Genomic DNA, 57,671 nt, shown 5'->3' with positions numbered 1-57,671 from the left:
TGCGGATCGTCAACCAGGAGCGGGCGAAGGCCGGCTGCGGCCCGCTGACCGCCAGCAACCAGCTCGCCAACGCCGCTCAAGGGCACTCGGCCGACATGGCGGCCAACGACTACTTCTCCCACACCAGCCGCAACGGCGACCAGATGGCCGACCGGGTCGACGCCGCCGGCTACAAGTGGCGGTCGCTCGGCGAGAACATCGCCAAGGGTCAGCAGACGCCCGCGTCGGTGATGCAGGCCTGGATGAACAGCTCCGGCCACCGGGCCAACATCCTGAACTGCGGCTTCCGCAACATCGGCGTCGGGCTCGCGTTCGACGGCAACAGCCCGGTGTGGACCCAGAACTTCGGCACGCCCAGGTAGCGGTAATCCGCTAGGCAGCGGGTCCCGGCATGGGTTACCGTGACCGTGTGATCATCTGAACGCCGTTTCGCGCCCGAGTTCCGTCCGCCGCGTAAGCGTTCGTTGCTGTCCTCCCACACCCCGGTCGAGGATCTGCTGGCCGCGCAGCGGCGGTCCATCCGTCTCACGCAGACCGCAATGCCACCGGAGGCCCGTATGCCAGCGAACCCGTCCAGCTCTGACACGCCCAACGAGGCCGAGGCGCCGGCCGAACCCATGTCGCGCGCCGAGCGTCGCGCCGCCGCCCGTGGCAAGACCGTGCCGTCCGACGCTCCGGCGTGGACGACCGGCAAGGTCGGTGGCGCGCGGGGCAACCAGTCGACCCGGCGCAGCTACTCGAACCGTCGCAGCGGCGGCTGACCGCTCGAAGAGAACGGGCCTCCCCACGTCGTGGGGAGGCCCGTTGTCATGTCAGGCACGTCAGGGCAGGTCAGTGGTCGAGGACCTTGGTCATGATCGTCGTCGGGTAGAGGACGCCGTCGGTGCCGGCGGCGTAGTCGGGGATCACCGCGGCCTCGCCGTAGCCGCGCTTGCCGTAGATGGCCTCCGCCTCACCGCCGGTGCGGGTGTTGAGGATGAGCAGCCACCGGCCCAGCCGGGCGGCCTCCTCCTCGGCCGCGGCGAGGAGCCGGCCGCCGACGCCCCGGCCGCGGGCGTGGCGGTGCACCATCAGCTTCACGATCTCGGCCCGGTGCCGGCCGTTGTCCTGCCACGGCAGCACCAGTTGCACGGTGCCGACCGGCTCGCCGCCGTCGTCGACGGCGACCCAGGTGATGACGTCCGGGCCGGCCAGGGTCCGGGACCACCACCGGGCGGCCTCGGCCCACGCCGGTGGCGCGACGAACCCCACGCTGGCACCGCTGTCGACGCTGTCGCGCAGTACCTCGATGAGACCCGGGAGCAGGGATTCGTGCTCGGCCGGCGTCACGATGCGGATCTGCATCCGGTCATACTGCCCAAGTGCGGCAGGCCCGGCGGCCTGGCGCGGCCGCCTGAGGAAATGGTCACAGCGAGTGTTAACCCGCGCGTTACAAACGGCGGGCGCGGTGCTCGTCGAGGTAGGCCTCGACACGTTCGGCGTGCGCCGGCGCACCGAGGAGATTGCCCTGGCCGGTGACGCAGCCGGCCGAGCGCAGCGTCGCCAGGTCGGTCTCCGTCTCGACGCCCACCGCAGCCACCTCGAAGCCGAGCCGGTTGCCCAGCGTGATGACGACGTCGACCAGGGCCGACGACGGCTCGGCGAACAGCGACCGGTCGACCTTGACCAGGTCGACCGGCAGGTGGGGGAGCTGGGCGAGGCCGAGCGACCCCGACCCGAAGTGGTCGAGTGCCACCCGGACACCCAGGTCGCGCAGCGCCGCGATCGGCCGCGGGCTCTCGTCGGGCGTGCGCTGGTGCGGCAGGACCGCGGTCGTCGGGACGTCGCGGGCCGCGACCTCCATGATCAGCCGGTCGGCCGGGACGCCCGTCCGGGTCAGCGCGTCGTCGACGATCGCCGGCAGATCGTCGTCCTTGAGCCGCCACGGCGACATGTTGACCGCCACGGTGAGGTCGTGGCCCTCGCGCCGCCACCGCGCCAGCTGGCGGCAGGCGCGGCGCAGCACCCGGGTGTCGAGCTCGTCTACGCAGCCCAGCTCCTCGGCGGCGGCCACCACCTCCAGCGGCGGCACCAGCCCGATGTCGGGCAGCCGCCAGCGCAGCAGCGCCTCGACGGCCACCGGCAGCTTCGTCTTCAGGTCGATCACCGGCTGGTAGACCAGGTCGAACGCGCCGGCGCGGATCGCCGACGCGAGCGTCTGCTCGATCGTGGCCCGCCGGCGCAGCGCGGCGGCCAGCCCTTCGTCGTAGCCCTCCACGCGACCCGGGCCGCGGGCGTGTGCCCGGTCGGCGGCGGTGGCCGCGTGCCACAACGCGAGGTCGGGCTCCACCGGACCGTGCAGGTCGGCCACCCCGGCACAGGCGGTGACCCGGGCCGGGCCGCAGCTCAGCTCGTAGGGCTCGGCGACCGCCTCGACGAACCGGCCGGCCCGCGGGTACGCGCGCAGCGCCGAGCAGCCGGTGAGCACCGCGAAACGCTGGCCGGAGAGGCGGGCGACCACGTCGTCGGCGTCGGCGTCGGCCCTGATCCGCTCGGCGGCCCGCACGAGCACCGCGTCGCCGGCGGCGGTGCCGTACAGCTCGTTGACCCCGGCGACGCCGTGCAGGCCGACCACGACGATCGCCGCGCGGCTGCCCGTGGCCAGCCGCGACGCGGTGAGCTCGAGGAGCCGCCGCTCGTTCGGCAGGCCGGTGAGCGGGTCGGTGCGGGTGGCGTCGTCGAGCCGGCGCTGCAGGCCCGCCACGTCGGCGACGTCGCGCACGTGCACCACCAGGGCGCCGACCTCGGGCGCGAAGCGCATGTCGCGGATCACCGAGTCGGTGTCGCGCCAACCGCCGAAGCCGTCACGGAGCCGGGACCGCACCGGTTCGTCGCTGTCGCAGGTGCCGGCGAGCACCGCGGTGAGCCGGTCGGCCACCCCCCGGGCGTCGTCAGTGTGCACCCGGGCGAGGAACGGGCGGTCGAGCACGTCCTGGTCGGAGAGACCGAACAGGCGCGCCGCCGCCGGCGACTGCCAGCGCACGACCAGTTCGGTGTCGAGCACCATCGTCAGGTCGGCGGAGCCCGCCACCAGCGCCTGGAAGCGGGCCTGCTGTTCGCTCAGCCGGGTGGCGTAGCGGCGCACGTCGAGCGCGCCGAGCGACTCGCGGAGCACCACGACGCCGATGAGCAGGATTCCGACGGTCCCGGCGACCCGGTCGAACGGTCCGACGGTCACCGCGTGGTAGGCGGCGGCGCCGACCGCCGCCGCCACCGGCACCGCGAGCAGCGGGTGCGCCGCGAGCCCACCCCGGTACGGGGCCGCGGCGCCGCCGGCGGGCGCGGTCGTCGCGCGGCTCGCGCCGAAGATCATGAAGGGGGGACCGGAGACGAGCGCCACGCCCGCCGCGAGCAACCAGCCCGGACCCTGGCGCCCGAGCGCCGGCAGCGCCATGCCGACGACCGCGAGGGCCGCTCCGGCGGCGCAGACCATGGCCAGCGGCCGGTGCTGGGCCGCCCGCAGCCCGGTGATCACGGTGACCGCCAGCGCCACGCTGACGGTCAGCCCGACCAGCACCTGCGCACCCGACGGGACTCCCCGGCCGGCCGGCGCGAGCACGAGCAGCCACGTGACCAGGAAGACCGCGGTGCCGATGCCGGCGCCGTCGAGCCCGTGCCGCAGCCGGGCGCCGACCGTCGGCGCCGCGCCGGGCAGCAGGAGCAGGCCGGTCGCGTAGGAGGTGGCCGCTGTCGCGGTCCCCATCTGCAGTGCGATCGTGGCCGCCGACGGACCGGACACCGCCGCGAGCACCCCGGCCACGGCGGTGGTCGCGGCCGCGACCGCGGTGCCCAGCCCGAGATAGCCGGCGCCCCGGCACGGCCCGAACGAGTGCGCCCGGGCATGGATGCGCAGCGACAGCCTGATCAGCACGAACGCCGACACGCCGGTGCCGACGGTGGCGACCACGGTCGCGATGACCACCGCGACAGTGAGCGATAACAGGCCACCGACGACGGCCGCCACGGTGAGCCCGGCCGCGAACGCGCCCAACGCCGGCTTCGGCGCCGCCACGGTCTGCTCGACCATCGACCGCGCCAGCCCGCGCATCCGCGCCGCGACCCGCTCGGGGCCGGCTCGGTGGCGGCGGTTCGGCGGCAAGGGCGCATCCCGACGGGCGTAGGGACCAGGGACTACGAGCCTAACGAGAAATCTCTATCCATGGTGACGGGCCGGGCTCCTGTCGGAACCCGGCCCGTCGTGATGGTGATTGATCAGGTGACCTGCACGCCGTAGCGGCTGAGCACCTCGGTCACCGGCTGGAAGTAGGTGGTTCCGCCGGTGGTGCAGTTGCCGCTGCCGCCGGAGGTCAGACCGTAGGCGATGCCGTTGTTGGAGTAGAGCGGGCCGCCGCTGTCGCCCGGCTGGGCGCAGATGTTGGTGCGGATGAGGCCGCTCACCGAGCCCTGTGCGTAGTTCACGGTGGCGTTGAGGCCGGTCACCTGGCCGCAGCGGGTGCCGGTGGTGCTGCCGCGACGGCAGAGCTGCTGACCGACCGTCGGGTTGCCGGCGCCGGTGATGTTCAGCGAGCCGACGTTGCCGGGCTTGGCGATGCTGGTGTTGGTGTAGCGCACGATGCCGTAGTCGTTGCCCGGGAAGCTGGTGCCGTACCGGGTGCCGAGCGTCGTGCTGCCGTTGGTCCAGGTGGCCCCGGCGTTGGTGCAGTGGCCGGCGGTCACGAAGTAGTCGGTCGATCCGCCGCGCACGTTGAAGCCCAGCGAGCAGCGCGAACCACCGGTGTAGATGGCGTCGCCGCCGCTGATGAACAGGTCGATCTTCGTGGAGACCTTGTTGACCTTGACGGCCTTACCGTGCTTCGAGGCGACGGCGACGACCTGCTGGAGCTGGGCACCGGTGACGGTCGGGTCGACGTCGACGATGACCTGGCCGCTGGCGGCGTCGGTCGACCACGCGGTGCCGGCGATCCGTGCCGACGTCTCGAGGTCTGCCGTCGCCGCGTCGAGCTGGGCGAGGGTGCTGGGAGCGGCGAACGCTCCGGTCGGTGCCATGAGCACCATGCCGGCGGCGATTCCCGCGGCGGCCAGGCCGGTTGCGGCCCGGCGGACGGACCTGGTGAGTCCCATCCGTACCTCCACTTGGGGGGACTGGGGCCGGCCGGTCGGCAGACCCTCAGATTGACCGGAGTCGATTGGAATCGAGGGTCTTCCGAAGATTCGGAAGTCGACACCGGTCTATTCCCGGATTCTTGGAGACGCGGGATGACAGGGCAAGTACCGATTTTCGCTCGCGGTGTCACAAACGCCGTTTGCGCGGGTGAAATGTACGGTTTTGCGGGCAAGTAAGCGCGGACAATATGGCCGAACTGCTATGACTGCTGCGGACCCGCCGGAAGCTCGAACGGGTTGTAGCCGGCCCTGCGGTAGCGCTCGACGGTCTTCTTCGCGAGATCTTTCGTGGCGCTCGAATTCGCCCACGTTCCCAGAATGATCGCGGCGCCCGGAACCATCTTCGCGAACATCTTCTTCGCCGCCCGCATGCCCGCCATTTGCGCAAGTTTCCAGCCGAGCTGCAGGAAAACCTGCGACATTTGCGGCGGCGGCCCCTTGCGCTGGAAAAGCTTCCCGGCGTCCTCGTGCCCGCGCGCCACCGCGAGGGCGGTTCGCGCCGTCTGGGTGTACTTGTGCACGTTCTGCAGCACCAGAAGATCGGTCGCCCGCTCCGGGTCGACCGGGTCGACGTCGTACGCGGCCGCGATGTGCAGCACCATGCGCGCCTGCGTCCAGGCCAGCACGCCGATGTCGATCACCGCGCCGGGCAGCCCGGTGGCACCGGCCGCCGCCCCCGACAACCGCGCGAACGTGGTGAACCGCCGGACCGCGATCTGGGCCACGGTGTCGTTGGGGATGCCGGGGTAGCGGGCGCGGGTGCGCTCGACCCAGGCGGCGGCCTGCGGGCCGAGGGCGCGGACCGCTTCGAGGGCGAGGTGCTCGGGCGCGTACTCGGGGTCGGCCTTCATCCGCTGCCAGAGACCGGCGGGGGGCAGCTCGGTCTCGTCGTCGGCCGCGCCGTCCCAGGCGTCGGGCCCGTCCGTGGGGACGGTGCCGTTCGGCGGCGGCTCGTACTGCCCGGCCGCGGGAGCCGTCGGCCAGACCGGCGCACCGGGCTGCCCGGGCTGCTGGGCCCGGCCCGCATCCGGTCCCGAAGCGACGGGACCAACGGGCGGTGCCGACGGGGGTGCCGACGGTTCCGATGACGCTGGCGGTGCTGCTGGCGGTGCTGCTGGCGCTGACGACGGGGCCGACGGCGGTGCGGCCGGGGCCGACGGCCAGACCGGGGCCGCCGGGGCCGCCGGGGCCGCCGGTGGTGCCTCCTGCGTGGCGTTCGGACCAGCACCGGAGGACGGGGCGGCGGCCTGCGTCGAATCAGCGTCCATGCGCACCAACGGTACTTGCCCCGGGCATGCCCACCTCGAAACGTCCGCGCGGGCGGCGGGTCAGGCGGCGGGGTGGAACGGGAGGATCTGGTCGAGGCCGGTGATCTCGAAGGCCTTGGCCACCTGGGGGGCCGGCGCGATGATCGTCAGCCGGCGGCCGGTCGCGGCCACGCGCTGGTTGATGCGGATCAGGGCCGAGAGGCCGCTGGAGTCGATGAAGCTCAGTGCGCTCAGGTCGATGATCAGGCTCTCATCGGAGGCGACCAGGTGGGGCTCGACGCCGGCGAGCAGCCGTGGAGCGGTCTCCAGGTCGAGATCGCCGGTGACCCGTAACACTGTGTGTTCGGGCTGGCGGTCGACCACGAGCTCCCAGAACGCCTCGTCGTCGGTCAACAGTCCGCCCTCCGTCCGACGCCTTGTGCCCCTGTAGTGTGCGTGAGCTTCCCGGATCGCTCAACCGACGCACCCCGCCGTTCGTTTGACGTGCGGCAAAGACCCGGCAAGACTAGCGATGTAGCACCGGGCGTGCAGAGATCCCCCACAGGTTCGAAGCCACTTCGAAGCAACGCAGAGCGAACCGCACGGGAGGTGAGCCGTGACCGAGGTCCGTACCGACGCCGTCCGTGACCCGTTCTCCGCGCTCGCCGAAGCCGAGGAGCGCGCCGCGTTCCTGGCCGCCGCCGCCCGGCAGGTCTCCGGCAGCCTCGACCTCACCCAGACCCGCCGGCAGGGCCTGCGCACGGTCGTGCCGCGGCTGGCCGACTGGGCGCAGCTGCTCCTCGTCGACGGGTCCAGCTCCGCGAAGGTCATGTACCTGCGGGCGGGCGACGCGCACCCGGTGGAGGCGGTCGTCACGGCGCCGCGGCCCACGCTCAGCGGCACCGGCCGGGTGCTGGCCACGGGGCGCAGCGAACTCCTGCACGTCAACCACGAGCACGCCGGCTCCGACGGGCTGTCGGCGCTCGTGCCCGATCCGGAGATCCGGAGACAGGCCAACGAACTGCGGCCGGCCGACGTGCTCGGCGTCGCGCTGACCGCGCGGGGGTCCACGTTCGGCACGCTCACACTCGTGCGCCGGGCCGGCAGCGGGTTCCTGCCCGACGACGTCCGGCTCGCCGAGGAGCTGGCCGCCCACCTGGCGCTGGCGCTCGACGCCGCCCGCCGGTACAGCGAGCGGTCGGCGGTGGCGAGCGTCCTGCAGGCCAGCCTGCGCCCACCGGAGCTGCCGATCATCCCGGGCGTCCGGCTGGCCGCGCGGTACCGGCCGGCCGACGCCGAGGTCGACATCGGCGGCGACTTCTACGACGTCTGGCACACCGGCACCGGCTGGTCGGTGGTGCTCGGAGACGTGTCCGGCAAGGGCGTCGCCGCGGCGGTCGTCACCGGGCAGGCCCGGCACACCGTGCGCGGCGCGGCCCACCTCGACCCGCGGCCGGGGCCGGTCCTCGACGCGCTGAACAGCCAGCTCGTCGCGTCGCAGGCGGGGCGGTTCGTCACAGCCGTGTACGCGCACGCGACCCCGCACCCCGACGGCGGCTGGTGGCTCGACGTGGGTTCGGCCGGGCACCCCGCGCCGCTGCTGCTGCGCCCCGACGGCACCGTCGAGCCGCTGCCCGTCAAGGGGCTGCTCGCCGGCGTGGTCGCCGGCACCGTGTACACGCCGCTGCGGGTCCACCTGGCGCCGCACGACACGCTGCTGCTCTACACCGACGGCGTCACCGAGGCCGGCCGCGACAGCGTCAGCGGCCTCAACCGGCTGCTGCGGCTCGCCACCGGTTACCTCAAGGCGCCGGTCGACGCGCTGGTCGAGGCCGTCGAGATGGATGCCGTCGAGCGGTCCGGCCCGCGCCGTCGCGACGATCTCGCGATCGTCGCGCTGCGGGCGTCGGCGTGACGCTCGCCGGCGTCGGCGCGACCCTGACCACCTTCCTCGACGCCCTGGGAGCCGGTGACGAGGACGCCGCGGTCGCCGTGGCCCATGCGGAGGTCGACGCCGGTGGCGACCCGGTACAGACGATGTTCGACCTCGTGGTGCCCGCCCAGCGCGAGGTCGGCCGGCGGTGGGCCGTCGGCGACTGGACCGTCGCGCAGGAGCACGCGGCAACCGCGGTCAGCGAGGCGGTGGTGGCGGCCCTGGCCGCCCGGGCGGAGTGGCCGCCGCCGACGCGGGGTCACGTCGTCGTCGCCTGCGCAGAGCGGGAGTGGCACAGCCTGCCCGCCCGGATGGTGACCCACGCGCTGCGGGCCGCCGGCTGGCGCGCCACGTACCTGGGCGCGAGCACGCCGCCCGGCCAGCTGGCCCGGTACCTCGACGAGACCGGCGCCGACGCGGTCGCGATCAGCTGCTCGGTCGTGAAGGCGCTGCCGGCGGCCCGCCGCATGATCGAGGCGGTGCGCGAGTCGGGCCGTCCGGTGCTCGCCGGCGGACCCGCGTTCGGCGCCGACGCGCGGCGCGCGCTGGCCCTGGGCGCCACCGCGTGGGCCGCGGACGCGCAGTCGGCGGTGGCCGAGCTCGAGCGGATCACGCCCGGCACCGGCCCATGCGAGCCGCTGCGCCACGCCGGCGCCGACGAGCACCTGGAGATCATGCTGCGGTTCGCCGACTTCCGCCGCGGGGCGCTCGACCGCTGGCGTCAGGGCGCGGCCGTACCGGTCAGCGGAGAGCTGGCCGAGGACCTCGCCGAACACGCCCTGCACGCGCTCGCCGCGAGCCTCCTCGCCGACGACCGCACCGTGCTCCTCGACGCCGACCGGTGGCTCGTCGACCTGTTCACCGCTCGGGGCCACGATCCGCTTCTGGCGCCGCGGTTGTGGCGGGCGGTACGTGAGACGGTGGGGGAGCTGCTGCCGCAGGCCCGGGCCGACCTGGCGGTCGTGGCTCGCGGATAGTCTCCACCACCGGCCGGGTCACCAGCGCCGCGGCGACCGCGGGCACGGTCAGCACGAGCACGGTCGACGGCCAGCCGGCCACGTCGGCGCCGGCGCCGACCAGCACCGACGCCAGCGTCGACGCCCCGAACATCGTGGTGTTCTGCAGGCCGAGGTACGCGCCCACGCGTCCCGTCGGTGCCATCTCCCCGGCCGCGACGAACACCAGGCCGTTCCAGCAGACCGCGACCACCCCGGTTGCGACCAGCACCGCGCCGACCACCGCGCCCTCGGCGGTGAGCACCGGCACCAGCACCGCGAACGCCGCCGCCGTCGCGTACGCGATCAGCCGGAACGGCCGCAGGCGGCTACCGACCCGGTCGGACCACCAGCCCACCAGCACCCGCGCGCCGGCGCCCGCGACCTGCGTGACGGCCAGCAGCGCCGCCGCCGTGGCCGGCGCGTACCCCGCGCGGTCGTGCAGCAGCTCGACCCCGAAACCGGTGACGACGACCTGCGGCAGCACGAACAGCGAACCGGCGGCGCAGACCCGCATGAACGACCCGTTCCGCAGCATGTCGACGACGCGGGTGCGACCGGCAGCGCCGGCCGTGCTCACGCGGTCCGGTGGCTCTCTGATCCAGACGGCGACCGCGACCGCCGTGACCACCTCGAGCCCGGCGACCGCCCACAGCGCGGCGCGCGAGCCGCCACGCGCGGCGAGCGTCGGCAGCGTGGCGGCGGCGAGCGCGCCGCCGATCGGCACCGCGCTCTGCCGGACGGCCATCGCCAACCCGCGGCCGCGGGCCGGGAACCAGCTCAGCACCGCCCGGCCGCTGGCCGAGTTGACCCCGGCGACCGCCGCGCCGGCCGCGACCAGCGCGAGGAACACCACCGGCAGCGGACCCAGGACCGGGACCACCGCGAGGACGGCCGCGCACCCGCCCAGCGCCAGCACCATCACCGGACGCTCGCCGAACCGGTCGGTGGCCTGGCCCCACCGCACGAGCGTCAGAACCAGCCCGAGCAGCGGCGCGGCCAGGAGCAGGCCCAGGCCGGTGAGGCTCAGCCCGTAGTCGGCCCGCAGCGCCGGTGCGATCGTGGCGAGACCGAGGTAGAAGGCCGCCGCCGAGCCCTGCGCACCCGCGCCGACGACCAGGATGACCCACCGGTACCTGCTCGCCATCGGGCCAGCCTTCCCATGAGACGGCAAACGCCCGGCCCCCGAGGGGGCCGGGCGTCTACTCGTTCAGATCAGACCGCGCGGATGTTGGCGGCCTGCGGCCCCCGCTGGCCCTGCGTGACCTCGAACTCGACCCGCTGGTTCTCGTTGAGGCTACGGAATCCCTGCGCGGCGATTGCGGAGTAGTGGGCGAACACGTCGGCGCCGCCACCATCGGGGGTGATGAAGCCGTACCCCTTCTCCGCGTTGAACCACTTCACCGTGCCGAAAGCCATGTCTTCTCCTTGCCAAGGCTGCGGGGCAGGCACCTTACCGACCCCATGCTGCGGGTGATCACCTTTAGCCGGAAGACCGGCAACGCAAGTAGCGCCTGAGGACAAAGCTCCTCAGGCGCTACCAAAGCATCTGGAAAACCAAAATCCGCAACGTGGGGAACCGTAGCACATCCGCTGGTGGAGCGGGGTTCAGGTTCGGGTTTGGTGCGTCGGGCGTGTCGATCGGTGCCGCTGCCCTGAGGCCTGCCCCGGACGGGGTCAGGCACCCATGGCGAACAGCGCCGCGATCATCAGCCCGACCATGGCCAGGAGCAACAGCAGCGCGCCGCGCTCGCTGTCGACCCGCCGGGTCCGGGTGGTGACGTCCTGGGTGCTCATCGCTGTCGCTCCTTGCGTTGCGTCCTGGTGTTGACATTCACGCTACGGGCGTCGTTGCCCCAGGTAATCCCGGCTTTGTGCCACAGCCGTACCCGCTACCTCGAGGGGTGAAACGCCCGGACATCGGCGGCGACGAGTGTGCCGCCCGGGCGCAGTTCCGCAGCCGCGCCGACGTGGGCGCGCTCGGACGGCCGGGAGGATATGCGGCTGCGGCGTCACTGCGCGTTGCGATACGACCTGTCTGTGCCGGTGTCAGGTGTCTGTTGATCGCTGTTCGAGGAACGGAACCGCAGTGTGACTACGCGTTCGTTCCTCGAACGGCGATCAAGCCGGCCGGCACAGACCTGTTGAGCGGATCCACGACGACGGACAGTGGCGGCGACGCCGGGCCGAGCCGGAATGCCGGCTTGGCCGGCTGCCGGCCGCTGCTTGCACGCATCGACCGGCGGTGCATGGCGGCCACAACTGCAAGGTCGACGAGCGGGTCGCGCTCACGCGGCCGGCAGCGGTGCGGCGAGGTCCGCGACGTGACAAGGCGCTACGAGGACGAGGAGGGCCAGCCGTGGGTGGGGATCCCTTGCCACGGCTGGCCCTCGCCTGCACGAAGTCGCACGAAGTCGAACGAAGTCGAACGAAGTCGACGGTGCGGAAGCTAGCAGTCGACGAGTTCCGGCGACTGGTTCAGCAGCTGCGCCCGCGGGCTCGTGAACGTGCGGTAGCGGTCGCCGTCGACGGCGGACGGGTGGAACGCGGCCACCCGGTGGCAGTTCTGGAACGCCAGCCGCACGCCGAAGTGGCGCTCCAGCCCGCCCCGGATCGCGTCGCTGGCCAGCGCGCGCAGCAACTGCCCGCGCTCGGCCTCCGACGGCGGTGGGGTCTGGTGGTCGGCCATCTCGGTGCCGCCGCTGTGCAGCCGGCCGGCGACGTCGGAGACCACCGACCACGCGTAGGGCAGCGAGGTGCGCACGCACTCGACGAACTCGGCGTCGGTGACCTCGTCGCGGACGGCGGCGTCGAGCAGGGTCGCGGGAACGGTCAGGGACATGCTTCCTCCAGGATGGGGATGACGAAGTCGGGATCGATCTGGGTGGTCAGGTCGGTGCCGGCGCGGTCGTTGGCCCACGCCGTGGCGTTGCGCGCGTGGAACTCGGCGGCCAGCCGGCTGTACCGCGCGGGGTCGCGCGGCGCCGCGTCGGCGGCGGCGATCAGCACGTCCAGGCCGTCTCTGGTCGCCCTTTCCAGGTGCTCTATGGGACGGGTCTCCGCGCGCTCGGCCGCCCGGACGAACCCCGACATGCCGAAGGCGACGAGCGGCTCGGTGCCCAGCGCCGCCCGGAGGAAGTCGAGGTCGGCGGGCTCGGTGACCTTGTTGGCGACCGGGTGCACGGTGACGCCGTAGTCGCGGGCTCCCTCGCGGGCATAGCCGACGTACTGCCGGTACACGCTCGCGCCCCGCACGGTCGGCTCGCTGACACAGAACGTCACGTCGAACCGGGTGAACAGGCCGGAGGCGAACGAGTCCGCGCCGGCGGTCATGTCCACCACCACGTACTCGCCCGGCCCGTCGACCAGGTGGTTGAGCAGCAGCTCCACCGCGCCGACCTTGCTGTGGTAGCAGGCGACGCCCAGGTCGTCCGACTGGAACGGGCCGGTGGCCGCGAGCCGCACGCCGCCGATCTCGCGGACGCAGGCCGCGTAGACCGGGTTGTCGCCGGTGACGCGCAGCAGCCGCGACCCGCGCCCCGGCGGTGTGGTCTTGACCATCTCGGCGGCCGACGCGATGCGCGGGTTGTCGCCGCGCAGGTACTCCTTGATGAGGTCGAGGTGGCCGCCCAGCGGCGGCGGCTCGTCGGCCTGTCCGCCTTCCTGCGGCCGGCCCAGCGCGGCGGCCAGGTGCTGGTTGATGTCGGCGTCGATGGCGAGTACCGGCCGTCCGCGCGCGGCCAGGTGCCTGGCGAGGAGGGCGGCGAGCGTCGTCTTGCCGCTCCCGCCCTTGCCGACGAAGGCGATCTTCATCCATTCCCCTTCTTTTTGAACATGGTTTTCAAATCGTATAACGAGATCCTTCCGGTACGGTTCCGGACACGCCCTCTTGGTCTGTACTGCTAAGTTGGCCGTCGCAAACGCATGCGTCCCTGAGGGGAGTCCGGTGTCGAAGCAGTTCACCAAGGGGCAGAAGAGCCAGTTGTCGGCGTTGACCGCCGGTACCGACCTCTATGTCGGAGTTCAGTTGAACGCTCCGGGCACGAGCTGGGACATCTCCTGCTTCGGGCTCGACGTCAACAACAAGCTGTCCGACGACCGGTACATGGTGTTCTACAACCAGCCGAAGTCGCCCGACGGCTCGATCGAGCGGCTGGGCGAGCAGTCCGGTGACAACGACTCGTTCCGCGTCAACCTGAACGCGGTGCCGAAGTCCATCGGCCGGTTGTCGTTCTGTGCCGCGATCGACGGCAACGGCAACGCCGGCCAGATCCAGTCCGGTTACCTGCGCATCGTCGCCGGCGGTACCGAGGTGGCGCGGTTCGCGTTCACCGGGTCCGACTTCAAGACCGAGCGCGGCCTCATCATCGCCGACCTCTACCTGAAGGACGTGTGGCGGTTCGGCGCTGTCGGGCAGGGCTTCGACGGCGGCCTCGCCGACCTGATCCGCGACTTCGGCGGTCAGGTCGAGGAGGAAGAGGAGGCCCCGAAGCCGGCCCAGCCGGCGCCCGGGTTCGCCCCGCCGCCCGGCGGAGCGGCGCCCGGTTTCGCGCCGCCGCCCGGTGGGCCCGCGCCCGGTTTCGCGCCGCCGCCGGGGCCGCCGCCCGGGCAGCCCGCGCCCGGCTTCGGGCCGCCGCCCGGTGGTCCGCCGCCCGGTCAGCCGGCGCAGCCCGCGTACGCGGCTCCGCCGCCGCCGGCGCAGGGCTACCAGCAGCCGCCGCCGGGGCAGCCGCAGCCCGGGTACGGTGCGCCCACGCAGCAGCCCGGGTACGCCCAGCAGCCCGCCGCGGGTGGCTACGGCGCTCCGCCGCCGGCCGCCGGTTACGGGCCGGAGATGCTGCCGTCGCAGGCGCAGCCGATCCAGCCGGGCGCGATGAACAGCCTGAACCAGTACCGCGAGCTGCCCACCTCGGGCCGCTGGGTGCGCCAGAACTCGAAGCTCGTGAAGGTCACGCTCGGGCCGGAGGCGGTGGCGCGGCGCGGGTCGATGGTGGCCTACCAGGGCGACATCGACTTCGACCATCGCGGCTCGGGCGGCATCCGCGGCCGCATCGAGAGCGCGATGACCGGCCAGGGCCTCAAGCTCATGTCCATCAAGGGTGTCGGCGAGGTGTTCCTGGCCGAGGACGCGGCCGACGTGCACGTCGTCGAGCTGCAGGGCCAGCAGCTGTGCGTCAACGCCAACAACGTGCTGGCGTTCGACGCGTCGCTGCAGACCGAGGTGCGCCGCATCGAGAGCGCGGGCCTGCCCGGTGGCGGCATGTTCCACCTGCAGGTGGGCGGCCAGGGCACCGTGGTCGTGATGACCAGGGGCTACCCGCTGACGCTCAACGTGCAGGGCCCGACGTTCGCCGACATGAACGCCGTGGTGGCCTGGACCGCGGGCATGCGGGTGAGCGTCTCGACGTCGGTGCGGGTCTCGCGCGAGGTCTACCACGGCGCGAGCGGTGAGTCGGTGGCGTTGCAGTTCATGGGCATGCAGGGCCACTTCGTCGTGGTCCAGCCGTACGAGGTCTGAGGGAGCGGTCGTGCAAGGTCAGTTGCTGCAGCACTATGGGCAGTCGCCGGTTCAGGACCGGATGAGCACCCACGGTCCCAAGATCTGCAAGGTTCTCATGCACGGCGGTCCCGACGTGCTGGCCCGGGCCGGCTCGATGATCGCCTACGAGGGTCTCATCGACTTCAATCCCAACCCGCCGCAGCTCGGTCAGATGGCCCGGTCGTGGGCCACCGGCGAGGGCGTGCCGCTGATGAACTGCACCGGCCAGGGCAACCTGTTCCTCGCCGACTACGGCAAGGACGTCGTGGTCATGCAGCTCAACAACGAGGCGCTGTCGGTCAACGGCAAGAACATCCTGGCGTTCGACGCGTCGCTGCAGTGGAACATCGAGCGGGTGCAGGGCGTGTCGATGCTGTCGGGCATGGGCATGTTCAACGTCGTCCTCCGCGGGCAGGGCTGGGTCGCGTTGACCAGCAAGGGCACGCCGATCGTCCTGAACACCCAGGAGGCGGAGACCTACGTCGACACCGACGCCCTGGTCGCGTTCACCGAGGGGCTGCGGATCAAGACCAAGCGCACCGCGCGGCTCGGCGGCCTGTTCGGCCGCGGCTCGGGCGAGGCGTTCCAACTCGGCTTCCTCGGGCACGGCTTCGTCGTCGTGCAGCCGAGCGAGGACGAGCGGCCACGTATGTCGGTTCGCGGCTGAGCCGGGCTGATCGGCGAGCAAGGAGGAGAGACGATGGGATACCCGCAGCAGCCGGGCTACCCGCAGCAGGGTGGATATCCTCAGCAGCCCGGTGGCTACCCGCAGCAGCCTGGTGGCTACCCGCCCCAGCAGGGCTACCCGCCGCAGGGCGGTCCCGGAATGCCTCCGGGCGGCATGCCCCCGGGCGGTCCGGGGATGCCTCCGGGCGGCCCCGGCATGGCGCCGGGCGGGATGCCCGGTGCCCCGGGCGGCGGCGGCATCATGGGCAGCACGCTCCTGGGCAACCAGGAGGTGCGGTCGAACGAGCGGTTCAGCCTGCAGAACGGCAAGATGCTCCGGGCGCTGCTCGGCCAGCAGAGCGGGATGAACGAGTTCTACGCCCGCAAGGGCGCGATGGTCGCCTACCAGGGCACGGCGAACTTCGACTCGAACTACCAGGGCTGGGGCGCGCACGTCATGCGCCGGCTCACCGGCGAGGGCCTGAACCTGATGAAGGTCACCGGCAACGGCACGGTGTACCTGGCCAACCAGGCGCAGGACATCCACATCCTCGACCTCACCGGTGACGGCCTCACCGTCGACGGCAAGAACGTGCTGGCGTTCGAGACCGGACTGCGCTGGGACATCGTGCGCATCGACTCGCAGGTGCAGGTCGCCGGCGCCGGTGCGTACAACATCGAGCTGACCGGTCGCGGCAAGGTGGCTGTCACCACCACCGGCGCCCCGCTGGTGATGCAGGTCAACTCGTCGAACTACTACTTCGCCGACGCCGACGCGGTCATCGCGTGGACGTCGTCGCTGCAGGTCCAGATGCAGGCGGCGGTCACGTCGTCGTCGGTGTGGCGCCCGCGCGGAAACACCGGCGAGAGCTGGCAGATGCAGTTCAGCGGCGAGGGCTTCGTGGTGGTGCAGCCGTCCGAGCTGCTGCCGCCGTACAACGCGCTGGGCAACAACCCGACCATGCAGCAGCGCTTCGGCGTGGGCCAGGGCGGGATGGCGGGCAACAACTTCTTCGGCGGTCGGTAGTCGGTTCCGGGGCGGAGTGCCCCGCGACGGCAGATTTCACAGCGTCCATGCCGTCGCGGGTCACTCCGCCCCGACACCTTTGCGCAGCATTGCCGCTGTCTCGTTGTCGGCCGGGTAGAAGGCTTCGATGGCCAGTTCCGCCACCGTGACGTCTCTCGGGGCGCCGAAGACGGCCAGGGTGCTGACGAACGTGAGCTCCCGCCCGGCGTGCCGGTAGACCAGGGGCAGCGCCACGGAGGCGGCCGGGCCGAGAGCGTCCGGGTGCTCGCCACCGGGGTAGGACGAGAGCTCGTCGAGCAGGGTGTGCAGCGTCGGATCGCCGGAGTTGGTGATCTGGCGGCGCAGCCGCTCCAGGAGGTGCGCCCGCCACACCGGCAGGTTGACGATGTTCGGCGCCATCCCGTCGGGGTGCAGCGCCACCCGCAGCACGTTCACCGGTGGCGTCAGCAGGTGCGGCGACACGTCCCGGAGGAACAGCCCCACGGCGGAGTTCGCGTCGAGCAGCTCGCTGCGCGCGTTGACCACCACCGCCGGGTACGGCTCGTGCCCGGCGAGGATCTGCCGCACGGCCGCGGCGACCGGCTTCAGCGACGACGAGTCGAGCGGGCTCTCCTGGAAGGCCGGGGCGTAGCCGGCCGCCAGCAGGAGGTGGTTGCGGTCGCGCAGCGGCACGTCGAGGCGCTCCGCCAGGTGGAGGACCATGTCGCGGCTGGGCCGCGAGCGCCCCGTCTCGACGAAGCTGAGGTGACGGGTCGACACGTCCGCTTCGATGGCGAGCTCGAGCTGGCTCAACCTCCGCCGCTCCCGCCACTCGCGCAACTGCTCGCCGACCGGGCGCCGCATCGTGTCCACCGTCATGCCCCGACGCTAGGCGAGCGCCGTGGGCAGGGCCATTACCCCCGACGTAATCGACAGCACGCACTCCGGCTCGCGATCGTCTTCCCATCGCCAACGACATGAGGGAGACGACGATGAACCGAGACCGACTGCTCCGCCGCGCCCTGACCGCCGACTCCGCCGCCTGCGGCGTGATGGGCCTGGGTCTGGCACTGGCCGCCGCAGCCCTCGACGGCGTGCTCGGCATCCCGACCGGCTGGCTGGTCGCGCTCGGCGTGGTGCTGGTTGGCGTCGCCGCCGGCCTCGGCTGGCTGGCGACACGCCCGACGATCCCCACCGGGGCAGGCCGGGTCGTGATCGTCGGGAACCTGGCGTGGGTGGCGGCGAGCGTGGTGACCGTGGTGGCCGGCTTCTGGCCGCTGACGGTCGCCGGCACCGCGGTGGTGCTGGCGCAGGCCGCGGCCGTGCTGGCACTGGTGGACCTGGAGTACGTCGGCCTGCGCCGGCAGGCCAGAATGGCGGCGTGACGCGGGTGGACGTGTGGTGGGCGCGGCTGGCCGACTACTCACCCGGGTTCGACCGGCTGCTGTCCACGGTGGAGGTGACCCGGGCCGCCCGGCAGCGGCGGCCCGAGGACCGCGTGCGGCAGGTGCTCGGCGCGATCATGCTGCGCCTCGCCGTCGGCGCCGAGACCGGCAGGCCGCCGGACGAGGTGGTCGTCGACCGCACCTGTCCGGGCTGCGCGCAGCCGCACGGCCGGCCGATGCTGCCGGGTACGGGGCTGCACGCGTCGATCACCCACTCCGCCGACGTGGTCGGGCTGGCGCTCACCCGGGTGGCGCCGGTCGGGCTCGACGTCGAGCGGATCTCCGAGATCGACGTCGCCTCGCTCAGCCGGTCGGTGCTCCACGGGTCGGAGCGGGCGCCGGACCTGCCGTCGTTCTTCACCTACTGGACGCGCAAGGAGTCGGTGACGAAGGCGACCGGCGACGGGCTGCGGGCGCTGCTCACGGGGGTGCGGGTCAGCGGCCCCGACGAGCCGCCCGCGGTGGTGGCGTATCCGGATCGCGGGCGGCTGCCGGCCGTGATGGTCGACCTGCACCCCGGCGAGGGGTACGCGGGCGCGCTCACCGTGCTCACGACGGAGCCGGTGCGGGTCGAGGAGCGGCTAGGCGTTCTGCTTCTCCAGTGACGTCTTCTCCAGTGACGTCTTGTCCGCAGCGGGTTCGGGGTGGTCGTCATCGAGCATCGTGGCCTCGTCGAAGGGGTCGTCGCCGCGGAGAACGGTCAGCGCGCGCTGCTTGTCGAACTCGCCCGACCAGGTGCCCACCAGCAGCGTGGCGACCGAGTTGCCGGCGAAGTTGGTCAGCGCCCGCGCCTCGGACATGAAGCGGTCGATGCCCACGATCAGCCCGACGCCCTCGACCAGTTCCGGCCGGTGCGACTGCAGGCCGCCGGCCAGCGTCGCGAGACCCGCGCCGGTGACACCGGCCGCACCCTTCGAGGCAATGATCATGAACAGGAGCAGGGAGACCTGCTCCCCGATCGACATCGGCCGGCCGAGGGCGTCGGCCACGAACAGCGAGGCCATCGTCAGGTAGATCGCGGTGCCGTCGAGGTTGAACGAGTACCCGGTCGGCACCACGATGCCGACCACCGGACGGGACACGCCCAGGTGCTCCATCTTCGCGATGAGCCGGGGGAGCGCCGACTCCGACGACGACGTCGACAGGATCAGCAGGAACTCGCGGCCGAGGTACCTCAGCACCGAGAACAGGTTCAGCCCGGTGACGAGCTTCAGCAGCAGGCCGAGGATCAGGAACACGAAGATCGCGCAGGTGACGTAGAACCCGATCATGATCTGGGCGAGCCCGGCCAGCGCCTTCCAGCCCGTCTCGCCGACCACGGCGGCGATCGCGCCGAACGCGCCGATTGGCGCCACCCACATGATCATGGCCAGGATCCGGAACACGAGCCGCTGCAGGTGGCCGATGCCGCGCAGGATCGGCTCGCCCGCGCGTCCCATCGCCTGGAGCGCGAACCCGGCGAGCAGCGCCACGAACAGGGTCTGCAGCACCGAGCCGCTGGTGAGCGCGGAGAAGATGGTCTCCGGGATGATGCCGAGCAGGAAGTCGGCGGTGCTCTCGTCGGTGCCCTCCGGCACCTTGCCGCCGGCGCTGACGTCGAGGCCGGCGCCGGGCTGCAGGATGTTGCCGACGACGAGGCCGATGACCAGCGCGACCGTCGACATGGCCAGGAAGTAGGCGAGCGCCATCCCGCCGACCTTGCCGACCTTCGCGGCCTGCCGGACGGACCCGATACCGAGCACGATCGTGCAGAAGATGATCGGGCTGATCATCATCTTGATCAGGTTCACGAAGCCGGTGCCGAGCGGCTTGAGGGCCTTGCCGGCGTCGGGGAACAGGAACCCGACGGCGATGCCGAGCACCACGGCCACGATCACCGCGAGGTACAGGTACTTCGTCCGGTCCCTGCGCGGCGTTGGCTTCTCCGTGGCGGGGTCGGGGATCGGGTTGGTCGTCATGAGTGCTCCCGGGGAGGTGGCGTCACCCGTAGCCATGCCCAGCTGTGAGGGAAGTTACACGGTCATCGAAATGCGGCAATCACGTCGGCGAATGCGGCGAGCGGTTCCGGACCGGCGAGACCGGGCAGCCGGACCATCACCTCGCCCACGCCCGCGTCGGCCAGGTCGCGGAACCGGCCGACGTGGTCGGCGACCGTGCCGGCGTGCACGCTCGCCGCGTAGGTGGCCGCGGAGCGGTTGCGCGGCTTGAGCCGGTCGACCTCCGCGGCCACGTCGGCGTCGGTGCGCCCGACCAGCGTGGTGGAGAGGTGGGTCAGGCCGACCTCGCGGCCCTCCTCCGCGCAGTGCTCCGCCAGCACCGCGGCCTTGCGGCGCACGGTCGCCAGGTCGCCGAGGACGTTGGCGTGGTCGGCGTACCGCGCAGCCAGGCGCAACGTGCGCCGTTCGCCGCCTCCGCCCACGATCAGCGGCACCCGCTCCTGGAGCGGGCGCGGGTAGCACATCGTCTCGGGCACGGCCAGCACCTCGCCGTGGAACGGCTTGGAGCCCGGACCCCAGAGCACGGGAAGCAGGCGCAGCGCGTCCTCGAAAAGCTTGTATCTTTCCGGGACCGGCGGGAAGCGCCAGCCGTACGCGGTGTGCTCGGCCTCGAACCAGCCGAGCCCCAGCCCGCACACGGCGCGCCCGCCGCTGAGCACGTCGAGGGTGGCGACGATCTTGCCCAGGTGCGCCACGTTCCGGTACGTGACGCCGGCGACCAGCGTGCCCAGCCGCACCCGCGACGTCACCGCGGCCAGGTGCGCGAGCGTCGTGAAGCTCTCCGGGAAGTCGTCGAACGGACGGCCGATCTGCGGGATCTGGCGGAAGTGGTCCATCACGTAGATCGCGTCGAAGCCGGCCGCCTCCGCGGCGACCGCGATCTCGCGCAGCGCCTCGCCGGTGGGCTTCGCGAACCGGAACTCACCGAGATGCAGCCCGAACCGGAGGCCGGTCGGGGTCTCCTCCTGCCTGGCCACCGCGGTCGGTGCGTCGACGAACGCCTTCGGCACCACCCGCACGGGCTCGGGGGAGAGCACGTGCTCGAAGCCCTCGTGCGGCAGGCTCTCCCGGACCTTCGGCCAGGCCTTGAGCTGCGCGGAGAGCACGTCGACCGGGATGCGTTTGGCCTCGCGGGCGCGGTTGCGGGCCCGGCACTCCGCGGCCGGCGTGTCGAACGCGACGGCGACGCACGACATCCCGTTCTCCCGGGCTTTCGCGAGGTAGAGCGCCCGTTTCGCGGGGTCGAGGCCGAGCGTGTCGATCACCGTCGTCAGCTTGCGCCTGAGCCGGTGGTCGACGACCGTGTCGAGGACCGCGAACGCGTCGGCGCTCGCGGCCAGGTCGTCCTCGCCGGCCCCGACGAGCGCGCGCAGCGCGTCGCTGCCGACCACCGCGGACGGCGGGAAGTGGGTGGCCGCCCAGGTGGACTTGCCCGCCGCGCCCGGCCCGACGAGCACCACGACGCAGGGGTCGGGCAGGTTCCGCACGGCCTTACGCTACGGCACCTCGAAGATCAGGCAGCTGCTCTGCGCGGTGGCCACGAGCCTGCCCCGCTCGTCGGTGAGCTTCGCCTCGGCGAGTGCTGTTCGCCGTCCCCTCGACAACACGGTCCCGACGCAGCGCAACACCCCCGACGCGACGGTGACCGGACGCAGGAACTTGGTGCTCAGGTCGATGGAGGTGTAGCCGTAGCCGGCCGGCAGGGTCGAGTGCACCGCGCAGCCGGTGGCGGTGTCGAGCAGCGTGGCGAGCACGCCGCCGTGCACGGTGCCGAGCGGGTTGTAGTGGTACTCGGCTGGCTGCAGTTCGGCGGTGACCCGGCCCTCCTCGGCGGTGATCGCCCGCATGCCGAGCATGTGGGTCACCGGGGGCGCGGGCAGCTCGCCGCGGCTGATGGCGTGCAGGAACTCCAGGCCGGAGAGCTGGCCGACCCGTGCCGCGGTGCTGGCCGGGTCGTCCCAGGTGAAGGTCCGCGTCCTGATCTGCGTTACGGCGTCGGCCTGGGTCTGCGTCATGGACGCAGCATGTCCCGGGCTTGCTGGGTCTGTCAACGAGACTTAGCCTTTCTCACATGCGTACGGTTCCCGCGGCGTTGGAATGGTCGGCCGACAACTGCACGGTCGGCCGCGCGCTGGAGATCGTCGGCGAGAAGTGGACCTTCGTGGTGCTGCGCGAGGTGTTCATGGGCGTGCGGCGCTTCGACGACCTGCGCGTGCGCACGAACATCCCCCGGCAGGTGCTCTCCGACCGGCTCGCAACGCTGGTGGAGAACGGGATCCTGCGCCGGGAGCCGTACCGCGACCCGGGCAGAAGGCAGCGGTACGAGTACCGGCTCACCGAGAAGGGCTTCGACCTGTACCCGGTGCTGCAGGCGCTGCGCGAGTGGGGCGACCGGTACCTGGCCGACCCCGGCGGCGGTCCGCTGACCACCGTGCACCGCGACTGCGGTGCCGAGGTGAACCTGGTGCTCCGCTGCGCCGACGGGCACGAGATCGACAAGATGCGCGAGGTGGCGGGCCGGCCTGGCCCGGGAGCGGTGCGGCGCCTCTAGGCTCTGGTACGTGCCACGTCCCCGGACCCCTCTGCTCTCGCGGGAGCTGATCGTGGCCCGGGCGCTCGCGATCATCGACGCCGACGGGCTGGCCGAGCTGTCGACCCGGCGCCTCGCCCGCGACCTCGCCGTCAGCGCGCCGTCGCTGTACAACCACTTCGCCACCAAGGAGGAGATCCTCGACGCGGTCGCCGACGCGATCGTCGAGCGGGTCGACCTGTCCATGTTCGGGCGGCTGCCGTGGTCGGCCGCGCTCGTCGAGTGGGCCCGGGCGTACCGGGCGGTGCTGGTGGCGCACCCGCACGCGGTCCCGTTGATCGCGCGCGGACCCGGCCGCCGACCCGCGGCCCTGCGCCTGGCGGAGACCGTGTTCGGCGCCCTGGTCGACGCGGGCTGGCCGCCGCGCGACGCGACGAGCATCGGCGCGGCCATGCGCTACTTCGTGGCCGGGTCGGCGGTCGGCTCGTTCGCGGGCGGCTTTCCGGCCGACGCCGGCCTGTACTCCTCCGACTACCCGCACCTGTCCGACGCGCACCGGCTCAGTTCCCTGTCGTCGTCGGTCGACGAGCGGGCGTTCGAGGCCGGGCTCGCCGCCCTGATCGCGGGGTTCCTCGCCATCAGCCCAGATGGCCGCCGATCGTCGTGAAGCCGCGGAGCAGGTCACGGGAGATGATCAGGCGCTGCATCTCGTCGCTGCCCTCGTAGATGCGCAGCAGCCGCACCTGCCGGTACCACCGCTCGATCGGCAGCTCCCGGGTGTAGCCCATGCCGCCGTGGATCTGCATGACCCGGTCGACCACGTCGTTGGCCATCCGCGCGCCCCACAGCTTGGCGATGCTCGACGCGTGCCGGGCGTCCCTGTCCTGGTCGACCGTCCAGGCGGCGTGCAGCACCAGCCACCGGGCGCTCTCCAGCTGCACCTCGGAGTCGGCGATCATCCACTGGATCGCCTGGCGCTCGGCGATGGGACGGCCGAACGTCACCCGGTTGCGGGCGTGGTCGATGGCCATCTGCAGCGCCCGCTCAGCGATGCCGAGCGCGTGCGACGGGATGATGTAGCGGCCGCGGCCGATCCACCTCATCGCCAGCTCGAAGCCCTGGCCGGGCTCGCCGAGGACGTTGCTGTTCGGGACGCGGACGTTGTCGAACACCAGGCTCGCCGGTCCGCCCTCGCCCATCGTGGCGATGAACTCCGACGTCCAGCCCATGCTCCGGTCGACGAGGAACGCCGTGGAGCCCTTGTGGGCGCCCTTCTCCCGGTCGGTGACCGCGATGACGATCGCGAAGTCGGCCTCGTTGCCCTGGGTGATGAACGTCTTCTCGCCGTTGATGATCCAGTCGTCGCCGTCCCGCGTCGCCGACGTGCGGATGCTGCTCGGGTCGCTGCCCGCGCCCGGCTCGGTGATCGCGAAGCACGAGATGCGGTCGCCGTTGATCGTCGGGAGCAGGTACTCCCGCTTCTGCTGCTCGTCGGCGAAGTACAGGATGTTGTCGGCCTCGCCGCCGAACCGGAACGGGACGAACGTGCGTCCGAGCTCGGTCCAGATCAGGGACTGCGTGACCGCCGGCAGCGCCATCCCGCCGTACTCCTCGGGCGTGCCGATGCCCCAGAACCCGAAGCTCTTCGCCTTCTGCTGCAGTGCGACGTACTCGTCGCGCGTGATGCCGGGCTCGCCCCGGCGCTCGCGCCGCAGCACCTCGGCCTCCAGAGGAACGACCTCTTTGGTCACGAAGGTGCGCACCGTGTCGCGGATGGCCCGCTGCTCGTCGCTGAGTGAAAAGTCCACGGGCTAATTATTGCACTGAGAATGCACGAACTCATACACCCTCTTCGGCCACGTGCGGCGATGCGCGTGGAAGAGGCGGTGCGGCGCGTGGCTGAGGTGCGGCCGGCGCGCCGCGTCGTCCGGCGCGTTCCGCGTCGATCTTGCAGTTGTGGCCGCCTTTTTGGGGCGTTTCGAGGCGGTTTATGGGGGGCCACAACTGCAAGATCGACGGGGGTGAAGGGCGTCAGTGGTGCGGGGTGTCAGCGGGCGCTCGCCGGGGAGGCGGGTGGGGGTCTGCGGTGGGAGGGCGTAGTGCGAACGCCACTACCAGGGCCACCGCCAGGAGTGCCGCGCCGATCAGCGTCGCCACCGGGGTGATCCACAGGAGGGCGCAGCCGGCGAGAGCGGCGAGCACGCGCACCGGCGTCCCGGCCGGCCCGACGCCCAGCGCCCACCCGCCGGCGGCGGTCGCCAGCGCGACCACGGCGGCGGCCGCCGCGGCGAGGGCGTACGCGATCTCGCCCACCGATCCGGTGCCGATCAGGGCGGCACCCGTCGGCGCGGCGACGAAGGCCAGCGGAACCAGGTACGCGGGCAGCGCGTAGCGCAGGGTCTGCCACATCGTCGGCACGATGCGGCCACCGGTCACGGCGGCCGCGGCCACCGAGGCCAGCGCCGTCGGCGGAGTGGCCTCGGAGAGCACCGCGAAGTAGAAGACGAACATGGCCACGGCCGGATCGGGCACCCCGAGGTCGATCAGGGCCGGTCCGATGATGACCCAGCCGATGATGAACGACGCGGTCACCGGTACCGCCAGGCCCAGCAGGGTCAGCGCGACCGCCGCGAAGACCGCCGTGAACAGCAGCACGAGCGTCTCGTTCGTGGCGAGGGACTCGGCGGCGCGCACCAGCAGCGAGGCGGCCTGCGGGCCCAGGCCGGTCTTGGTGGTGGTCGCGGCGATCACCCCGGCGGCGGCGCACACCGCCACGACCGGCAGCACGCCGCGCACGCCGAGGGCCAGGGCAAGCCACAGGTCGCGCAGGGCCGTGCGTACGGCCGTCCGCTGGATCAGCAGTTCCACCACCCAACCGGCCAGGGCCAGCAGCGTGGCGTACACGACCGCGGTCGTCGCCGGGACGTCGAGCGCCAGCAGCACCACGATGAAGATCAGCGACCCGAAGTGGTACCCGAACCGCGCCAGCAGCCGCCACACCGAGGGGGTGCGCACCTCCACCGCCCGGGCGGACGACCGGCGGGCGTCGATCTCGACGGCCAGCAGGATGCCCAAGTAGTAGAGGATCGTCGGGATCACCGCCCAGCCCAGGACCCGCAGGTACGACACGCCCAGGTACTCGGCGATGATGAACGCCGCGGCACCCAGCGTCGGCGGCGACAGGATCGCGCCGACCCCGGCCGCGGCCAGCATGCCGCCGGCCCGCTCGGGCGGGTAGCCGGCCCGGCGCAGGATCGGCCAGGTGACCGCGCCGACGCTCACGGTCGTCGCGGCGCCGGACCCCGACACGGTGCCGAGCAGGAAACCGGCCGCCACCGCGGTGCGCCCCGGCGCGCTGCCCGACCGGCGGAACGCCGCCACCGACAGGTCGACGAAGAACTTGCCGGCGCCGGCCAGTTCGAGCGCCGCGCCGTAGATCGTGAACAGCACGATGTACGTGGCCGCCACGTCGAGCGGGGTGCCGTAGAAGCCGCTCGGCGAGTTGTAGAGCGCGTCGACGATCTCGTCGAAGTTCAGGCCGGCGTGCGCGATCTCCCAGCTCTGCGGGATGTAGCCGCCGTAGTAGCCGTACGCGAGGAAGACCAGGCAGACCAGCGGCAGGATCCAGCCGGTGGTGCGGCGGGTCGCCTCCAGGATCAGCAGGAGGAGGACCGTGCCCATCACGGTGTCGGTCAGGGCCAGTTCGCCCTGCCGGTCGAGGAAGCCGTTGTACCCGCCGCCCCACGGCAGCACGGGGTAGAGGCAGGTCACCAGCGCGAGCGCGGCGAGGACCCAGTCGAGGGGCGACGGGCGGTCCGGGTCCCGCTGCGGAAGGCCCGACCGGTACAGCAGGAAGATCAACGGCAACGTGACCGCGAGGAAGATGATCAGGTAGTACTGGCTGCCCTGGCTCAGCGGCCGGAACGTCTGCCACAGGGCCAGCAGCGCCACACCGACCGCGACGACGTCGACCAGCAGCCGGGTGCGGCCGGTGAGCCGGCGGTGGGGCTTCTCCTCGTCGTTGGCGACTGGTACCTCGTCGGTCCTCTTGACCAGGGAGACCTTGGGGTGGGACGCCTCGTCGATCGGCGCCGGTCCATGCATGATCTCACGCTAACGGCCGGTGGGTGCCGGTGCACGTAGGCTGCCGGAATGGTACCTGTGGGTGGGTCCGCGGACCCGCGGTTCGCCGGGGTGCGCGACGCCTTCGAGGCGCTCGGCGACCCGGGAAACGCGCTCGCGGTGGTGCACGCCGGCGAGGTCGTCGTCGACCTGTACGGCGGCTGGCGCGACGCCGCCCGCACCGAGCCCTGGACGCCCGGCACGCTGGTGCACGTCTTCTCGGTGGGCAAGGCCGTGGTCGCCGCCGGCCTCGTGCGGCTCCTGGAGGGCCGGTTCGACGACCCGGTCGCGGCGTACTGGCCCGAGTTCGCCGCCAACGGCAAGGCGGAGACCACCGTGCGGCACGTGCTCGCCCACACCGCCGGCCTGCCCGCGTTCCCCGAGCAGGTGAAGGACCCGACCGACTGGCACGGGCTGTGCGCGATGCTCGCCGCCGCCGAGCCGGAGTTCCCGGCCGGCACCGCCGTCGCCGAGCACGCGATGACGTACGGCCACCTCGTCGGCGAGCTGATCCGTCGGGTCGACGGCCGGATGCCCGGCGAGTACCTCCGCGCGGAGTACACGGGCTTCGCGCTGGGGGAGACCGACGGGGAGCAGGCCCGCACCGCGGAGCTGGAGTACGCCCACCCCGACTGGCCGGCGCAGACCATCGGAACCGACGACTACCGGCGGCGCGTGCTCGACAACCCGCCCGGATGGCTGGCGCTCGACGTCCTCAACTCGCCGACCTGGCGGGAAGCGCAGGTGCCGGCCGTCAACCTGCACACGACGGCGCTCGCCCTGGCCCGGTTCTACGCGGCGCTGCCGGAGCAGGAGATCCACGCCCGCGGCGAGGACCTGCTGCTCCGGCGCCACGTCAACTGGGGGCTCGGGGTGCAGGTCGAGGAGACCGGGGAGTTCGGCATGGGCGGCATCGGCGGCTGCGACGCGTTCGCCGACCCCGCGAAGGGGTACGCGTACGCGTATGTCACCCGCAGCCTGGGCGGGTTCGACCGGTCCGAGCGCCTGATCGAGGCTCTGGAGGAGTGCCTGTGAACAGCGGCGTGCAGGTTCCCGAGAACAGCGACGGCAAGAGGAGCACCAGCGCGCTCGGCCGCACGGTGGTGGCCGACGCGTTGCGGGAGGTCGACCCGGTCGGGGCGCGCGGGGCGCTGTCGGAGACCAGCTGGCGGCAGGCGTACATCCTGCACTTCCGCCGGCTCGTCGAGGCCGGGCTCGACAGCCGCGAGGCCGCCCTGACGATCGCCCGCAACGGCCTCGACTCCCTGTACCGGCAGATGACCTACGACGGCGGGCCCATCGGCGACGCCTCCCACGACGGCGACGACCTCGGCACCCGCACGGTGGAGGGCGCCGGCGAGGCGCAGCGCGACCTCGTCGTCCCCTACCGCGGCAACCGCCTCACCGGCGACGACCTGCACCGCCAGCTCGACCGCTGGATCGACGCCGGCATCGTCGAGCCGTCGTTCGCGGAGGCCGTGCGGGCGGTGATGGCGAACCCGGACTGGCTCGACCTCTCCGACAAGCGGATGGTCGTGCTCGGCGCCGGCGCCGAGATGGGTCCGCTGATCTCGCTGCTGCGGTGGGGCGCCGACGTGGTCGCCGTCGACCTGCCGCGGCCGGCGGTCTGGGAACGGGTGCTCGGCGTCGCGGCCCGCCACGCCGGGACGCTCACGGTGCCGGTCCACTCCGCCGACAGGAACAGGGACACGAAGGACCTCGCGCAGGGCGCCGGCGCCGACATCATCCACGACCTGCCCCGCGTGACGGCCTGGCTCACGGCGATCGAGGGCGACCTCGTCCTCGGCAACTACGTGTACGCCGACGGCGCCACCAACCTGAGGGTGTCGATGGCGGTGGACGCGCTCACGCGGTCCCTCATCCAGGCGCGACCCGAGACGGCGCTGGCCTTCCTCGCGACGCCGACCGATGTGTTCGCCGTGCCGGCCGAGGCGGTGGCCGAGGCCGACCGGCGCTTCCGGGACAGGACGTGGCTGCGGCGGCCGGTGCGGTTCCTGAGCGGTGGCCGGTTGCTCAGCCGCAACTACCCACCGGGCGCCGACCCCGGCGTGCACGACGCGCTGGTGCCGCAGCAGGGGCCGAACTACGCGCTGGCCAAGCGCCTGCAGCGGTGGCGGGCCGCCCTGGCGCGGGCCGAGGGGACCACCGTGTCGCTGAACGTCGCGCCCGCGACCCGGACCCGCAGCGTGGTGCGCAACCGGGCGCTCGCCGCGGCGTACTCCGGTGCCCACCGGTTCGGCATCGAGATCTTCGAGCCGGCCACCAGCAACACCCTGATGGCCGCGCTGCTGGTGCACGACCTCCGGGTCGCGCCGAAGAGTCATGATCATCCGTGGCGCGACGAGGCGTACGCGGCCGCGCACGGAGGGCTGTGGCGACAGGCGTACTCACCCCGGTCGGCGCTCGGTCTGGCCGTCTTCCTCGGCCTCGGATCGACCCGCGGCTAAGTCTCAGTTCCGGCAGCAGCGGAGGCCGAGTTTCGCTCCGGAGGGCCCTGGGTAGGCGATCATCGGTCCGGGGACAGCGGCTCGGCTGGGGGGTACGGTGCGCACGCTGGGCAGGCGGTACCGGCTCGACACCGAGCTGGGTACCGGCGGCATGGCCGTCGTCTGGCGTGCACAGGACCTCGTACTCGGCCGCCAGGTGGCGGTCAAGCTGCTCGGGCCCAGCTTCAGCGACCGGGCGGCCCGCGAGCGCATCAAGGCCGAGGCCCGGGTCGCCGCCCGGCTCGCCCACCCGAACGTCGCCGGCGTGTACGACTTCGGCGAGTCGCGGCACGGTCGCCGGGGCAAGGTGCCGTACATCGTCATGGAGCTCGTGCACGGCGACACGCTCGCCGTGCGTCAGCAGAGCGACAAGATGCACTGGCGCACCGCCGTCGGCATCGCCGCGGAGGTGGCCGCGGCGCTGGCCGCCGCCCACGCGTGCGGCGTGGTGCACCGCGACATCAAGCCGGGCAACATCATGCTCGCCCGCACCGGGGTCAAGGTGGTCGACTTCGGCATCGCGGCCGCCGTGGGCGAGCTCGACGACCACGGCGACGAGCTGCTCGGCACCCCGGCCTACGTCGCGCCGGAGCGCTTCGCCGGGCGTCCGGCGGCGCCGGCGACGGACGTGTACGCGCTGGGCATCCTGCTCTACCAGTGCCTGACCGGCACCCTGCCGTGGCCTGCCTACACCGCCACCGACCTGGTCAACGCGCACCGGGAACTGCCGCCGCGGCCGCTGCCGAAGGTCACCGGCCTGCCGGCCGACGTGGTCGAACTGTGCGAGCAGTGCCTCAGCAAGGACCCCGACGAGCGGCCGTCCTCGCTGTACGCGGCCGTCGTGCTCGCCGAGGCGGCCGGGCTGCCGGTCACGCTGCCGGCGGTCGGCGGCGACCTGTCGACGGCGCCGGCCCGGGCGCCGGCCGCCGACCGGGCCGCTTCCCGCTCGACCGCCGCCGACCGGGCCGCTTCCCGCGCTGCCGCCGCCCGGTCGGCGGCCGGGGACGCCACCACGGACATGACGCAGCCGGTGCGGCCCCGGCTCCCGCGCCTCGGCCGGCGCCGGCTGGTGAACGGCTACCTGTCCCAGCGCATCTCGATCGGGCGGTTCAGCGTGCGGCGGGTGGTCGCCGGCGCCGGGCTCGCGGCGGCCGTCGCGCTCGCCGGCGTCGGGCTGGGCGCGGTGGTCGCGCCGGACCCGGCGGAGAGACCGTCGGGAGCGGCGGCCACGCCGTCCGGCGGGTGCGCCGCCCGGTACGTGGCCAGCCCGGGCACCGGAGGGGCGTTCACCGCGGAGGTGGCGGTCACGAACACCGGCCGGCAGCGGCTCGACTCGTGGTCGCTGGAGTTCGCGCTGCCCGCGGGCCAGCGGATCACCGACGCGCCCGGCGTGCGCTTCGACCAGAAGGGCGCGGACGTGATCCTGCACGTCGACCAGCCGCTGGAGGCCGGCGGCACGACGCGGCTGGCGCTCACCGGCACCTCGCCGACGCCGCCGCTCGCACCGACCCGGTTCACCGTCGAGGGCGCGCCGTGCACCCCCGCGACCGGCGGAACCGCGGTGGTCCCGGCGGGTCCGCGCTGAGGTTTCCCGGCATTCGGCAGTGACGGGCCGCCCGCGCGGGTGATAGACATCCACGTGTGTGGTTGGTAGACCGGACAGGCACCCGACGCTCGTGTTGACGCCCGACGGAGGGCCGGTGCCTGGGAGGATCGTTGCGGCTTACGTGACCCCGATGGTCGTGGTCGGCGCCCACCTGCTCCTGATACCCGAGTGGGGCACCGTGGGCTGGCCGCTGATCGGCGTGATCGGCGCCGTCGGGGTGATCGTCGGTGTGCGCCGCCACCGGCCCACCCGGCCGCTGCCCTGGTACCTGCTGGCGGGCACGATCTTCTTCGGCGCGCTCGGCGATGCCCTGTACGCGCTCGACCGGCAGGCCGGCGGCGTCTTCCTCACCCTGTCCGACACCAGCTACCTGCTGATGGTTCCGCTGGTGACGATCGGCGTGCTCGGGCTCACGCGGGTCAGCGTGGTGCTGCGCGACCGGTCGAAGCTGGTCGGCACGCTGATGGCCACCTGCGCCGGTGGGCTGCTCGTATGGGTGCTGGTGGTGAGCCCGGTGCTGCGCGACGGGCAGTTGCCGGCCTCCGAGAAGTACGCGATCGCCGGGTTCCTGCTCGGCGACCTGCTGCTCGTCGCCGTCGCCGGGCGGCTCGCGCTGGCGATGCCGCGCAACCGGTCGGTGATCCTGCTGAACGTCGGCGCGCTCGCCAGCATCGCCGGCGACATGGCGTACGCGGTCACCACGATCGACGGCCGGAGCTGGCAGGACGGTCCGGCCAACATCGGTTACCTGGTGCTCTACGCGGCCTGGGGCGCGGCGGCCCTGCACCCGTCGATGGTCGACCTCACGACCCCGATGCCGGTGCAGCCGCCGACGATGAGCCGCCGCTGGATGGTGCTGATCGCCGTGTCGCTCGGGGTTCCGCCGGCGATCCTGCTGGTGGAGTCGCTCGCCGGCGGCGTCCACGACGGCATGATGATCGCGATCGTCTCCGTGATGATCTACGTGCTGGTGTTCACCCTGCTGGCCGACGCGGCGGGCGCGCACCGCCGGTCGATGCTGCGCGAGCGCGGGTTGCGCCAGGCCAGCGGGGCGCTCGTCGCGGCCACCGCACAGGCCGAGGTGTTCGCGGCGGTGCGGGTCGCGGTCGGTCGGATCATGCCACCGGACGCGCCGCACCAGGTCTACCTGGCCGGCGAGCCGGTGCGGGAGGCGACCACCCGGATCGTTCCGGTCGCCGACCTGCCCGCCGCTGCGCGGGAGGAGCTGGCCGGCTTCGACGACGCGCTGGAGTGCCCGATCCTGCCCAGGCCCCGCGGCGCCGTCGACCCGGGGACGGTCGGCGGCGCCGTCACGATCGCCGCCGACCGGCGGGTGCTCACGGCCGCGCGGGACGCGGTGGAGGTGCTCGCCGCCGAGGCCCGGCTGGCCCTGGAGCGCATCGGGCTCACCGACGCGATCAACCGGCGCGACAGCGACACGTACCTGCAGACGGTCATCCAGAACACCAACGACGTGGTGCTCGTCGTCGACGAGGACGACCGCATCCGGTACGCGAGCCCCGCGCTGGGCCGCGAGCTCGGGCTGCCCCTGCCGCCCTCCGGCCAGCTCCGCGACCTGGTGACCGGTGACGAGCTGGCGGGCATCGAGCTCACGATCGCGCAGGCCCGCGACACCACCGGTCCCGACGGGGTGCGCGACACGTGGCACCTGCGCCGGTCTAACGGCAGCCGGATGGTCGTCGAGGTGAGCTGCCGCGACCTGCGTGACGACCGGATGGTCCGCGGATACGTGCTGACCCTGCGCGACGTCACCACGCAGAGCCGGCGCCACGAGGACGAGGTGCGCCAGGCGCTGCGGGCGCGCCCCGCGGGCCAGAACCGCCACAACTCGTCGAACAAGTTCCGCTGATCAGGCGGGGAACGCCTCGCGCATCCGGCCGATCTCCACGTCCTGCTCAGCGGCGATGTTGTTGGCCAGCTCCTCGACCTGGTCGTTCTTCCCGGCGCGCAGAACGTCGGTGGCCATCCTGATCGCGCCCTGGTGGTGGCTGATCATCATGTCGATGAAGAGGCGGTCGAACGCGTCGCCGCGGGCCGCCTTCAACGCGTCGAGCCGGTCGCGGGTCTGCATGCCGGGCATGGTGCCGTGGTCGTGGCCGGGGTCGTCGACCTTCAGGCCGCGGGCGTCGAGCCAGGAGCGCATGTACGCGATCTCGGGGAGCTGGGCGGCCCTGACCCGGTCGGCGATCGCCAGCAGTTGCGGGTGGGTGGTGCGCTCGGGGGCGAGCACGGCCATCTCCAGCGCCTGCGTGTGGTGCGGGATCATCATCCGCATGAAGTAGATGTCGGGCAGGTTGTGGACGGTGCCGTCGGGTGCCCGGAGCTCGTCTGACATCACCGTCGACGCGGCCTGGCCCGGCCGGCCCGGCACGATCACGGGCACCGGCGAGGTCGACGGTGTCTTCGACGCCCCCGCCCGGGTCTCCCCGTCGGGTTCGCCGCCGCCGCTCGTGACGATGATCGCCGCGACGACCAACGCGGCGGCTCCGGCCGCGGCCGCGGCCAGCAGGCGGCGGTTCGGCTGTGGCACGAAAGCCACGCTAACCGGTCATCGACAGGCTTTGTTCGGTGACCCAGCTCACACCTGTATGTGGGATCGAAGGTGGGCGATAGCCTTTGTTCACCTTGCTCACAACAAAGGGGTTGATCATGCTCGCAACCACCCCACAAGGGCTGCGACGACTGAGATCCTTCGGGCTCGTCGGAACCGCGGCCCTCGTCCTGAGTCTGAGCGCGGTGGCACCGGCCATCGCCAGCCCGACCACCGACGAGTGCGTCGAGGACATCGTCTCGACCGTCTGTCTGCCCGGTGGCGAGGCCCTCACCCTCGGCGCCAGCGCCGCCGACCTTCCCGGCGTCGACGAGATCCGCAGCTCGCCGAACCTGAAGCTGATCGCCAACAAGCCGAAGGCCGGCTCGTCCGCCACCGGCACCAACTCCGACATCGCGTTCCAGGGGAAGTACGCCTTCTCCGGCAACTACAACGGCTTCACGATCTACGACATCTCGAACCCGCGCGACCCCGTCGAAGTGAGCATCGTGTCGTGCCCGGGCTCCCAGAACGACGTCTCGGTCTACGGCGACCTGCTGTTCCTGTCGACCGACTCCCCGCGCTCCGACGACTCGTGTGCGAGCACCGGCTCCTCCGCCACGGTCAAGGAGTCGTGGGAGGGCATGAAGATCTTCGACATCAGCGACAAGCGGAACCCGCGGTACATCAAGTCGGTCGAGACCAAGTGCGGGTCGCACACGCACACGCTGGTGCCGGGCAGCCGGGGGAACGTCTACATCTACGTGTCCTCGTACTCGCCCAGCGACACGTTCCCGGACTGCCAGCCGCCGCACGACCTGATCTCGATCATCAAGGTCCCGACGCGCACGCCAGACCAGGCCGCCCTGATCTCCACCCCGGTGCTGTTCCCGGACGGCGGCAACCCGACGGGCAACTACAGCCGCACCACGTCGGGCTGCCACGACCTCACCGCGTACCCGCTGAAGAAGCTCATGGCCGGCGCGTGCATGGGTGACGGCATCCTCGTCGACATCGCCGACCCGGAGAACCCACGCGTGATCAACCGGGTCCGCGACACGGTGAACTTCGCGTTCTGGCACTCGGCGACGTTCAACCAGACCGGCACGAAGGTCGTCTTCACCGACGAGCTCGGCGGCGGCACCGGTGCGCACTGCACCGAGGCCGACGGTCCGACGAAGGGCGCCAACGGCATCTACGACATCGTCGGGCGCGGCGACAGCCGGCAGCTGGTGTTCAAGAGCTACTACAAGATCCCGCGGATCAACGGGCCCACGGAGAACTGCGTGGCCCACAACGGGTCGATCGTCCCGGTGATCTTCGGCGACATCATGGTGCAGGCGTGGTACCAGGGCGGCATCTCGGTGTTCGACTTCACCAACTCGTCGAACCCGCGTGAGATCGCCTGGTTCGAGCGGGGTCCGTTGTCGGACACGTCGCTGGTCACCGGTGGTGCGTGGTCCAGCTACTGGTACAACGGCTACATCTACTCGAACGACATCGCGAAGGGCCTCGACGTCCTCCAGATGAACGACTGGCGGGTCCTCACCGCCAAGTTCAACCGGGTTCACGAGCTCAACGTGCAGACCCAACCGTCCTACTGGGGCTGGTGACACCCGGTAGCGGAGTGACTGCCCGGTTCGTCCTATGGACGGACCGGGCAGTATTGGTTCCGTGAGCCGAACTCAAATCCGGGCGATCGCTGCCGTGGCCGGCATCTCTCTGGTGCTGGCGGGTGGTGCGGCCTGCACCAAGGACAAGAACAGCTGGAACGGGCAGGGCGGCGACGGGGGAGAGAAACCCGCCGCGGTCGAGGTCGCCGTCACGCCGGCCGAGGCCGCCACCGACGTGCCGGTCTCGGCCGAGATCGAGGTCAAGGCCACCGGCGGCAAGGTGTCGGAGGTGACGCTGGCCGACTCGACCGGTGCGGCGGTCGCGGGCGCGATGCGCGCCGACGGGACGTCGTTCGTGCCGAACTCGCCGCTGAAGTACACGACCCAGTACAAGGCCGTCGTGAAGGCCGCCGACGACAAGGGCAAGACCGTCGAGAAGACGGTCAGCTTCACCACCATGGCCCGGCCGGGCAACCGCATGGGCGCCCAGATCTTCATGTCCGACAACATCCAGACGTACGGGCAGGCCATGCCGATCGTGGTCGAGTTCCGCAACGGCGGGGTGAAGGGCAAGGACCAGAAGGCGATCGTCGAGAAGCGGCTGTTCGTCACCAGTGAGCCGGCCCAGGAGGGCGTCTGGCACTGGGACAGCGACATCCAGGTCGAGTACCGGCCGAAGGAGTACTGGCAGCCGGGCACCAAGCTGAAGGTCCGGCTCGGGCTGGGCGGGCTCCCGCTCGGCGACGGCCGGTTCGGCGAGACCGACATCACGATCAACGCCGGCATCGACAAGGTGCGCCGCTCGATCGAGGTCGACAACGCCACCAAGCAGCTGGTCGCGACCCAGGACGGCCAGGTGGTCAAGCAGATGCCGGTGAGCCTCGGCAAGACCTCCAACCCGTCGATGTCGGGCACGATGGTGATCATCGAGCGGCTGGACAAGACGGTGTTCGACTCGTCCACGTACGGCGTGCCGGCGAACTCCCCGGACGGGTACCGCACCGACATCCAGTTCGCCGAACGCCTCACCTGGAGCGGCCAGTTCATCCACGCCGCCCCGTGGTCGGTGGCCGACCAGGGCCGACGCAACGTCTCGCACGGCTGCGTGAACATCAACCTCGAGAACGCCGCGTGGATCTACAACTGGACCCGCGTGGGCGACCCGGTGACGGTCAAGGGCACCGAGGACAAGCTGCCCAAGGGCGACGGCTGGACCGCGTGGAACATGTCGTGGGAGGACTTCCAGAAGGGCAGCGCGCTCGCGAAGAGCGGGTCGCCCGGCAGCGGACAGGGCCCGACGCCCAGCTCGTCACCGAGCTGAGCGCCCGACCGCCCGTCTTCATATGAACGACGCTCGATCCAGTGCGGCCACCGGGATGCGGAGCGCACTGGATCGAGCGTCGTTCATGAAAGCACCTACACGAGCGCGGGCTCCGGCTTCGCCGCCGGCGGCAGGTGGTCCTGGGGCCGGCCCTCGACGTTGAACTCCGGAAGGCGCTTCGCCAGCCACGCCGGCATCCACCAGTTGGCCCGGCCGAGGATGTGCATCACCGCCGGCACCAGCAGCAGCCGGACCACCGTCGCGTCGATGAGGATCGCCGCGGCCATGCCCACGCCGATCACCTTGAGCACCACGTCGGGGCTCGGGACGAACGCGGCGAACACCGCGATCATGATCGCCGCCGCCGCGGTGATGACGCGCCCGGTGCCGGCAAGCCCCTCGGTGACCGCGCGGCGGTTGTCGCCGGTGCGCACCCACGCCTCGCGCATGCGGCTCACGAGGAACACCTCGTAGTCCATGGACAGGCCGAACAGCACCGCGAACATCAGCACCGGCACGAACGAGGGCAGCGGGGTCTCGGTGTCGATGCCGATCAGCTCGCCGGCCCAGCCACCCTGCAGGACGTAGGCCACCACCCCGTACGCCGCCGCCACCGACAGCAGGTTCATCGCCGCCGCCTTCACCGCGACCGCCACGCTGCGGAACGCGACGAGCAGGAGCAGCATCGACAGCAGCACCACACCGCCCACCAGCAGCGGCAGCCGCTGGGCGACGTTCTCCGTGCTGTCGATCGAGGTCGCGGTCACGCCGCCGACGTAGGCGCCGGTACCGGGAAGGACGTCGTCGCGCAGCCGGTGCACGAGGTCCTCGGTGCCGGCGTCCTGCGGTCCGGTCGTCGGGATGACCACGACCACGGCGGTGTCGCCGGCGGGGTTGAGCCGGGGCGGTGCCACGACGGCGACGCCCGTGGTGGCGGAGACGGCCTGGCTCAGCCGGCCGAGCACGTCCTGGGTCGGGTTCTCCACCACGAGCAGCAGCGGACCGTTGGCGCCGGGGCCGAACGCCTCGGCCTGCATGTCGTAGGCCTGCCGGGCGGAGGTGCCGTCGGGGGAGTTGCCGGCGTCGGGGAAGCCGAACCGTACACCGAGGAACGGCGCGGCGAGCGCGAGCAGGATCGCGACGCCGATCGCACCGGAACGCAGGCGGTTGCGCTCGATTGCGCCGCTCCAGGCCAGCCAGCCGCGTCCCGGTTCGACGTGACCGCCGACAGCGACGTGACCGCCGACGTCGGTGCCGCGCCGCCGGCGGCCGAGCGGGAGGCGCAGCCGGTCGACGTGGCGGCCCAGGTAGCCGAGGAGCGCCGGGAACAGCGTCACGCTGGCGACCATCACCACGAACACCGCGAGGATCGTGACCAGCGCCGCGCCGCGCATGAACGACAGTCCCATCGCGAACAGGCCGAGCATGCTGACCATCACGCTGCCGCCGGCGACGAGCACCGCCCGGCCGGCCGTGTCGAGCGTGGCGACGGTGGCCGCCTCCGGATCGAGACCGGCCAGCCGCCACTCGCGGAACCGGGTGACCATGAGCAGCACGTAGTCGATGCCGATACCGATGCCCATCATCGTGGCCAGCGCGGTGGACCAGTCGGGCGCGTCGACGAACAGGATGAGCAGGCCGGTGAGCGTGCTGCTGACCGCGAGCCCGGCCACCGCCACGAGGATCGGCAGGCCGGCCGCGACCACGGTGCCGAACGTGATCAGCAGGATGACGGCGGCGGCCAGCAGGCCGATCGTCTCCGAACCGATCTCGCCCTGCTCGGCCATCTGCACCGGCTGGCCGCCGAGGGCGACGGTCAGGCCGTCGGTGCTCGCCTCGTGCGCGACGTCGAGCATCTTCTCGGTGTCGGCGACCGGCATGTCCTCGGGGTTCACCACGTCCAGCCGGATCTGCGCGACGAGCGTGCGCCCGTCCGGCGAGACCGACCCCGGCGTGGTGAACGGGTCCTGGACGGCCGCGACGTGCGGCAGGCCCTGCAGGTCGGCGAGCAGGTCCTGCACCCGGGACTGCGCGGCCGCGACGCCGCCGTCGGCGCGGACCACGACGTCGATCGTGGCGCCGGACTCGCTGGAGAACCGCTGCTCGAGCAGGTTCTGGGCGGCGCTGGAGTCGGAGCCCGGCGCCGAGTAGTCGGCGGAGAACTCACCGCTGAAGGCCGCCGACAGCCCGAACGCGATGGCCAGCGCGGCCAACCAGGCCAGCAGGACCCGGCCGCGGCGCCGGAAGGCCACCCGGGCGATGCGGCCGAGCGGCCCGGGCCGGGCCGCGTCGGACGGAGCCGGCGGCTCCGGGCGGCGGGGCGCGAGAGTCGTCATGATCCCGTCCTTGGGTTGTCGTCGTTACGTCACTTCACGTCACTTGCGTTATGGTTCATAACCAACACGAAGGTACTTAACTTGTCAAGCGCCATCACGTCGGTGACGATGATTAACGCAACGGTCTTCTGAGAGGATCCTGAGAGGACCTGAGAGGAACACAGCTATGGCCGCCGCCCCCCGGCCCGCTCCCCGCCGCGAGCGGGCCCGTGCCGCCACGATCGACGAGATCAAGCACACCGCACTCGACCTCATGCGCGCCCACGGATCGATCGACATCAAGTTCACTGACATCGCCCGCGTGATGGAACTCACTCCGCCCGCCCTCTACCGCTACTTCGCCGACCGTGACGCACTGCTCAACGTTCTGATCGCCGACGGGTATCAGGCGCTCGGCCGGGCGGTGGCCCTCGCCCGCGAGGCGGTGCCCGAAGGCGATGTCTGGAGCCGGTTCCTGGCGATCGCGCAGGCGTACCGGCGCTACGCGCGCGACGAACCACAGCTGTTCACGCTGATCCTGGGCATGCCGGTGGCCGGCTACGTGGCGCCGGAGGACGGACCCACCACCGAGGCGGCGCAGGGCGCGATGCAGGAGCTGTCGCGGGTCTTCGTCGACGCCATGCGGCTGGGGGTGCTCGGCGCGCCGATGGTCGACGAGGTGCACGCCGACCTCGTCGCGCACAAGGCGGAGAAGCACCACGACGCCGACCCCGTTCCGGCGGCGAACTTCCAGGCGATGCTGCACTGCTGGGCCATGCTGCACGGGTTCACCACGCTGGAGGCCTACGGCCACTTCGACTGGATCACCGAGAAGGCCCGCGACTCGCTGTTCGTCGACCACGTCGCGCTCGCCGCCCGCGCCGCCGGCATCCCGGTTCCGGAACGGCGCTAGCCTCAACCCCGTGCGGCGCGCGCCGATAGGGCCCTTGAGCAGCCCGACCGGCACGCAGCGCGAGGAGTGAGATGGCCCCGTCGCTCTGGGTTGGCCGCCTCGCGTGGGTCGGCCTCGTGGTCACCGTGGTCGTGATCGGGGTCGGCACGCTGGTGGCCGGTGTGAGCGTGCGGAAGCAGACGAACATCGCCGCCACGCAGTCGGCCCTCGACAGCGCCTACGACGACGCGGCCGACGCGGTCGCCGCCCAGATCGCGATCGAACGGAAGTACCAGCTGCGCCCCGATCCGGCGCTGCGCAACGAGCTGGGCGACCAGCAGGCGAAGCTGAACCGGGCGCTGATCGAGGTGGTGCAGTACGGCACCGGCGCCGACCGGCGCACGGTCACCGACCTGCGCAACGCGCACATCCTGCTGAACCGGGGCATCCAGCGGATGCTGGAGGCGGTCGACGTCGGCGACCTCGGGCTCGCGCTGCACATCGAGACGACCGAGCTCGCGCCCGCCTTCGACACGATCCACAGCCTGCTGGTGAAGGCCGGCGAGTCGAGCGAGGAGACCGCCGACCGGGCCGTCGGCGACCTGCAGCGGCTCGAGTCGATCATGTTCGTGACGATCGGGGTGCTGTTCGCGTTGGGGCTCGCGTTCATCGCGGGATGCATGGTGCTCATCTCGCGGTTCCAGCGCCGGCTGGTCGAGCAGGCCGACGCCAGTCACCACCAGGCGACCCACGACTCCCTCACCGGCCTGCCGAACCGGGCCCTGTTCGCCGACCGGCTCGGCCGGGTGCTGGCCACCGGGGCGCCGCTGGCGGTGATGCTGCTCGACCTCGATCGCTTCAAGGAGGTCAACGACACGCTCGGCCACCGGTACGGCGACGACCTGCTGCGCCATGTCGCGCGGCGGCTGGGCGCGATGCTGCGCGGCTCCGACACCGTCGCGCGGCTGTCGGGCGACGAGTTCGCCGTGCTGCTGCCCGGGGTCGGCGCCGCCGACGGGCGCGAGCTGGCCGACCGGGTGCTGCAGGAGCTGCACCGCAGCTATCTGCTCGGCGACGTCACCGTCGACATCGAGATCAGCATCGGGATCGCGGTCGCGCCGGACCACGCCGACGCGGTCGAGGACATCATGCGGTGCGCGGACCTCGCGATGTACAGCGCGAAGGACGCGAAGACCGGCGTGGTGATGTACGACCCGCAGACGCTCGTGCACCAGCCGAACCGCCTGCTCCTGCTCGGCGACCTGCGCCGGGCGCTCGAACGGCAGGACGAACTGGCCCTGTACTACCAGCCGAAGGTCGGGCTGAACGTCGACCGGCTGTGCGGCGTCGAGGCGCTGGTGCGCTGGAACCATCCGGTGCGCGGGATGGTGTCGCCGGCCGAGTTCGTCCCGATCGCCGAGAGCACCGGCCTCATCAACCGGCTCACGGTCCACGTGCTGGCGCTCGCGTTACGGCAGGCGCGGTCGTGGCTCGACGCCGGGCACGAGATCCCGGTCGCGGTGAACCTGTCGCCGCGGTGCCTCCTCGAACCGACGCTGCTCGACACGGTGCGCGATCTGCTGACGCGGCACGGGGTTCCGGCACGCCTGTTGCGGCTGGAGGTCACCGAGACGGCCGTGATGGGCAACCCGACGCTCGCGTTGGAGACCCTGACGGGCCTGCACCGGCAGGGCGTGCGGTTGGCCATCGACGACTACGGCACCGGCTACTCGTCGATGGCGTACCTGAAGAAGCTTCCGGTCGACGAGCTGAAGGTCGACCGCTCGTTCATCCTCAACATGACCGCGAGCGACAACGACGCGATCCTGGTGCGCAGCGCCATCGACCTCGGCCACAACCTCGGCCTCACCGTGGTGGCCGAGGGCGTCGAGACCGCCGAGCACGTCGACGCGTTGCGGTTGCTGGGTTGCGACATCGCGCAGGGCTACCACTTCGCCCGTCCGATGCCGGCCGCCGAGGTGGTCGCGTGGTTGCGCGCGAGCGGGCGCGAGACCCGCGTCGCGGTCTGAAAAGCTTTTGTGTGACGCGCTACGGCACGGCCGGCTACGGAAAGCTTCGCCGGGTCAACCGACGTGGCGCAGTGTCTCCCGGAGCTGGTCGAGCCCCACCGGTCCCAGGTTCAGCAGGTCGGTGTGCCACCGCTTGAGGTCGAACCCTGGCCGCCGCTGGGCTTCCGCGCGGGCCGCGAGGAACGCGCGCTCGCCGAGCTTGTACGAGATGGCCTGTGCCGGCCACCCGAAGTACCGCACCACCTCGGCGTGCACGCGGTGCGGTTCGGCCCGGCCGCGGTCGCGCAGGAACCGGCAGGCGTTCTCGAACGTCCAGCGTGACCCGTCGGGCATCGGCAGGTCGAGGTGCACGCCGATGTCGAGCACCACCCGCGCCGCGCGCAGCGACGAGCCGGTGAGCATGCCGAGCCGGGTGCCGCGGTCGGTGAACCAGCCCAGCTCGTCGGCGAGCCGTTCGGCGTACAGGGCCCAGCCTTCGCCGTATCCGGACACCCCGGTGACCTTCGCGAACCGCGACAGGCTGTCGCCGGCGATGCGGCAGGCGCCGTTCTGCAGGTGATGCCCGGGCACACCCTCGTGGTACACAGTGGACAGTTCGCTCCACGTCTCGAACCGCGTGCGGCCACCCGTGGGCCACCAGGTACGCCCGGGACGGCTGAGGTCCTCGCTCGGCGAGGTGTAGTACGCCGCACCCGAGTTCGACCCGGTCGCGAGCACCACCTCGACGGTGTGCAGCGGCTCGGCGATGTCGAAGTGCACCCCGTGCAGCTGCCGGATGGCCCAGTCATGCTTGTCCTGCAACCATTCGCGGTACGCGTCTTCGCCGTCGACGAACTCCGACGCGTCGAGCAGTGCCATCGCCTCGTCGATGGTGGCACCGGGCTTGATGTGTCCGGCCTCGACGGCGAGCTCGGCCTCGATGCGTTCCAGCTCGGCCCAGCCCCACTCGTACGCCTCGCGCGCGTCGAGGTCGGCGCCGAGGCTGCCGCGGGCCGCGACCGCGTACCGCTCCGCACCGACGGCGTCGACCTCCGTTGCCCGCGGGGCGTACGTCTCGCGGAGGTACCGCGCCAGGTCGGTGTAGCCGGCGTCGGCCGCCCGCGCGGCCCGGGCCAGGTCGCCGGCCAGCGGGCCGTCGCCGTACGAGCGCACCAGCTCCTCGTGGCTGCCGACGTAGCTGTCGGCCTGTGCGGCGCCCTCGACCGCCTGCCGCCGTGCGGCGGTGGTTCCGCGCTCGATGCCGAGGTCGAGCGACCGGCGCCAGCTGGCAAGCATCTCCGGAACGGCGGCGAGCCGCGTCGCGATCCGGTGCCACCGCTCGTCGTCGCCGCGCGGCAGCATCGACGCGTTGTCGTGGACGATGTGCATCGTGCCGAACAGCGCCCGCAGGTCGCGCACCGGCTCACCGAGGTCGTACCAGGCTGCCTGCGACTCCAGCCGTTCGCGGAGGTAGGCCGCCGCGCCGCGGTCGGCGTCGCTCGTCGGTTCCAGCGTGGCCAGTTCCGCGAGCGTCGAGCGGACCAGGTCTTCGCGCGCCGCGTGCCCGTCGGGTCCGAAGTCGGTGGCGGGTCTGAACTCCGTTTCGACGCCGCGCATCGTGGCGAAGACGGGGTCGAACTCGGCGAGGCGGTCGACGTATCGGGCGCAGAGTTCGAACACCGGTGTCACCCGGAAACCCTATAGCGTGGTCCCGTGGACATCCACCTGACGACGGAACGGCTGGTGCTGCACTGGCTCGGACCCGGTGACGTCGACGACCTCGTGGAGCTCGACAGCGACCCCGAGGTCATGCGTTACCTCACCAACGGGAAGCCGACGACGCGGGAGACCGTCGAGCGCACCCTGTACGACGGCTGCGACCGGGAGGCCGGCTACGGCCGGTGGGCGGCCACGGAGAAGGCCACCGGAGCGTTCGTCGGATGGTTCGCGTTGAGCCGCGACGCGGAGACGCCGCCGGACGAGGGCGAGCTCGGGTACCGGCTGCGCCGCGACGCGTGGGGCAAGGGGTACGCGACGGAGGGTTCCCGCGCGGTGCTGCACAAGGCGTTCACCGAGCTGGGCACGCGCCGGGTGTGGGCGGAGACCATGTTCGTCAACACCCGGTCGCGGCAGGTGATGGAGCGGGTCGGGCTGCGGTTCGTGCGGGTGTTCCACCTCCACTTCGACGACCCGATCCCCGGCACCGAGCACGGCGAGGTCGAGTACGAGATCCTGCGGGAGGAGTGGGAGGGCGGGCGACCGTAGCGGGCCCCCCGCCCTTCGACGCGTTACGGGCCGTCGCCCTCGATCGGGTCGACGGACTGGATGCCGGCGACCGACACGCCGCAGTTGGCCGCCGACCAGTACCGGCTGGGCCGGTGGTCGACGTGCGTGTGGTCGTTGTGCGCGGGGTAGCCGGGGCCGAGGATGCCCCGGAACCCGTGGTTTCGGGCCTGCTGGGCCATGCGGCACAACGAGTGTGGGCCCTCGCCGAGGTCGACCGCGTCACCGTAGAGGTGCCGGCTGCTCGACGCGCCACCGACGGAGTTGTTGCACGAGACGCTGCGGAACCCGCTGGTGACCCGGAGCGGCTGGTCGCCCAGCGCGTGCCGCATCGCCTGCAGCTTCCACATGGACAGGAGGGCGTTGGCCTTCGCCGTCGCCGCCGGGACGTTGCCACCCGACCAGGTGCTGTTGCAGTTGTTGAGCTCGGCGTAGCTGAAGTTCACCGGCGTGCAGTCGTCGTCCTGCAGGGCGTAGAGCCGGTTGAACGTCGCCGTGCCGGCCACACCGTCGGCCGAGAGCCCGTATGCCTGCTGGAACCGCACCAGTGCGGCCCGGGTGGCGGGTCCGAACGCGCCGTCGACGCCGAGAACGGCGCCGTAGCCGGGGTAGCCGGATAGCCGGATCTGCAGTTGCCGGACGTCCTCACCCGATGCTCCTTCGGCGAGGTTCCGGTTCCAGGTGTAGCAACCGTCCGCGAGCGCCTTGTCGGGCATGACGAACACGCCGGCGATCGTTGCGGTCACGGTGAGTAGAAGCGACACGAACACACTGCCGAGCCGCCGCATGACGCCTCCAGTTCTGCCCCCCATGAGCAGTTCCGGGTTTGATCGAAGTATGGCGATGGGTTGGATGACCGTCAAGGCATCGATCGGCGCCGATCGTGATAGACACCTGGACATGCGTCGGATCACCACCGCACAGCGGCGGGCCCGGCTGGCCCGCCGGCACCGGCTCGCCGGCGGGGCCGGTGCGTCCACTGTGGAGGATGCGACCGGCTCGCTCGTCGCGTTGCACGCCACCGATCCCGCGACGGTGTTCCTCTCGCTGCGGGCCCGGGTCCCCGGGGTCACCGTGGCCGGGGTCGAGCGCGCGCTGTACGAGGACCGCTCGCTGGTGCGGATGATGGCCATGCGGCGCACGTTGTTCGTCGTGCCGGTGGCGTCGGTTCCGGTGGTGCAGGCCGCCGCGGGCCGCGCGGTGGCCGCGACCCAACGCCGCCGTTACCTCTCGTTGATGGACGGCGGTGTGATGACCGACGTCGCCGGCGACGCGCCCACCGACCGGGCGGCCTGGCTGGCCGATGTGGAGGCCGAGACGCTGCGGACCCTCGTCGCCCGCGGCGAGGCCGTCGGTGCCGAGCTGGCGCGCGACGTGCCGCGGCTCGGCGCGAGCGTGGAGCTGGCGCAGGGACGGTCGTACGCCGCCACCCAGCGGATCACCAGCTGGGTGCTGAACCTGATGGCGCTCGACGGTCGCATCGTGCGCACCCGTCCGCGCGGGTCGTGGATCAGCCAGCAGTGGCGCTGGGCGCCGACCGACGCGTGGCTGGGCACCGCCATCGCCGACGTACCGGTCGAGGAGGCCCGCGCCGAGCTCGTGCGCCGGTGGCTCGCGGCGTTCGGGCCGGCTCCGGTCACCGACATCAAGTGGTGGACGGGGTGGCCGCTGGGCCAGGTGCGCGCGGCGCTCGCCGCGATCGGTCCCGAGGAGGTCGACCTCGACGGCACGCCGGGCGTGCTGCTGCCCGGCGACACCGACGACGAGGCGCCGGAGCCGTGGGTCGCGCTGCTTCCCGGTCTCGACCCGACCCCGATGGGCTGGCAGGAGCGGTCGTGGTTCCTCGGGCCGCATGCCGCCGCGTTGTTCGACCGCAACGGCAACGTCGGTCCGACCGTGTGGTGCGACGGGCGCATCGTCGGCGGCTGGGCGCAGCGCGGTGACGGTGAGGTGGTGACGCGGCTGCTGGAGGACGTCGGCGCGGAGGCGGCCGCCGCGGTGGAGGCGGCGGCGGCCGGTGTCGCCGCGTGGGTGGGCCCGACGCGTGTGACGCCGCGCTTCCGGACCCCGCTGGAGAAGGAGCTTACGGCGTGACGAGCTCGGTACGCAGTTCGTGGCTCCCGTCGGGCAGCCGGGCCTCGTAGTAGACGCGGTACCCGCCGCCGGGCAGCGGCACCGCCTCCAGGTACCGCACGTCGGTGACGGGTGTGCCGGGCACCGCCGACAGGCCGTCGCCGTCGGGTGCGGCGATTCCGCTGCGCTCGAACCAGTTCTCCTCCGCGGTGGCGCGCCCGTCGTACGCGGCCCGGCCGTCGGGCAGCACGGTGGTAACGCGCGCGCCGCGGGCGTCCCACTCGCTCGACCGTCCACTGAGGACGGTGCCGTGCCACGTCCAGGAGAGCCCGTCGTCGCTCGTGGCGTACGCGGTGTTCATGCGGTCTTCGGCGCCGGGGATGTCGAGGAGGTGGCAGCAGATCCAGGCGTGGTACGTCCCGTCGACGAGGTGGACGACCGGATCCTTCACCGCGTTCAGGTCGTCACCGGGGAACCCGGGCAGCGCCGGCGCGTCGGCCAGCTTCGCCGGGTCGTCGGCCTCCAGAAGCTCGATCCACCACCGCTTGCTGCCGGGGTCGTCGACCGGGCTGCCCATGCACACCCACATGCGCCACCGGCCCGGGCCCACCTTCACGAGCGCGGGGCGCTCCATCCAGTGGGCGCCGAAGCGCCGGCCGTCGAGCACCGCCACCGTCGTGAACGTCTCGCCGTCGGGTGAGCGCGCGACGACCGTCTGGTCGAGACCGTCGTGCCCGTTGCGCACCCGGTAGGCGAGGACGAAGGTGCCGTCGTCGTCGAGCACGACGCTCGGCGCGCCCGCCCAGTACCCGGGGCCGGCCGCCGGCGCCGGCGCCACGACCACGGGCGTCGCGGAACCGGGGAGCGGGAAGTCCGTCATGGCGGGTAAGCCTACGGCGGCTGTGCCGGCTTGTCCGCCTCCGGCGGAATGCCCCCCACGGCAGCGGAGAGACCGCCACGATGGAGCGATGTCCGAACCGGTGCTCAGAGGATTCAGCGGCGACGTCGCCCAGAACTACGCGCGGTTCCGGCGCGGATACCCGTCGCCGGTCGTCGACGCGCTGGCCGAGGCGTTCGCGCTCGACCGCACCGACGTGGTGGTCGACCTGGGCTGCGGCACGGGCCAGTTGACGCTGCCGCTCGCCGGCCGGGTGCGGGCCGCGGTCGGTGTCGACCCGGAGCCCGACATGCTGCGCCTGGCGGGAACGGCCGCGCGTCACGCGGGCGTGCGCAACGCGTCCTGGATGGTCGGCTTCGACAGCGACCTGCCGGCGTTGGGCGCGCTGCTCGGCCCCGGCACGGTCGCGGCGGTGACGGCCGCGGTCGCGATCCACTGGATGGACCAGGCCGCGCTGTTCGCGGCCGCGCGGCCCCTGCTGCGACGCGGTGGGGGCGTCGCCGTGGTCACCAACGGCGCGCCGCTGTGGCTGCAGGACAGCGACTGGTCGCGCACGCTGCGCGGCGTCCTGGAGGCGTGGACCGCGCGCGACGTGGGCTGGGCCTGCGGCACCGACGAGGGGTCGCGTGCCGGCTACCGCGACGCCATGGCCGCGGCCGGCTACACGACCGGCGAAACCCGCGTGGAGTACGAGGCCGAACTCGACCTCGACGGCATCATCGGCGGCATGTTCTCGGCGATGTCGGCGGTGGACGTGTCGGATCCGTACCGGCGCAACGACTTCGAGGCCCGGGTGCGCGCCGCGCTGGCGCCGCGCACCCGGTTCGTCGAGCACGTCACCGTCGTCGTGCAGACGGGCACTCTCGGATGAACGGTCAGAACGTGATCAGCGGGTCGCCGATCAGGTCGGCGACGAAGTTGACGAAGAAGAAGCCGAAGAACAGCACGTTGAGCACCAGGATCACGTAGTGCCACGGCCGCGGCCGGGCCGGCCTCGGCAGCCTGCTGTTGAGATACATCAACAGGAACGGGTAGATGAGCGCGCCGAGGTTCGACATGTTCGCCGACCACTGCACGAGGTTCACCGGCAGCGCCTGGTGCAGCACCACCGAGATCACGACGATCAGCAGCAGCATGAACGGGTAGTAGAACCGGCGCGGGTCACCCTCGATGAGCTTGCGCAGCCGGGGGCTGGTGCCGTGCGCGGCGTCGGTCGTCACCCGCACCATGCCCTCGAAGATGCCGAGCTGCGTGCTGAACAGGATCAGCACACCGAGAACCAGCGCGACGTAGAACATCGGCCGCCCGTACTCCTCCTCGAACACGCCCGCCACGAACGTCGGCACGGTGGCCGCCGTCGGACGCTCGCCCGACACCTCGACGGCGTGCGCCATCAGGATCGTCGGCAGCAGCATGCCGAGCATCGCCCCGATGAAGAACACGCCCCACTGGTCGAGCATGAGCAGCCGGTACCAGCGCTTCCACCGGCCGCGGTTGAGTTCGTCGTCGGGGAAGGTGACACCCACCGCCTTCAGCTCGGGCCGTTCGCCGCGCAGCCCGGAGATGTACCCGGTGCGGTAGCCCATGCCGTAGCCCTTGTCGCGGTAGTGGCCCATCACGTACCAGTTGAGCCCCGACGCGAGCGCGGTGAACCCGGCGAGGCCGCCGAGCTGGGTGGCGGTGATCCCGTCGGGCGGCATCGCGGGGGTCACGAAGCCGCGGATGCCCTCCCACCACTGCGAGAACGGCACCACGAACAGGTCGATGAGCAGCAGGCCGGCGAGGATCGTGCCGACCATCACCCAGTTCGCCAGCTCCAGCGACCGGCTGATGCGCCGGGCGGCGACGGTGATGAGGAAGACCAGCACCAGCAGGGCGATCGCCCAGATGCGCGGCTCCTCCGCACCGGCGGGCGCCACCTCGCCGTGCACGAGCGCGTACATGCCCTGCCCGGCCGAGGCGGCCCAGCCACCGGCGATGAACGCGAAGATGACGATGAAGACCGACAGCGGCACCCACACCAGGACGCCGGGCGGAACGCGTCCCCACGAGACCACCGGTGACTCACCGGTGGCCATGACCGTGCGGGCGATCTCCACGTTGTAGAACGTCTGCAGGACGGCCGAGACGAGGATGACCCAGCCGACCCCGATGAAGCCGTACTGGCCCACCGCCTGCGGGCCGAGGAGCCACTCGCCGCTGCCGATGGAGATGCCGAGCGCGATCAGGCTGGGTCCGATGGCGAACTTGATGATCTGTGCCGGGCCGAGCCGGCGGACCTTGAAGACCTCCTCCGGCTCCGGCAGGTCGTCGACCGCGAGTGGGGGACGGGTCTTCCCTAGTTGGACGGTTCTGGCGTCATCCGCGACCTCTGACATGAGGCGCCTCCCATGGGGGCATGTGGAGATTGAGCCGGACATCAATGGTGGTCCGGTCCGACGCCTAGATCAATAGAAGATGACCAATACGTTACCGACGCGTGTCCGCCAGCGCGGCCAGAAGATCGTCGAGCGCGGTGAGACTGTGCGCGCTGACCACCGCGTCGCAGTACGGCCAGGCGGCGGCCATCCCGCCGACCAGCGGCCGGTAGCGCGGGCTCTGGGTGCGTGGGTTCGCCCACACGATCCGGTACGCCAGCCGCGACAGCCGCTCCAGCTCGTGCGCGAGCGCCTCCGGCGGTCCGGTCTCCCAGCCGTCGGAGACGATCAGCACCACCGCGCCGCGGGCCGGGCCGCGCCGGCCGTGACGGTCGACGAAGTCCTTGACGGCGGCGGCGATCCTGGTTCCGCCCGACCAGTCGGGGGCGGCGCGCCCGGCCTTCTCCAGCGCGGCGGCGGGCGCGTTGCCGGCGAACACCCGGGTGAGCCGCGTCAGCCGCGTGGCGAACGTGAACACCTCGGCGCGGGCCGCACCCGCCGCGCAGTACAGCAGTTGCAGCATCGCGCGCCCGTACGGCTCCATCGAGCCGGAGATGTCGCACAGCACCACGAGCCGGCGCGGCTTCTCCCGCGGACGGCGGTGCACGAGCGTGGCCGGGTCGCCCCCGGTGCGCCGGCCCAGGCGCAGCGTCGAGCGCAGGTCGACCCGGGTGCCGTGCGGCACGCGCACCGTGCGCCGCGACCGCCTCGGCGGGGTGGCGATGCGCAGCCGGCGCATCGCGTCGACGAGCGTGGCCAGCTCGGCGGGGGAGAGGTCGGCGAAGTCGCGCCCGGCGAGTCGTTCGACGGCGGTCGCCACCGACGGACCCTCCACGGTGGACGCTCCGGGGTCGGCGGCGCCGCCCGCGGACGGACGGCCGCCGGTGGTCGACGGCGCGCCCGCGCCGCCCGGTGCCGGGCGGCCCGGGTCCTCCGGCACGGTGGTGCGGTTGCGCGGGTCGCCACGGTCTGAGGCACTGTCGAACCAGCCGTCGAAGACCGCGTCGAAGACCCGGTCGAGCACCTCGAGCTGGTCGGGACCGGCGGCGAGGGTGGCGCGGGCGCACCAGCGCAGCCGGTCGACCGTTGCCGGCCGCACGACCGTGACCGCGCGCGCGAACCGGGCGCACCGGTCGGGTCCGACCGGCAGGCCGGCCGCCCGCAGCATCGCCCCGAACTCGGCCGCGACCGCCGCGAGGTCCGGGGTCACGGGACCACGTGCGACAGGCCCGCGGCGCGGACCAGTTCCACGTCGTCCTGGTGCTTGAGGACGGCGCCGATCGTGCGGTCGGCCGCGTTCGGGGTCAGCGCCTGCAGGCCCAGGGCGCGCAGCGCGCCGGTCCAGCTGATCGCCTCGGCGATTCCGGGCGGCTTCGTGAGGTCCATGGCCCGCAGCCGGTCGACCGTTCCGGCCACCGAGCCCGCGAGGTCACCGGTCGCGGCGGGCACGCGGCGGCGGATGATGGCCGCGACCCGGTCAGCGGTCGGGTAGGCGATCCAGTGGTACAGACAGCGGCGGCGCAGCGCGTCGTGCAGGTCGCGGGTGCGGTTCGACGTCAGCACAGCCACCGGCGGATGCACGGCGCGGCGGGTGCCGACCTCCGGGATCGTCACCGCGCCCTCGGCGAGCAGTTCGAGCAGGAACGCCTCGAACTCGTCGTCGGCGCGGTCGACCTCGTCGAGCAGCAGCACCGCCGGCCGCGGACCGGGATGCTCGATCGCGGCGAGCAGCGGACGGGCGAGCAGGTACTCCGGCCCGAACAGGTCGGCGTCGGCCAGCCGCTCGCCCCGCGCCTCGGCCAGCCGGATGCCGAGCAGCTGCCGCGGGTAGTTCCACTCGTACAGCGCCTCGGCGACGGTCAGGCCCTCGTAGCACTGCAGCCGCACCAGCACCGTGTCGAGCACGGTCGCCAGCGCCTTGGCCGCCTCGGTCTTGCCGACGCCGGGCTCGCCTTCGAGCAGGATCGGCTGGCCCATCGCCACCGCGAGGAACAGCGAGGTGGCGAGGGCCTCGTCGGCGAGGTACCCGGTGGCCGACAGGCCGGCCACCAGACCGTCCACATCGGACAGCGGTGGCTCAGGCGCCATACCGGCCCGGATCGTCGACGAACGCGTCACGGCAGCCCGTGCCGCAGAAGTACCACGTGCGGCCGTCGTGCTCGGCCTGCAGCGACGACGCCGACACCGCCACCGCCATGCCGCAGACCGGGTCGAGGGCGCTCGCCACCGGAGGTGCCAGCTGGGCCGGTGCGGGTGCGACGCGCGTCCGCGTCCCGATGATCTCGGCCAGGATCGAGACCGCGACATCGGGTGCGGACCGCGCCCCGATGTCGAGGCCGGCCGGTGTGCGTACCTGGTCCGCGGTGAGCCCCGCGTCGGCGAGCACGGCGGCGCCCCGCTTCCGGCTGGCGACCAGCGCCACGTACGGCACCCCGGCGCGGACGGCGGCCGCCAGAACCGCCTCCTCGTCGCGGCCGTGCGACGCCACCACGACCGCGCCGGCGTCGGCCGGCACCGCCTGGGCCGGGTCGGTGGTGGCGACCATGTCGTAGCCGGCCGCCTCACCGACCCGGGCCAGGGCCCGGGCCACCGGCGCGTCGCCGAACACGTACAGCAGGGTCGCCGGGATCATCGCCTCCATGAAGATGTCCAACGCCCCGCCGCTCAGGCAGGGGTTGGTCACGGTGACCACGCCGTCCTCGTCCGACGCCGGCGACGGGGTGATCCGCAGCAGCGTCGACTCGCCGGTCGTCAGCAGCCGCAGGCCCTCCATCCGGACCGTCGACTCCGCGCAGGTGCCGCCGACGAACCCGTCGAGGGTCCCGTCGGGCAGCACCAGCGCGCGGTCGCCGGCCTTGGCGCTGGTGGGTTTCTGAGCGCGCACCACCGTCGCCAGGACGAACGGGGTGCGCTGCGCGCGCAGGGACTGCGCGCGCAGCAACAGGTCGGCGGCGGTCATTACGTGATCGCCAGGTCGGGACGGATCGGCGAGCCCTGGACCGCCCGCCACACCGCGGCCGGGGTGAGCGGCATGTCGGCGTGCCGGATCCCGTACGGCTTCAACGCGTCGAGGACGGCGTTGACCACCGCCGCCGGTGACCCGACGGTGGCCGACTCGCCGACGCCCTTGGCGCCGATGGGGTGGTGCGGCGACGGCGTCACGGTCTCGCCGAGCTCCCACGACGGGCACTCCATCGCGGTCGGCAGCAGGTAGTCCATGAAGGAGCCGCCGAGGCAGTTGCCGTCCTCGTCGAACGCGATCAGCTCCATCAGCGCCATGCCGATGCCGTCGGCGAGCCCGCCGTGGATCTGGCCCTCGACGATCATCGGGTTGATGCGGACCCCGCAGTCGTCGACGGCGACGAACCGCCGCACCTTCACCTGCCCGGTGACCGGGTCGACGTCGACGACGCAGACGTACGCGCCGAACGGGTACGTGAGGTTCGGCGGGTTGTAGACCGTCGTCGCGTCGAGGTGCCCCTCCACGCCCTCGGGCAGCTCCAGGCTGCCGTGCGCGGCGAGCGCGATCTCGGCCATGGTCTTCCCCTTGTCGGGGTCGCCCTTGACGAACCACCGGCCCTTCTCCCACTCGAGGTCCTCTGTGGACACTTCGAGCATCGCGCCGGCGACGATCTTCGCCCGCTCGCGTACCTTGCGCGCCACGACGGCCGTCGCCGCGCCGGAGACCGGCGTCGACCGCGACCCGTAGGTGCCCAGGCCGAACGGCGTCTGGTCGGTGTCGCCGTGCACCACCTCGATGTCGTCGGGGGAGATGCCCAGCTCCTCGGCCACGATCTGCGCGTACGTGGTCTCGTGGCCCTGGCCCTGCGACTGCACCGAGATCCGCAGCACGGCCTTGCCGGTGGGATGCACCCGCAGCTCGGCGCCGTCGGCCATGCCGAGGCCGAGGATGTCCATGTGCTTGCGCGGGCCCGCGCCGACCGCCTCGGTGAAGAAGCTGATGCCGATGCCGGTGAGGGCCGACGTGCGGTCGCCGGCCTCCCAGCGCTCGCGCTGCGCGGCCTGCACCTCGCGGATGTCGGAGTACCCGACCTTCTCCAGCGCCATTTCCAGCGCCCGCGGGTAGTCGCCGGAGTCGTACTCCCACCCGGTCGGGCTGAGGTACGGGAACTGGTCGGGCTTGAGCAGGTTCTTCATCCGCAGCTCGGCGGGGTCCATCTTCAGCTCGTAGGCGAGGACGTCGACCATGCGTTCGACGAGGTACGCCGCCTCGGTGATGCGGAAGGAGCACGCGTACGCCACGCCGCCCGGCGCCTTGTTGGTGTAGACGCCCTTCACGTCGCAGTACGCCGCCTCCAGGTCGTACGAGCCGGTGAACACGTGGAAGAAGCCGGCCGGGTACTTGGTGGGCTGCGCGGTGCCGTTGAACGCGCCGTGGTCGGCGAGCACGGTGACCCGCACCGCCCGGATCCTCCCGTCCCGGGTGGCGGCCACCTCGCCCTTCATGTGGTAGTCGCGGGCGAAGCTGGTGCTCATCAGGTTCTCGGAGCGGTCCTCCATCCACTTCACCGGCTTGCCGGTGACGATCGACCCGACGATCGCGCACACGTAGCCGGGGTAGATGCCGACCTTGTTGCCGAAGCCACCGCCGATGTCGGGCGAGATGACCCGGATCTTGTGCTCGGGCAGCCCGGCGACCATCGCGTACACCGTGCGGTGCGCGTGCGGGGCCTGCGTGTTGCACCAGATCGTCAGCTTGCCGGTCACCTTGTCGAAGTCGGCGATCGCGCCGCACGTCTCCAACGGGGCCGGGTGCACCCGCGGATACAACACGTCCTCCGTGACGACGACCTCCGAGGAGGCGAAGATCCCGTCGCACTTCGCCTTGTCGCCGGCGCTCCAGTCGAAGATGTGGTTGTCGGTCTTGCCGTCCTTGTCGTCGCGGATCACCGGTGCGCCGGGGTCGAGCGCCTTCCGGGCGTCGACCACCGCCGGCAGCGGCTCGTACTCGACGTCGATGAGCTCCAGCGCGTCACGCGCGGCGTACCGGTCCTCGGCGACGACGAACGCCACCTCCTGGCCCTGGAACCGCACCTTGTCGGTGGCGAGCACGGCCTGGGTGTCGTACGACAGCGTCGGCATCCACGCGAGGTTGAGGGTCGCGAGCGTCGCGCCGGTGATGACCGCGACGACCTTCGGGTGCGCCTCCGCGGCGGTCGTGTCGATGGAGACGATCCGGGCGTGCGCGAACGGGCTGCGCAGCACGGCGCCGTGCAGCATGCCGGGCAGCTGGATGTCGTCGACGTAGTTGCCCTGGCCCCGGATGAAGCGCGCGTCCTCCTTGCGCTTCATCGATCCGTAGCCGATGGGGGTGTCGGTGGCGGTCATTGCGGCGCCGCCTCCTTCTCGTGGGAAGCGGCCCACCGGACCGAGCGGATGATGTTCTCGTACCCGGTGCACCGGCACGACTGGCCGGAGATCGCCTCGCGGATCTCGTCGTCGCTGGGGTCGGGGTTGTGGTCGAGCAGCCAGCGGGCGGTCATCATCATGCCCGGCGTGCAGAACCCGCACTGCAGGCCGTGGCAGGCGACGAACCCTTCCTGCACCGGGTCGAGGGACCCGTTCCGCTCCAGGCCCTCGACGGTCCGCACGGTGTGGCCGTGCGCCATCACGGCCAGCACGGTGCACGACTTGACCGGCTTGCCGTCGAGCCACACGGCGCACACACCGCAGTTGGACGTGTCGCAGCCCCAGTGAGTGCCGGTGAGCCCGAGCGTGTCGCGGAGGAAGTGGACGAGCAGGAGTCGGGAGTCGACGTCGCGCGTGTACTCGACGTCGTTGACGGTGACGGTGATCTGCACTGCTCAACCTCCTGCTCGGACGGTGGCCCGGCGGAGCGCCCGTACGGTGAGTTCGCCGGCGAGGTGCCTCTTGTAGTCGACGGGCCCGCGCTGGTCGGCCACGGGCCGGCAGTGCTCGGCGGCGACGCGCCCGGCCAGCGCGAAGCTCTCGTCGGACGCGGGCTGCCCGCGCAGCGCGTCCTCCGCCTCGGCGGCCACGAAGTGCTCCGCGCCGACGGCGGTGAGCCCGATGCCGACGTCCTGCACCGTGCCGTCGGCGGCGAGCCAGATCGCGGCGCCGGCCGCGGCCACGGCCCAGTCGCCGACGCGGCGCTCCACCTTCTCGTAGGCACTTCCACCGCCGGGACGCACGGGCACGCGTACCTCGGTGAGTAGTTCGCCGGGGCCCACCACGGTCTCGTAGGGTCCGACGTGGAAGTCGCGCACCGCCACGGTCCGCTCGCCGCTCTGGCCGCGGATGACAGCGATGGCGCCGACGGCGCCGAACGCGGCGGACAGGTCCTCGGACGGGTCGGCCTGGCACAGTGACCCGCCGACTGTGCCGCGGTTGCGCACGAGCGGGTCGGCGATCAGCCGCTCGGCGTCGTGGAAGATCGGGTAGTGCTCGCCGACCACGGGCGAGTCGAGCAGGTCGGCGTGGCGGGTCAGGGCGCCGATGGCGAGGTGGTCTCCATCGAGCCGGATGTAGGCCAGTTCGGCGAGGTCGTTGATGTCGATCAACGCTTCCGGCCGGGCGAGCCGCAGTTTCATCATGGGGATCAGGCTGTGGCCACCGGCCACCACCCGGGCCTCCTCGCCCCAGCGGGCGAGCAGGTTCAGGGCGTGTTCGACGCTGGTGGCCCGTTCGTACTCGAAATGCGCCGGGACCTGCATGGCGACCCCTTTGTCGGAATGGGCGCGGTGTGGGTGGCGCACATCGTTCCCGCGTGGAGGGGGCGGCGGCAAGGGGACAATAACCGTTTGGTTAATCGGCGGGTGGGCGCGCGGCGGTCCGGGGTGGCATCGTTCAGGGCGTGACGCTCACCCAGCTCAGCGCGTTTGTGCTGGTTGCCCGGCTTGGATCGGTTCGTGCCGCGGCCGACCTGCTCGGCGTCACCGAGCCCGCGGTCTCCCGGGCGCTGGCCGCGCTGCGGCAGCACCTCGACGACCAGCTCGTGGTCCGCGAGGGCAACACCATGAAGCTCACCGAGGGCGGTAGCCGCCTGTACGGCATCGCGTCGCAGATGGTCGCGCTGGGCGCCGAGGCCGAGGTCGCGGTCCGCACCGGCAAGGGCGCGGCGGCGCCGCTGCGGCTGCTGGTCACCAGCACCATCGCCGAGTTCGTCGCCGCGCCGCTGCTCGACGCGTTCGGGCGGCGGTGGGCCGGCGCGTTCAACCCGTCGAGCGGCGTGGCGACCGCCGCCGAGATGCGGGCGCTGCTGCCGAACCGGCTCGCCGACGCGTCCCTCGGTCCCGAGCTGACCGGTGACCCGGCGCTGGGACTGGTGAGCGAGCCGGTGCTGCGGTACCGCATCGTCGTGGTGCGCTCGCCGAGGCTCCGGCCGAAGGGCGCCCCGCACCGGTGGCAGTGGCTCGTCGACCCGTCCGGCGCCGATCCGGAGTCCGACACCGGGCGGGTCCTGCGCGCGCACGGGGTGCCCGAGGAGCGGGTGCGCGTCTTCCCGAACCAGACCGCCGCGTGGGCCGCGGCCGCCGACGGCGCCGGGGTGGCGCCGGCCATAGACAGCCTGGTCGCCAGCCACCTGCGCCGCGGCGAGCTGTGCCCGGTCGACGACCTGGCCCCGCTGATCGGCTCCTGGTTCGTCACCACGCTCGCCGCCGAACGCCGGTCCGACGCGGCGCTGCGGCTGCGCAACTTCCTCGGCACGCCCGCGGCGATGCAGCTCATGTGTTCGCCCGGCACGGGCGTCGCGCCGTCGCGCTTCCGCCCGCCGGTCTACGTCACGATCTGGAGCTGACGCGCCGGCGCCGCCCGTAGAGGAGAAGGCCGAGAACCAGGCCGGTCGCCGCGAGGGCGGCCAGCACCGTCGTGGTCGGGCGCGTGATTTGTGACGCCGTAGGCTCCGTCGCCGCGTTCTGTGCCGGCGCCGTGGCTGGCTGAACCGGTAGCGCCGCCGTCTCGTCGAACGGGTCCCTGTTCGTGTCCACCGGCATCTCCGGCGGCCGGACGTCCGTCCACGGCAGCTGCTCCGCGGGGAACTTCATGGGTGGCGGCACGGGCAGCGCGGTGAGGCCTCCCGGCACCGCGACCGTGCCGATCCGGTACGGCTGGAAGATGCCCTGCTGGCCGGTCAGCGTGTAGGTCCCGGCCGCCGGCACGACGATCGAGGTGACATAGTGCGCCCGCTCCGGCAGCGCGGTCGCCGTGAAGACCCTGCGGCCGTTCGGCCCGTCGACCTGCAGGCCCACCGGTTCCAGGTCGCCGTCGTACGGGTGCGAACCGTGCTGGAGCACCCAGAAGCCGATCGTGTAGGACTTTCCGGGCTCGAACGTCGCGGGTACCGGGTCGAGCACCGTGGTCGCCCAGCCGCCGGCCTGTGCCGGTGCCGCGCCCACGACCGCGCCGACCGTTCCGGCGCACAGAGCCACGAGTAGAGCGGACACCGCTCGGATCAGTCTCATCTGTTGCCCACCTCCGTCAGGTGGACACCGCCGCGGCGGCGGAGGTTCCCGGCCGTGGGTCGAGGTCCGGAGGCAGAGGACCTCGACCCACGGCGGGGG

The 57,671-nt window shown here is 72.2% G+C and carries 51 protein-coding genes (1 of these 51 running past the window's edge); 23 read left to right on the top strand and 28 right to left on the bottom strand.

Annotated features, from left to right (window positions below):
- Both Voc01_RS20440 and Voc01_RS20435 read left to right on the top strand, forming a co-directional pair.
- Positions 1–362, top strand: partial view of a CAP domain-containing protein gene (locus Voc01_RS20440; protein WP_203929081.1) — the 3' end only. The gene continues 397 nt to the left of window position 1, outside the view; the window shows 362 of its 759 coding nt (coding positions 398–759); the start codon falls outside the window, past its left edge; its stop codon occupies positions 360–362.
- Positions 363–557: 195 nt separating this feature from the next.
- Complete coding sequence (locus tag Voc01_RS20435; protein ID WP_203929080.1) at positions 558–761, top strand: hypothetical protein; 204 nt, start codon at positions 558–560, stop codon at positions 759–761.
- A 70-nt stretch (positions 762–831) separates the two neighbouring features.
- Here Voc01_RS20435 and Voc01_RS20430 read toward each other — a convergent pair whose 3' ends face one another.
- The 5 genes from Voc01_RS20430 to Voc01_RS20410 form a co-directional block, all read right to left on the bottom strand.
- A complete protein-coding gene (locus Voc01_RS20430; protein WP_203929079.1) occupies positions 832–1,344 on the bottom strand; it encodes a GNAT family N-acetyltransferase in 513 nt (170 codons plus the stop codon).
- Between the two features lie 85 nt (positions 1,345–1,429).
- Entirely contained in the window at positions 1,430–4,138 is a 2,709-nt protein-coding gene (locus Voc01_RS20425) for a putative bifunctional diguanylate cyclase/phosphodiesterase (RefSeq protein WP_203929078.1), read from the bottom strand.
- A gap of 113 nt (positions 4,139–4,251) precedes the next feature.
- Positions 4,252–5,121 (bottom strand): S1 family peptidase, encoded by an 870-nt coding sequence (locus Voc01_RS20420; protein ID WP_203929077.1) that lies wholly within the window; start codon positions 5,119–5,121, stop codon positions 4,252–4,254.
- A 242-nt stretch (positions 5,122–5,363) separates the two neighbouring features.
- Positions 5,364–6,041 (bottom strand): EcsC family protein, encoded by a 678-nt coding sequence (locus Voc01_RS20415; RefSeq protein ID WP_239160346.1) that lies wholly within the window; start codon positions 6,039–6,041, stop codon positions 5,364–5,366.
- A 450-nt stretch (positions 6,042–6,491) separates the two neighbouring features.
- Positions 6,492–6,824, bottom strand: a complete 333-nt coding sequence (locus tag Voc01_RS20410) for an STAS domain-containing protein (protein ID WP_203929076.1) — start codon at positions 6,822–6,824, stop codon at positions 6,492–6,494.
- 202 nt (positions 6,825–7,026) lie between these two features.
- On the opposite strand from Voc01_RS20410, the gene Voc01_RS20405 reads away from it, so the two are divergent.
- Both Voc01_RS20405 and Voc01_RS20400 read left to right on the top strand, forming a co-directional pair.
- Entirely contained in the window at positions 7,027–8,325 is a 1,299-nt protein-coding gene (locus Voc01_RS20405) for a PP2C family protein-serine/threonine phosphatase (protein ID WP_203929075.1), read from the top strand.
- Entirely contained in the window at positions 8,322–9,320 is a 999-nt protein-coding gene (locus tag Voc01_RS20400) for a cobalamin B12-binding domain-containing protein (RefSeq protein ID WP_203929074.1), read from the top strand. Before Voc01_RS20405 ends, Voc01_RS20400 begins: the two co-directional genes overlap by 4 nt.
- Here Voc01_RS20400 and Voc01_RS20395 read toward each other — a convergent pair.
- From Voc01_RS20395 to Voc01_RS20380, 4 genes are all read right to left on the bottom strand, one after another.
- A complete protein-coding gene (locus tag Voc01_RS20395; protein WP_203929073.1) occupies positions 9,202–10,485 on the bottom strand; it encodes an MFS transporter in 1,284 nt (427 codons plus the stop codon). The two genes, Voc01_RS20400 and Voc01_RS20395, sit on opposite strands and share 119 nt — an antisense overlap.
- 68 nt (positions 10,486–10,553) lie before the next feature.
- Positions 10,554–10,757, bottom strand: coding sequence for a cold-shock protein (locus Voc01_RS20390; protein ID WP_203929072.1), 204 nt, complete (start codon positions 10,755–10,757; stop codon positions 10,554–10,556).
- 1,030 nt (positions 10,758–11,787) lie between these two features.
- The gene (locus Voc01_RS20385) at positions 11,788–12,180 is read right to left on the bottom strand and encodes an SCO5389 family protein (RefSeq protein WP_203929071.1); all 393 of its coding nucleotides are present in this window, start codon (positions 12,178–12,180) and stop codon (positions 11,788–11,790) included.
- Positions 12,171–13,151, bottom strand: a complete 981-nt coding sequence (locus Voc01_RS20380) for an ATP-binding protein (RefSeq protein WP_203929070.1) — start codon at positions 13,149–13,151, stop codon at positions 12,171–12,173. Before Voc01_RS20380 ends, Voc01_RS20385 begins: the two co-directional genes overlap by 10 nt.
- Before the next feature lie 133 nt (positions 13,152–13,284).
- On the opposite strand from Voc01_RS20380, the gene Voc01_RS20375 reads away from it, so the two are divergent.
- From Voc01_RS20375 to Voc01_RS20365, 3 genes are read left to right on the top strand one after another with little or no spacing between them, the layout of a single operon-like run.
- Positions 13,285–14,856, top strand: coding sequence for a TerD family protein (locus Voc01_RS20375; RefSeq protein WP_203929069.1), 1,572 nt, complete (start codon positions 13,285–13,287; stop codon positions 14,854–14,856).
- Positions 14,857–14,866: 10 nt separating this feature from the next.
- Positions 14,867–15,544: an AIM24 family protein gene (locus tag Voc01_RS20370; protein ID WP_239160344.1), complete on the top strand. Its 678-nt coding sequence runs from the start codon at positions 14,867–14,869 to the stop codon at positions 15,542–15,544.
- A gap of 33 nt (positions 15,545–15,577) precedes the next feature.
- Complete coding sequence (locus tag Voc01_RS20365; protein ID WP_203929068.1) at positions 15,578–16,570, top strand: AIM24 family protein; 993 nt, start codon at positions 15,578–15,580, stop codon at positions 16,568–16,570.
- A 60-nt stretch (positions 16,571–16,630) separates the two neighbouring features.
- Here Voc01_RS20365 and Voc01_RS20360 read toward each other — a convergent pair whose 3' ends face one another.
- Positions 16,631–17,428, bottom strand: coding sequence for a helix-turn-helix domain-containing protein (locus Voc01_RS20360; RefSeq protein ID WP_239160343.1), 798 nt, complete (start codon positions 17,426–17,428; stop codon positions 16,631–16,633).
- A gap of 113 nt (positions 17,429–17,541) precedes the next feature.
- Between Voc01_RS20360 and Voc01_RS20355 the strand changes: the two genes are divergently transcribed.
- Together Voc01_RS20355 and Voc01_RS20350 are read left to right on the top strand one after the other, a co-directional pair.
- Positions 17,542–17,934, top strand: coding sequence for a hypothetical protein (locus Voc01_RS20355; RefSeq protein ID WP_203929067.1), 393 nt, complete (start codon positions 17,542–17,544; stop codon positions 17,932–17,934).
- Positions 17,931–18,599, top strand: coding sequence for a 4'-phosphopantetheinyl transferase family protein (locus Voc01_RS20350; RefSeq protein WP_203929066.1), 669 nt, complete (start codon positions 17,931–17,933; stop codon positions 18,597–18,599). The genes Voc01_RS20355 and Voc01_RS20350 overlap by 4 nt, the downstream gene beginning before the upstream one ends.
- Here the strand turns inward: Voc01_RS20350 and Voc01_RS20345 are convergent.
- The 3 genes from Voc01_RS20345 to Voc01_RS20335 form a co-directional block, all read right to left on the bottom strand.
- Positions 18,576–19,952, bottom strand: a complete 1,377-nt coding sequence (locus Voc01_RS20345; RefSeq protein WP_203929065.1) for a cation:dicarboxylate symporter family transporter — start codon at positions 19,950–19,952, stop codon at positions 18,576–18,578. The two genes, Voc01_RS20350 and Voc01_RS20345, sit on opposite strands and share 24 nt — an antisense overlap.
- Positions 19,953–20,014: 62 nt before the next feature.
- Entirely contained in the window at positions 20,015–21,478 is a 1,464-nt protein-coding gene (locus Voc01_RS20340; RefSeq protein WP_203929064.1) for a TIGR03560 family F420-dependent LLM class oxidoreductase, read from the bottom strand.
- Between the two features lie 9 nt (positions 21,479–21,487).
- A complete protein-coding gene (locus tag Voc01_RS20335) occupies positions 21,488–22,006 on the bottom strand; it encodes a PaaI family thioesterase (RefSeq protein WP_203929063.1) in 519 nt (172 codons plus the stop codon).
- 56 nt (positions 22,007–22,062) lie between these two features.
- Here Voc01_RS20335 and Voc01_RS20330 point away from each other — a divergent pair, with 56 nt between their 5' ends.
- Both Voc01_RS20330 and Voc01_RS20325 read left to right on the top strand, forming a co-directional pair.
- A complete protein-coding gene (locus Voc01_RS20330; protein ID WP_203929062.1) occupies positions 22,063–22,542 on the top strand; it encodes a winged helix-turn-helix transcriptional regulator in 480 nt (159 codons plus the stop codon).
- Positions 22,543–22,552: 10 nt separating this feature from the next.
- Complete coding sequence (locus Voc01_RS20325; RefSeq protein WP_203929061.1) at positions 22,553–23,188, top strand: TetR/AcrR family transcriptional regulator; 636 nt, start codon at positions 22,553–22,555, stop codon at positions 23,186–23,188.
- Here Voc01_RS20325 and Voc01_RS20320 read toward each other — a convergent pair.
- Together Voc01_RS20320 and Voc01_RS20315 are read right to left on the bottom strand one after the other, a co-directional pair.
- The gene (locus Voc01_RS20320) at positions 23,160–24,329 is read right to left on the bottom strand and encodes an acyl-CoA dehydrogenase family protein (RefSeq protein ID WP_203929060.1); all 1,170 of its coding nucleotides are present in this window, start codon (positions 24,327–24,329) and stop codon (positions 23,160–23,162) included. The two genes, Voc01_RS20325 and Voc01_RS20320, sit on opposite strands and share 29 nt — an antisense overlap.
- Before the next feature lie 223 nt (positions 24,330–24,552).
- A complete protein-coding gene (locus tag Voc01_RS20315; protein WP_203929059.1) occupies positions 24,553–26,625 on the bottom strand; it encodes a TRAP transporter permease in 2,073 nt (690 codons plus the stop codon).
- Between the two features lie 48 nt (positions 26,626–26,673).
- On the opposite strand from Voc01_RS20315, the gene Voc01_RS20310 reads away from it, so the two are divergent.
- The 4 genes from Voc01_RS20310 (at position 26,674) to Voc01_RS20295 (ending at position 32,626) form a co-directional block, all read left to right on the top strand.
- The gene (locus tag Voc01_RS20310) at positions 26,674–27,678 is read left to right on the top strand and encodes a serine hydrolase domain-containing protein (RefSeq protein WP_203929058.1); all 1,005 of its coding nucleotides are present in this window, start codon (positions 26,674–26,676) and stop codon (positions 27,676–27,678) included.
- A complete protein-coding gene (locus tag Voc01_RS20305) occupies positions 27,675–29,111 on the top strand; it encodes a hypothetical protein (protein WP_239160342.1) in 1,437 nt (478 codons plus the stop codon). Before Voc01_RS20310 ends, Voc01_RS20305 begins: the two co-directional genes overlap by 4 nt.
- A gap of 97 nt (positions 29,112–29,208) precedes the next feature.
- On the top strand, positions 29,209–30,735 hold the full coding sequence (locus Voc01_RS20300) for a serine/threonine-protein kinase (RefSeq protein ID WP_203929057.1): 1,527 nt from the start codon (positions 29,209–29,211) through the stop codon (positions 30,733–30,735).
- A gap of 151 nt (positions 30,736–30,886) precedes the next feature.
- A complete protein-coding gene (locus Voc01_RS20295; RefSeq protein WP_239160345.1) occupies positions 30,887–32,626 on the top strand; it encodes a PAS domain-containing protein in 1,740 nt (579 codons plus the stop codon).
- Here Voc01_RS20295 and Voc01_RS20290 read toward each other — a convergent pair whose 3' ends face one another.
- A complete protein-coding gene (locus Voc01_RS20290) occupies positions 32,627–33,307 on the bottom strand; it encodes a DUF305 domain-containing protein (protein ID WP_203929055.1) in 681 nt (226 codons plus the stop codon).
- A 116-nt stretch (positions 33,308–33,423) separates the two neighbouring features.
- Here Voc01_RS20290 and Voc01_RS20285 point away from each other — a divergent pair, with 116 nt between their 5' ends.
- Complete coding sequence (locus tag Voc01_RS20285; RefSeq protein ID WP_373873840.1) at positions 33,424–34,920, top strand: LVIVD repeat-containing protein; 1,497 nt, start codon at positions 33,424–33,426, stop codon at positions 34,918–34,920.
- 61 nt (positions 34,921–34,981) lie between these two features.
- Entirely contained in the window at positions 34,982–36,241 is a 1,260-nt protein-coding gene (locus Voc01_RS20280) for a L,D-transpeptidase (RefSeq protein ID WP_239160341.1), read from the top strand.
- Between the two features lie 95 nt (positions 36,242–36,336).
- On the opposite strand, the gene Voc01_RS20275 is transcribed toward Voc01_RS20280, so the two are convergent.
- Positions 36,337–38,577 carry an MMPL family transporter gene (locus Voc01_RS20275; protein WP_203929052.1) on the bottom strand — a complete coding sequence of 747 codons (2,241 nt, stop codon included), beginning with the start codon at positions 38,575–38,577 and terminating at the stop codon, positions 36,337–36,339.
- Positions 38,578–38,743: 166 nt separating this feature from the next.
- Here Voc01_RS20275 and Voc01_RS20270 point away from each other — a divergent pair, with 166 nt between their 5' ends.
- Positions 38,744–39,469, top strand: coding sequence for a TetR/AcrR family transcriptional regulator (locus Voc01_RS20270; RefSeq protein WP_203929051.1), 726 nt, complete (start codon positions 38,744–38,746; stop codon positions 39,467–39,469).
- Between the two features lie 71 nt (positions 39,470–39,540).
- Positions 39,541–41,478, top strand: coding sequence for a putative bifunctional diguanylate cyclase/phosphodiesterase (locus Voc01_RS20265; protein ID WP_203929050.1), 1,938 nt, complete (start codon positions 39,541–39,543; stop codon positions 41,476–41,478).
- A 54-nt stretch (positions 41,479–41,532) separates the two neighbouring features.
- On the opposite strand, the gene Voc01_RS20260 is transcribed toward Voc01_RS20265, so the two are convergent.
- Positions 41,533–43,146, bottom strand: coding sequence for a DUF885 domain-containing protein (locus Voc01_RS20260; RefSeq protein ID WP_203929049.1), 1,614 nt, complete (start codon positions 43,144–43,146; stop codon positions 41,533–41,535).
- A 24-nt stretch (positions 43,147–43,170) separates the two neighbouring features.
- Here Voc01_RS20260 and Voc01_RS20255 point away from each other — a divergent pair, with 24 nt between their 5' ends.
- Positions 43,171–43,722 (top strand): GNAT family N-acetyltransferase, encoded by a 552-nt coding sequence (locus Voc01_RS20255; RefSeq protein ID WP_203929048.1) that lies wholly within the window; start codon positions 43,171–43,173, stop codon positions 43,720–43,722.
- 23 nt (positions 43,723–43,745) lie between these two features.
- On the opposite strand, the gene Voc01_RS20250 is transcribed toward Voc01_RS20255, so the two are convergent.
- The gene (locus tag Voc01_RS20250; protein ID WP_203929047.1) at positions 43,746–44,528 is read right to left on the bottom strand and encodes a D-Ala-D-Ala carboxypeptidase family metallohydrolase; all 783 of its coding nucleotides are present in this window, start codon (positions 44,526–44,528) and stop codon (positions 43,746–43,748) included.
- 112 nt (positions 44,529–44,640) lie between these two features.
- On the opposite strand from Voc01_RS20250, the gene Voc01_RS20245 reads away from it, so the two are divergent.
- Complete coding sequence (locus Voc01_RS20245; protein ID WP_203929046.1) at positions 44,641–45,834, top strand: winged helix DNA-binding domain-containing protein; 1,194 nt, start codon at positions 44,641–44,643, stop codon at positions 45,832–45,834.
- Here the strand turns inward: Voc01_RS20245 and Voc01_RS20240 are convergent.
- Entirely contained in the window at positions 45,824–46,693 is an 870-nt protein-coding gene (locus Voc01_RS20240) for a glycoside hydrolase family protein (protein WP_239160340.1), read from the bottom strand. The two genes, Voc01_RS20245 and Voc01_RS20240, sit on opposite strands and share 11 nt — an antisense overlap.
- An 88-nt stretch (positions 46,694–46,781) precedes the next feature.
- On the opposite strand from Voc01_RS20240, the gene Voc01_RS20235 reads away from it, so the two are divergent.
- On the top strand, positions 46,782–47,582 hold the full coding sequence (locus tag Voc01_RS20235; RefSeq protein WP_239160339.1) for a class I SAM-dependent methyltransferase: 801 nt from the start codon (positions 46,782–46,784) through the stop codon (positions 47,580–47,582).
- A 4-nt stretch (positions 47,583–47,586) separates the two neighbouring features.
- Here Voc01_RS20235 and Voc01_RS20230 read toward each other — a convergent pair whose 3' ends face one another.
- The 7 genes from Voc01_RS20230 to Voc01_RS20200 all read right to left on the bottom strand — a co-directional run bounded on the left by Voc01_RS20230 (position 47,587) and on the right by Voc01_RS20200 (position 55,823).
- On the bottom strand, positions 47,587–49,089 hold the full coding sequence (locus Voc01_RS20230; RefSeq protein WP_203929045.1) for an Nramp family divalent metal transporter: 1,503 nt from the start codon (positions 49,087–49,089) through the stop codon (positions 47,587–47,589).
- Positions 49,090–49,180: 91 nt separating this feature from the next.
- On the bottom strand, positions 49,181–50,338 hold the full coding sequence (locus Voc01_RS20225; protein WP_203929044.1) for a vWA domain-containing protein: 1,158 nt from the start codon (positions 50,336–50,338) through the stop codon (positions 49,181–49,183).
- A complete protein-coding gene (locus Voc01_RS20220; protein WP_203929043.1) occupies positions 50,335–51,216 on the bottom strand; it encodes an AAA family ATPase in 882 nt (293 codons plus the stop codon). The genes Voc01_RS20225 and Voc01_RS20220 overlap by 4 nt, the downstream gene beginning before the upstream one ends.
- Positions 51,206–52,087: an XdhC family protein gene (locus tag Voc01_RS20215; RefSeq protein WP_203929042.1), complete on the bottom strand. Its 882-nt coding sequence runs from the start codon at positions 52,085–52,087 to the stop codon at positions 51,206–51,208. Before Voc01_RS20215 ends, Voc01_RS20220 begins: the two co-directional genes overlap by 11 nt.
- Positions 52,087–54,477 carry an aerobic carbon-monoxide dehydrogenase large subunit gene (locus tag Voc01_RS20210; protein ID WP_203929041.1) on the bottom strand — a complete coding sequence of 797 codons (2,391 nt, stop codon included), beginning with the start codon at positions 54,475–54,477 and terminating at the stop codon, positions 52,087–52,089. Before Voc01_RS20210 ends, Voc01_RS20215 begins: the two co-directional genes overlap by 1 nt.
- The gene (locus tag Voc01_RS20205) at positions 54,474–54,950 is read right to left on the bottom strand and encodes a (2Fe-2S)-binding protein (protein WP_203929040.1); all 477 of its coding nucleotides are present in this window, start codon (positions 54,948–54,950) and stop codon (positions 54,474–54,476) included. Before Voc01_RS20205 ends, Voc01_RS20210 begins: the two co-directional genes overlap by 4 nt.
- 3 nt (positions 54,951–54,953) lie before the next feature.
- Positions 54,954–55,823 (bottom strand): FAD binding domain-containing protein, encoded by an 870-nt coding sequence (locus Voc01_RS20200; RefSeq protein WP_203929039.1) that lies wholly within the window; start codon positions 55,821–55,823, stop codon positions 54,954–54,956.
- Positions 55,824–55,963: 140 nt separating this feature from the next.
- Between Voc01_RS20200 and Voc01_RS20195 the strand changes: the two genes are divergently transcribed.
- Complete coding sequence (locus Voc01_RS20195; protein ID WP_203929038.1) at positions 55,964–56,908, top strand: LysR family transcriptional regulator; 945 nt, start codon at positions 55,964–55,966, stop codon at positions 56,906–56,908.
- Here the strand turns inward: Voc01_RS20195 and Voc01_RS20190 are convergent.
- Positions 56,892–57,572 carry a hypothetical protein gene (locus Voc01_RS20190; RefSeq protein ID WP_203929037.1) on the bottom strand — a complete coding sequence of 227 codons (681 nt, stop codon included), beginning with the start codon at positions 57,570–57,572 and terminating at the stop codon, positions 56,892–56,894. The two genes, Voc01_RS20195 and Voc01_RS20190, sit on opposite strands and share 17 nt — an antisense overlap.
- Positions 57,573–57,671 lie beyond the last annotated feature (99 nt).

Origin of the sequence: Virgisporangium ochraceum (assembly GCF_016863655.1) — a bacterium.
In the GTDB taxonomy this organism is placed as follows: Bacteria; Actinomycetota; Actinomycetes; order Mycobacteriales; family Micromonosporaceae; genus Virgisporangium; species Virgisporangium ochraceum.
The sequence above is the reverse complement of the archived record's forward strand: the minus strand, read 5'-3'. Positions and strand labels throughout refer to the sequence as shown.

Coding starts and splice junctions, on each gene's coding strand:
- Voc01_RS20295 (WP_239160345.1), top strand. CDS start 30,887: ATGGTCGTGGTCGGCGCCCACCTGCTCCTGATACCCGAGTGGGGCACC.
- Voc01_RS20245 (WP_203929046.1), top strand. CDS start 44,641: ATGCGTCGGATCACCACCGCACAGCGGCGGGCCCGGCTGGCCCGCCGG.
- Voc01_RS20240 (WP_239160340.1), bottom strand. CDS start 46,693: ATGACGGACTTCCCGCTCCCCGGTTCCGCGACGCCCGTGGTCGTGGCG.
- Voc01_RS20270 (WP_203929051.1), top strand. CDS start 38,744: ATGGCCGCCGCCCCCCGGCCCGCTCCCCGCCGCGAGCGGGCCCGTGCC.
- Voc01_RS20385 (WP_203929071.1), bottom strand. CDS start 12,180: ATGTCCCTGACCGTTCCCGCGACCCTGCTCGACGCCGCCGTCCGCGAC.
- Voc01_RS20235 (WP_239160339.1), top strand. CDS start 46,782: ATGTCCGAACCGGTGCTCAGAGGATTCAGCGGCGACGTCGCCCAGAAC.
- Voc01_RS20345 (WP_203929065.1), bottom strand. CDS start 19,952: ATGACGACCAACCCGATCCCCGACCCCGCCACGGAGAAGCCAACGCCG.
- Voc01_RS20200 (WP_203929039.1), bottom strand. CDS start 55,823: ATGCAGGTCCCGGCGCATTTCGAGTACGAACGGGCCACCAGCGTCGAA.
- Voc01_RS20360 (WP_239160343.1), bottom strand. CDS start 17,428: ATGACGGTGGACACGATGCGGCGCCCGGTCGGCGAGCAGTTGCGCGAG.
- Voc01_RS20390 (WP_203929072.1), bottom strand. CDS start 10,757: ATGGCTTTCGGCACGGTGAAGTGGTTCAACGCGGAGAAGGGGTACGGC.
- Voc01_RS20435 (WP_203929080.1), top strand. CDS start 558: ATGCCAGCGAACCCGTCCAGCTCTGACACGCCCAACGAGGCCGAGGCG.
- Voc01_RS20210 (WP_203929041.1), bottom strand. CDS start 54,477: ATGACCGCCACCGACACCCCCATCGGCTACGGATCGATGAAGCGCAAG.
- Voc01_RS20265 (WP_203929050.1), top strand. CDS start 39,541: ATGGCCCCGTCGCTCTGGGTTGGCCGCCTCGCGTGGGTCGGCCTCGTG.
- Voc01_RS20365 (WP_203929068.1), top strand. CDS start 15,578: ATGGGATACCCGCAGCAGCCGGGCTACCCGCAGCAGGGTGGATATCCT.
- Voc01_RS20380 (WP_203929070.1), bottom strand. CDS start 13,151: ATGAAGATCGCCTTCGTCGGCAAGGGCGGGAGCGGCAAGACGACGCTC.
- Voc01_RS20220 (WP_203929043.1), bottom strand. CDS start 51,216: ATGGCGCCTGAGCCACCGCTGTCCGATGTGGACGGTCTGGTGGCCGGC.
- Voc01_RS20250 (WP_203929047.1), bottom strand. CDS start 44,528: ATGCGGCGGCTCGGCAGTGTGTTCGTGTCGCTTCTACTCACCGTGACC.
- Voc01_RS20275 (WP_203929052.1), bottom strand. CDS start 38,577: ATGACGACTCTCGCGCCCCGCCGCCCGGAGCCGCCGGCTCCGTCCGAC.
- Voc01_RS20215 (WP_203929042.1), bottom strand. CDS start 52,087: ATGACCGCCGCCGACCTGTTGCTGCGCGCGCAGTCCCTGCGCGCGCAG.
- Voc01_RS20190 (WP_203929037.1), bottom strand. CDS start 57,572: ATGAGACTGATCCGAGCGGTGTCCGCTCTACTCGTGGCTCTGTGCGCC.
- Voc01_RS20330 (WP_203929062.1), top strand. CDS start 22,063: ATGCGTACGGTTCCCGCGGCGTTGGAATGGTCGGCCGACAACTGCACG.
- Voc01_RS20230 (WP_203929045.1), bottom strand. CDS start 49,089: ATGTCAGAGGTCGCGGATGACGCCAGAACCGTCCAACTAGGGAAGACC.
- Voc01_RS20395 (WP_203929073.1), bottom strand. CDS start 10,485: ATGGCGAGCAGGTACCGGTGGGTCATCCTGGTCGTCGGCGCGGGTGCG.
- Voc01_RS20310 (WP_203929058.1), top strand. CDS start 26,674: ATGGTACCTGTGGGTGGGTCCGCGGACCCGCGGTTCGCCGGGGTGCGC.
- Voc01_RS20420 (WP_203929077.1), bottom strand. CDS start 5,121: ATGGGACTCACCAGGTCCGTCCGCCGGGCCGCAACCGGCCTGGCCGCC.
- Voc01_RS20335 (WP_203929063.1), bottom strand. CDS start 22,006: ATGACGCAGACCCAGGCCGACGCCGTAACGCAGATCAGGACGCGGACC.
- Voc01_RS20430 (WP_203929079.1), bottom strand. CDS start 1,344: ATGCAGATCCGCATCGTGACGCCGGCCGAGCACGAATCCCTGCTCCCG.
- Voc01_RS20315 (WP_203929059.1), bottom strand. CDS start 26,625: ATGCATGGACCGGCGCCGATCGACGAGGCGTCCCACCCCAAGGTCTCC.
- Voc01_RS20355 (WP_203929067.1), top strand. CDS start 17,542: ATGAACCGAGACCGACTGCTCCGCCGCGCCCTGACCGCCGACTCCGCC.